This is a genomic window from Rhodopseudomonas sp. NSM (assembly GCF_052445935.1).
Classification (GTDB): domain Bacteria; phylum Pseudomonadota; class Alphaproteobacteria; order Rhizobiales; family Xanthobacteraceae; genus Rhodopseudomonas.
The window spans coordinates 279,721-337,391 of sequence record NZ_JBQTCH010000007.1; the positions used below are offsets into that span (position 1 = coordinate 279,721).

The 57,671-nt window shown below is 66.8% G+C and carries 46 protein-coding genes and 1 pseudogene (2 of these 47 only partly in view); 34 read left to right on the forward strand and 13 right to left on the reverse strand.

Features of this window, described 5'->3' with window-relative positions; all coding sequences use genetic code 11:
- A protein-coding gene (locus ACTZWT_RS18965) for a glycosyltransferase (protein WP_444771225.1) crosses the window boundary here: on the forward strand, positions 1 to 1,614 show its 3' portion. The gene continues 399 nt to the left of window position 1, outside the view; the window shows 1,614 of its 2,013 coding nt (coding positions 400-2,013); the start codon falls outside the window, past its left edge; its stop codon occupies positions 1,612 to 1,614.
- Here ACTZWT_RS18965 and ACTZWT_RS18970 read toward each other — a convergent pair.
- Together ACTZWT_RS18970 and ACTZWT_RS18975 are read right to left on the reverse strand one after the other, a co-directional pair.
- A complete protein-coding gene (locus tag ACTZWT_RS18970) occupies positions 1,565 to 2,164 on the reverse strand; it encodes an SCO family protein (RefSeq protein WP_444771226.1) in 600 nt (199 codons plus the stop codon). The genes ACTZWT_RS18965 and ACTZWT_RS18970 overlap by 50 nt on opposite strands.
- Before the next feature lie 163 nt (positions 2,165 to 2,327).
- Positions 2,328 to 2,786 (reverse strand): hypothetical protein, encoded by a 459-nt coding sequence (locus ACTZWT_RS18975; protein ID WP_444771227.1) that lies wholly within the window; start codon positions 2,784 to 2,786, stop codon positions 2,328 to 2,330.
- 283 nt (positions 2,787 to 3,069) lie between these two features.
- Here ACTZWT_RS18975 and ACTZWT_RS18980 point away from each other — a divergent pair.
- Positions 3,070 to 3,359, forward strand: a pseudogene (locus ACTZWT_RS18980) (FAD-binding protein); the annotation flags it as partial.
- 202 nt (positions 3,360 to 3,561) lie between these two features.
- The gene (locus ACTZWT_RS18985) at positions 3,562 to 3,933 is read left to right on the forward strand and encodes a hypothetical protein (RefSeq protein ID WP_444771228.1); all 372 of its coding nucleotides are present in this window, start codon (positions 3,562 to 3,564) and stop codon (positions 3,931 to 3,933) included.
- Positions 3,934 to 4,085: 152 nt separating this feature from the next.
- On the opposite strand, the gene ACTZWT_RS18990 is transcribed toward ACTZWT_RS18985, so the two are convergent.
- Entirely contained in the window at positions 4,086 to 5,252 is a 1,167-nt protein-coding gene (locus tag ACTZWT_RS18990; RefSeq protein ID WP_444771229.1) for an NADH:flavin oxidoreductase/NADH oxidase, read from the reverse strand.
- A 196-nt stretch (positions 5,253 to 5,448) separates the two neighbouring features.
- On the opposite strand from ACTZWT_RS18990, the gene ACTZWT_RS18995 reads away from it, so the two are divergent.
- The 18 genes from ACTZWT_RS18995 to ACTZWT_RS19080 all read left to right on the forward strand — a co-directional run bounded on the left by ACTZWT_RS18995 (position 5,449) and on the right by ACTZWT_RS19080 (position 20,552).
- Positions 5,449 to 6,444: a Bug family tripartite tricarboxylate transporter substrate binding protein gene (locus tag ACTZWT_RS18995; protein ID WP_444771230.1), complete on the forward strand. Its 996-nt coding sequence runs from the start codon at positions 5,449 to 5,451 to the stop codon at positions 6,442 to 6,444.
- A 25-nt stretch (positions 6,445 to 6,469) separates the two neighbouring features.
- Positions 6,470 to 7,372 carry a LysR substrate-binding domain-containing protein gene (locus tag ACTZWT_RS19000; protein ID WP_444771231.1) on the forward strand — a complete coding sequence of 301 codons (903 nt, stop codon included), beginning with the start codon at positions 6,470 to 6,472 and terminating at the stop codon, positions 7,370 to 7,372.
- Positions 7,373 to 7,515: 143 nt separating this feature from the next.
- Positions 7,516 to 8,634, forward strand: coding sequence for a 4-oxalomesaconate tautomerase (locus ACTZWT_RS19005; protein ID WP_444771232.1), 1,119 nt, complete (start codon positions 7,516 to 7,518; stop codon positions 8,632 to 8,634).
- 120 nt (positions 8,635 to 8,754) lie between these two features.
- The gene (locus tag ACTZWT_RS19010; RefSeq protein WP_444771233.1) at positions 8,755 to 9,783 is read left to right on the forward strand and encodes an amidohydrolase family protein; all 1,029 of its coding nucleotides are present in this window, start codon (positions 8,755 to 8,757) and stop codon (positions 9,781 to 9,783) included.
- 1 nt (position 9,784) lies between these two features.
- Positions 9,785 to 10,480: a 4-carboxy-4-hydroxy-2-oxoadipate aldolase/oxaloacetate decarboxylase gene (gene ligK / locus ACTZWT_RS19015; protein WP_444771234.1), complete on the forward strand. Its 696-nt coding sequence runs from the start codon at positions 9,785 to 9,787 to the stop codon at positions 10,478 to 10,480.
- Positions 10,480 to 11,415, forward strand: a complete 936-nt coding sequence (locus ACTZWT_RS19020; RefSeq protein ID WP_444771235.1) for a DUF1932 domain-containing protein — start codon at positions 10,480 to 10,482, stop codon at positions 11,413 to 11,415. The genes ligK and ACTZWT_RS19020 overlap by 1 nt, the downstream gene beginning before the upstream one ends.
- A 103-nt stretch (positions 11,416 to 11,518) precedes the next feature.
- Positions 11,519 to 12,433 (forward strand): amidohydrolase family protein, encoded by a 915-nt coding sequence (locus tag ACTZWT_RS19025; RefSeq protein ID WP_444771236.1) that lies wholly within the window; start codon positions 11,519 to 11,521, stop codon positions 12,431 to 12,433.
- A 128-nt stretch (positions 12,434 to 12,561) separates the two neighbouring features.
- Positions 12,562 to 12,951, forward strand: a complete 390-nt coding sequence (gene ligA / locus ACTZWT_RS19030; protein WP_444771237.1) for a protocatechuate 4,5-dioxygenase subunit alpha — start codon at positions 12,562 to 12,564, stop codon at positions 12,949 to 12,951.
- The gene (locus tag ACTZWT_RS19035; RefSeq protein WP_444771238.1) at positions 12,951 to 13,805 is read left to right on the forward strand and encodes a class III extradiol dioxygenase subunit beta; all 855 of its coding nucleotides are present in this window, start codon (positions 12,951 to 12,953) and stop codon (positions 13,803 to 13,805) included. The genes ligA and ACTZWT_RS19035 overlap by 1 nt, the downstream gene beginning before the upstream one ends.
- 1 nt (position 13,806) lies before the next feature.
- Complete coding sequence (locus ACTZWT_RS19040) at positions 13,807 to 14,766, forward strand: Gfo/Idh/MocA family oxidoreductase (protein WP_444771239.1); 960 nt, start codon at positions 13,807 to 13,809, stop codon at positions 14,764 to 14,766.
- A 193-nt stretch (positions 14,767 to 14,959) separates the two neighbouring features.
- Positions 14,960 to 15,364 (forward strand): hypothetical protein, encoded by a 405-nt coding sequence (locus ACTZWT_RS19045; protein WP_444771280.1) that lies wholly within the window; start codon positions 14,960 to 14,962, stop codon positions 15,362 to 15,364.
- A 108-nt stretch (positions 15,365 to 15,472) separates the two neighbouring features.
- Entirely contained in the window at positions 15,473 to 15,874 is a 402-nt protein-coding gene (gene hisE, locus ACTZWT_RS19050) for a phosphoribosyl-ATP diphosphatase (protein WP_444771240.1), read from the forward strand.
- Between the two features lie 66 nt (positions 15,875 to 15,940).
- On the forward strand, positions 15,941 to 16,522 hold the full coding sequence (locus ACTZWT_RS19055) for a YqaA family protein (protein WP_444771241.1): 582 nt from the start codon (positions 15,941 to 15,943) through the stop codon (positions 16,520 to 16,522).
- Between the two features lie 56 nt (positions 16,523 to 16,578).
- Positions 16,579 to 17,190: a hypothetical protein gene (locus tag ACTZWT_RS19060; protein WP_444771242.1), complete on the forward strand. Its 612-nt coding sequence runs from the start codon at positions 16,579 to 16,581 to the stop codon at positions 17,188 to 17,190.
- A 133-nt stretch (positions 17,191 to 17,323) separates the two neighbouring features.
- On the forward strand, positions 17,324 to 18,295 hold the full coding sequence (locus ACTZWT_RS19065) for an NAD(P)H-dependent flavin oxidoreductase (RefSeq protein ID WP_444771243.1): 972 nt from the start codon (positions 17,324 to 17,326) through the stop codon (positions 18,293 to 18,295).
- A gap of 148 nt (positions 18,296 to 18,443) precedes the next feature.
- The gene (locus ACTZWT_RS19070; protein ID WP_444771244.1) at positions 18,444 to 19,220 is read left to right on the forward strand and encodes a thioesterase family protein; all 777 of its coding nucleotides are present in this window, start codon (positions 18,444 to 18,446) and stop codon (positions 19,218 to 19,220) included.
- A gap of 136 nt (positions 19,221 to 19,356) precedes the next feature.
- Positions 19,357 to 19,611, forward strand: a complete 255-nt coding sequence (locus ACTZWT_RS19075; RefSeq protein WP_322514552.1) for a hypothetical protein — start codon at positions 19,357 to 19,359, stop codon at positions 19,609 to 19,611.
- A gap of 140 nt (positions 19,612 to 19,751) precedes the next feature.
- A complete protein-coding gene (locus tag ACTZWT_RS19080; RefSeq protein WP_444771245.1) occupies positions 19,752 to 20,552 on the forward strand; it encodes a hypothetical protein in 801 nt (266 codons plus the stop codon).
- 1,367 nt (positions 20,553 to 21,919) lie between these two features.
- On the opposite strand, the gene ACTZWT_RS19085 is transcribed toward ACTZWT_RS19080, so the two are convergent.
- On the reverse strand, positions 21,920 to 26,371 hold the full coding sequence (locus tag ACTZWT_RS19085; RefSeq protein WP_444771246.1) for a cytochrome P450: 4,452 nt from the start codon (positions 26,369 to 26,371) through the stop codon (positions 21,920 to 21,922).
- 42 nt (positions 26,372 to 26,413) lie between these two features.
- The gene (locus ACTZWT_RS19090; protein ID WP_444771247.1) at positions 26,414 to 28,171 is read right to left on the reverse strand and encodes a tetratricopeptide repeat protein; all 1,758 of its coding nucleotides are present in this window, start codon (positions 28,169 to 28,171) and stop codon (positions 26,414 to 26,416) included.
- A 253-nt stretch (positions 28,172 to 28,424) separates the two neighbouring features.
- On the opposite strand from ACTZWT_RS19090, the gene ACTZWT_RS19095 reads away from it, so the two are divergent.
- A complete protein-coding gene (locus ACTZWT_RS19095; RefSeq protein ID WP_444771248.1) occupies positions 28,425 to 29,393 on the forward strand; it encodes a S8 family serine peptidase in 969 nt (322 codons plus the stop codon).
- An 18-nt stretch (positions 29,394 to 29,411) separates the two neighbouring features.
- Here the strand turns inward: ACTZWT_RS19095 and modC are convergent, their stop codons facing one another.
- The 4 genes from modC to ACTZWT_RS19115 all read right to left on the reverse strand — a co-directional run bounded on the left by modC (position 29,412) and on the right by ACTZWT_RS19115 (position 33,180).
- Positions 29,412 to 30,545 carry a molybdenum ABC transporter ATP-binding protein gene (gene modC, locus ACTZWT_RS19100; RefSeq protein ID WP_444771249.1) on the reverse strand — a complete coding sequence of 378 codons (1,134 nt, stop codon included), beginning with the start codon at positions 30,543 to 30,545 and terminating at the stop codon, positions 29,412 to 29,414.
- Complete coding sequence (modB, locus tag ACTZWT_RS19105) at positions 30,542 to 31,231, reverse strand: molybdate ABC transporter permease subunit (RefSeq protein ID WP_444771250.1); 690 nt, start codon at positions 31,229 to 31,231, stop codon at positions 30,542 to 30,544. Before modB ends, modC begins: the two co-directional genes overlap by 4 nt.
- Before the next feature lie 255 nt (positions 31,232 to 31,486).
- Positions 31,487 to 32,293: a molybdate ABC transporter substrate-binding protein gene (gene modA, locus ACTZWT_RS19110; RefSeq protein WP_444771281.1), complete on the reverse strand. Its 807-nt coding sequence runs from the start codon at positions 32,291 to 32,293 to the stop codon at positions 31,487 to 31,489.
- Positions 32,294 to 32,388: 95 nt separating this feature from the next.
- Entirely contained in the window at positions 32,389 to 33,180 is a 792-nt protein-coding gene (locus ACTZWT_RS19115; RefSeq protein WP_444771251.1) for a TOBE domain-containing protein, read from the reverse strand.
- 84 nt (positions 33,181 to 33,264) lie between these two features.
- Between ACTZWT_RS19115 and ACTZWT_RS19120 the strand changes: the two genes are divergently transcribed.
- Complete coding sequence (locus tag ACTZWT_RS19120) at positions 33,265 to 33,474, forward strand: TOBE domain-containing protein (RefSeq protein WP_444771252.1); 210 nt, start codon at positions 33,265 to 33,267, stop codon at positions 33,472 to 33,474.
- Positions 33,475 to 33,683: 209 nt separating this feature from the next.
- On the opposite strand, the gene ACTZWT_RS19125 is transcribed toward ACTZWT_RS19120, so the two are convergent.
- On the reverse strand, positions 33,684 to 34,601 hold the full coding sequence (locus tag ACTZWT_RS19125; protein WP_444771253.1) for a hypothetical protein: 918 nt from the start codon (positions 34,599 to 34,601) through the stop codon (positions 33,684 to 33,686).
- A gap of 385 nt (positions 34,602 to 34,986) precedes the next feature.
- Between ACTZWT_RS19125 and ACTZWT_RS19130 the strand changes: the two genes are divergently transcribed.
- The 3 genes from ACTZWT_RS19130 (at position 34,987) to ACTZWT_RS19140 (ending at position 38,187) form a co-directional block, all read left to right on the forward strand.
- Entirely contained in the window at positions 34,987 to 35,469 is a 483-nt protein-coding gene (locus ACTZWT_RS19130) for a Dps family protein (RefSeq protein ID WP_444771254.1), read from the forward strand.
- A gap of 290 nt (positions 35,470 to 35,759) precedes the next feature.
- Entirely contained in the window at positions 35,760 to 36,761 is a 1,002-nt protein-coding gene (locus ACTZWT_RS19135; RefSeq protein WP_444771255.1) for a cytochrome-c peroxidase, read from the forward strand.
- A 283-nt stretch (positions 36,762 to 37,044) separates the two neighbouring features.
- On the forward strand, positions 37,045 to 38,187 hold the full coding sequence (locus ACTZWT_RS19140) for a NapC/NirT family cytochrome c (protein ID WP_444771256.1): 1,143 nt from the start codon (positions 37,045 to 37,047) through the stop codon (positions 38,185 to 38,187).
- A gap of 31 nt (positions 38,188 to 38,218) precedes the next feature.
- On the opposite strand, the gene ACTZWT_RS19145 is transcribed toward ACTZWT_RS19140, so the two are convergent.
- Positions 38,219 to 38,788, reverse strand: a complete 570-nt coding sequence (locus ACTZWT_RS19145; RefSeq protein WP_444771257.1) for a DUF2478 domain-containing protein — start codon at positions 38,786 to 38,788, stop codon at positions 38,219 to 38,221.
- Positions 38,789 to 39,246: 458 nt separating this feature from the next.
- Here ACTZWT_RS19145 and ACTZWT_RS19150 point away from each other — a divergent pair, with 458 nt between their 5' ends.
- Together ACTZWT_RS19150 and ACTZWT_RS19155 are read left to right on the forward strand one after the other, a co-directional pair.
- A complete protein-coding gene (locus ACTZWT_RS19150) occupies positions 39,247 to 44,232 on the forward strand; it encodes a 2-oxoacid:acceptor oxidoreductase family protein (RefSeq protein WP_444771258.1) in 4,986 nt (1,661 codons plus the stop codon).
- The gene (locus tag ACTZWT_RS19155) at positions 44,229 to 47,063 is read left to right on the forward strand and encodes a sulfide/dihydroorotate dehydrogenase-like FAD/NAD-binding protein (protein ID WP_444771259.1); all 2,835 of its coding nucleotides are present in this window, start codon (positions 44,229 to 44,231) and stop codon (positions 47,061 to 47,063) included. Before ACTZWT_RS19150 ends, ACTZWT_RS19155 begins: the two co-directional genes overlap by 4 nt.
- 438 nt (positions 47,064 to 47,501) lie before the next feature.
- On the opposite strand, the gene ACTZWT_RS19160 is transcribed toward ACTZWT_RS19155, so the two are convergent.
- Positions 47,502 to 48,095: a hypothetical protein gene (locus ACTZWT_RS19160; RefSeq protein ID WP_444771260.1), complete on the reverse strand. Its 594-nt coding sequence runs from the start codon at positions 48,093 to 48,095 to the stop codon at positions 47,502 to 47,504.
- Positions 48,096 to 48,237: 142 nt separating this feature from the next.
- Here ACTZWT_RS19160 and polA point away from each other — a divergent pair, with 142 nt between their 5' ends.
- The 3 genes from polA to ACTZWT_RS19175 all read left to right on the forward strand — a co-directional run bounded on the left by polA (position 48,238) and on the right by ACTZWT_RS19175 (position 53,124).
- The gene (gene polA, locus ACTZWT_RS19165) at positions 48,238 to 51,330 is read left to right on the forward strand and encodes a DNA polymerase I (protein WP_444771261.1); all 3,093 of its coding nucleotides are present in this window, start codon (positions 48,238 to 48,240) and stop codon (positions 51,328 to 51,330) included.
- Between the two features lie 319 nt (positions 51,331 to 51,649).
- Positions 51,650 to 52,213, forward strand: a complete 564-nt coding sequence (pyrE, locus tag ACTZWT_RS19170) for an orotate phosphoribosyltransferase (protein ID WP_444771262.1) — start codon at positions 51,650 to 51,652, stop codon at positions 52,211 to 52,213.
- Positions 52,214 to 52,320: 107 nt separating this feature from the next.
- Positions 52,321 to 53,124: a DUF2865 domain-containing protein gene (locus ACTZWT_RS19175; protein WP_444771263.1), complete on the forward strand. Its 804-nt coding sequence runs from the start codon at positions 52,321 to 52,323 to the stop codon at positions 53,122 to 53,124.
- A 169-nt stretch (positions 53,125 to 53,293) separates the two neighbouring features.
- On the opposite strand, the gene ACTZWT_RS19180 is transcribed toward ACTZWT_RS19175, so the two are convergent.
- Complete coding sequence (locus tag ACTZWT_RS19180) at positions 53,294 to 53,725, reverse strand: hypothetical protein (RefSeq protein WP_322514572.1); 432 nt, start codon at positions 53,723 to 53,725, stop codon at positions 53,294 to 53,296.
- Positions 53,726 to 53,856: 131 nt separating this feature from the next.
- Here ACTZWT_RS19180 and ACTZWT_RS19185 point away from each other — a divergent pair, with 131 nt between their 5' ends.
- The 3 genes from ACTZWT_RS19185 to ACTZWT_RS19195 form a co-directional block, all read left to right on the forward strand.
- On the forward strand, positions 53,857 to 54,153 hold the full coding sequence (locus tag ACTZWT_RS19185; protein ID WP_444771264.1) for a hypothetical protein: 297 nt from the start codon (positions 53,857 to 53,859) through the stop codon (positions 54,151 to 54,153).
- The gene (locus tag ACTZWT_RS19190) at positions 54,104 to 56,614 is read left to right on the forward strand and encodes a glycogen/starch/alpha-glucan phosphorylase (protein ID WP_444771265.1); all 2,511 of its coding nucleotides are present in this window, start codon (positions 54,104 to 54,106) and stop codon (positions 56,612 to 56,614) included. The genes ACTZWT_RS19185 and ACTZWT_RS19190 overlap by 50 nt, the downstream gene beginning before the upstream one ends.
- A gap of 267 nt (positions 56,615 to 56,881) precedes the next feature.
- Positions 56,882 to 57,671 carry the 5' portion of an acyl-CoA thioesterase gene (locus ACTZWT_RS19195; protein WP_444771266.1) on the forward strand. It continues 59 nt past the right edge of the window, so only the first 790 of its 849 coding nucleotides appear in the window; its start codon is at positions 56,882 to 56,884; its stop codon lies off the right edge, out of view.

Below are 57,671 nucleotides of genomic sequence, written 5' to 3' on the forward strand. Positions count from 1 at the left end.
CTGCGACGGAACGGTGAACTGGTATGGGCGATGGCGCCACGGCGGGTGGCGGCCCGCACCTTGTGCGAGGTGCTGCACGACCGTCCCTCACTGCGCGACCGGTTTCGGATCGCGACCCACGGAGCGATGCAGCAATTCCTGCAGCAGACCGGTCGGGGGCTGGCGCAACATGCGAGCTTAGGCCTGCAGCGCCGCTATCCCGCGCTGGCGGTGACGCCCTGCGACGGCAGGATCGGCTGGCGGGCCGGGCTCGGGCGCGCGGCGGGCGGGGCGTTGCTGGCTGCCGCAATGCTGCTGCTGTGCGCCGGCCATTCGGGCGTGATCCCGGCGCTGCTGTTTCTCGGCTTCATCGGGCTGCGGCTGGCGGCGAGCCTGCTGCCGCGACAACCCGCAGCACGATCGGCGCGGCGGCCGGACCACGAATTGCCGATCTACACCGCGATCGCGGCGCTGTATCGCGAGGCGTCGTCGGTGGCGTCTCTGGTCGAGGCGATCGAAGCGCTGGATTATCCGCCGGAAAAACTCGACATCATTCTGGTGGTTGAACTCGACGATCTGGCGACCCGCGCCGCGATCGCGCGGCTGGGGTCGCGACCACATCTGCGCATGCTGATTGCGCCGGCCGTCGGGCCCAGAACCAAGCCGAAGGCGCTGAACTACGCGCTGCCGTTCGTGCGCGGCGGCATGGTGACGGTGTTCGATGCCGAGGACCGCCCGCAGCCCGGCCAGCTTCGCGCCGCGATCGATGCCTTCGCGCGCGGCGGGCCGAAGATCGGCTGCGTGCAGGCCGGCCTGTGCGTCGACAACATCACCCACAGCTGGCTGTCGCGGCTGTTCCTCGCCGAATATGCCGGCCAGTTCGAGGCGGTGCTGCCCGGCCTCACGCGGCTTGGACTGCCGCTGCCGCTCGGCGGCTCCTCGAATCATTTCCGCACCGGCGTGCTGCGCGCGGTGGGCGGCTGGGACGCCTACAACGTGACCGAGGATGCCGATCTCGGCTTCCGGCTGGCGCGGTTCGGCTACACCGCGATCAGCTTCGATTCCCGCACCTTCGAGGAGGCGCCGATCGGCCTCGCCGCCTGGCTCGGTCAGCGCACGCGCTGGATGAAGGGCTGGATGCAGACCTGGTGCGTGCACATGCGACGGCCGCGACTGTTCTGGCGCGATGCCGGCTGGCGCGGGCTGCTGGCGCTGAACCTGATCGTCGGCGGCGGTGTGCTGTCCGCCCTGATCCATCCGCTGATGCTGCTGGATCTCGCCGCCACCGGATGGAGCCTCGCGTCGGGCGGACCGGCTGACGGGCTCTCGGCCGGGCTGCATGGCCTGACGATTGCCGCCGGTTATATCGGCAGCGCGGTCGTCGCCGCGATCGGCCTGAAACGGATCGGCCGGCTGCGCGAGTGCCCCTGGCTGCTGCTGATGCCGCTGTACTGGATCTGCCTGTCGGTGGCGGCGTGGCGCGCGCTCGGCGAACTGGTGTGGAAGCCGCATCATTGGCAGAAGACCGAGCACGGCGTCGCCGCGCGGGCGCCCGCCGCGACGGCTGCCATGCGGGCATCGGCCGTCAGAGATAGCGCTTCAGATCCGCGGCGGCCTCTTCGGGCTTCCGCTTGATGTTGAACGGCGCGACGAACCTGCCGTCCTTGTCCATCAGATAGATCAGCGCGGTGTGGTCCATGGTGTAGTCGCCGTCCGCGGTCGGGACTTTCTTCGCATAGACCCGATAGCCCTTCTCGATCCTGTCGGTGGCCTCGCGCGAGCCCGACAGCCCTTTCAGATGCGGATCGAAGCTCGACAGATATTCCTTCATCGATTCCGGCGTATCGCGCTCCGGATCGACCGAGACGAAATAGGCGTTGAGGCGGTCGGCCTCGGGACCCAGCGCCTGCAGCACCTGGGTGATTTCGAACAGCGCGGTCGGACAGACATCCGGGCAGCGGGTGAAGCCGAAGAAGATCAGCGTCGGCTTGCCCTTCAGGCTCTGCTCGGTAACCACCTGCCCGTTCTGGTCGGTGAGCTGGAACGGGCCGCCGATCGACGCCGGCGCGGTGACCTTGGTCAGTCCGCCGAGCAACCACAGTACCACGACCAGGCCGACGACCAGACTGCCGGCGAATGCCGCGATGATGACGAGCGGACGGATGGAAGAGGCTTGTGCGGCCATCGCGGAATCCTCGGCGAACGCCGGTCGGCGAAGCGAGGGTCCGCGCACCGGCAAGATCACACGGCATGGCGCCGCGCATGCCGAAGCCATAGAGCGCGATGTGGCGGCCGGCAAGCGCGCTCGCCTTCCGCAGGATCACGTGATGCGGAGCAGCGAGCTCCCGTTACCGCGAGGCGGAGGCCTGTGCGTCCATGTAGCACGGGCGGTACATCGACATCAGCTGCTTGCCGCGCAGGAAGATCATCTGCCGCGTCAACCCGCCGCGTTTGGCGATCCAGCGGCGGATCTCCGCCGGATACATCGTGTACAGCATATGCGTCGCTTCGGGATTGGTGATCGCGCGGCCGTTGGAGCCGAGATCCCAGGCGGCGTGGAAACCGAGATTGGCGCGCGAGGTGACGCAGATCTTGTGGTGCGGCACGGCGCCGAGGACGATGGTGCAGGCCGAGGCGCACAGACCGTCGATCACCACGGTCTCGCCGGAGGACCGAAGGCTCTGATATTTGTCGACATAGGTTCCAATCCGGCCGCCGCGATCATCCGCGATCCGGACCACGGCGTGACCGGACGCCACACCGCCGAGAAGCAGCACAGCCGCAAGCAACCCCGTCAGCAATCTCATGGCCCCGCCCCAGTCGACTTTCCAGTCAGCTCAGTTCCAAGTCTGCCTGCTTCCCGTCCCGATCAGGCGCGCCTGATTCACGACACCGTCAGCGTGATTTCGGATCGGGTATTTGTCCAGATCGCGGGGCTGCCTCGAATTAAATTCAAATCGAGTGTTGCAGGCGGGATGCAGTGGGGCGCGAGTGGGGTCCCAATCTGAAACAGCATCGGCCCAAAGCCGTTGATCGCGTCGCATCGCGCGCGGTTCAATCGGTTCCTGACGGGGAACGCCATGACGACAGATGCGCACCGCGAAGCCGCACAAGATTCTGGATCCGGCCTACGGCCCGCTGATCGCGGTGCGGCTCAACATCCTCACCCGCAAGACGCTGGGCGGCTTCGAGACCGATCTCGACGCCCGCGTGTTCGGCCAAGGCGGGGCGATCATTCCGGGCTGTACGCGGTCGGCGAGGCCGCCGGCTTCGGCGGCGGCGGCCTGCACGGCGATCGCTCGCACGAAGGCACGTTTCTCGGCGGCTGTCTGTTCTCCGGCCGCAATGCCGGCCGCGCGGCGGCGAATGCGGTGGCGTGACGGCAGACGGCATCGCCGGTCACCAACGCGTTCGAGGGCGCGGGGGCCGGGATCACGTCCAACCGCCGCGCAAGTTGCGCCGAACGTAGCAAGCCGCCGTTAATGATCTCCGTAAAGGTTGATTCCGCTCCGTCGTTGACGGCGCGAAGCAGCGAACCCAATGATCGCGCAAGAATTGTTCAAGCCCACGGGGACGCCGACCATGTCACGCATCGCGATTGCTCTGATCGTTTCCGCCGCGGCCGCCGTCGCGGCCCCGACCGCCGCTTCGGCCTGCTACGGCTGCTACGCGCCGCCGCCGTGCCAGACCTGTTACCAGCCGCAATACGTGCCGCCGCAATATCAGTCCGTGCAGGAGACCGTGATGGTCGCGCCGGGCCGCGTCGTCGCGCATCGCACGCCGGCGCAGTACCGCACCGTGATGGTGCCGAAGACCGTGATGGTCGCGCCGGAAGGCGTCGAATACGAGCGCATCCCGCCGCAATATGCGACGCGCGAGCGGGTCGAGATGGTGGCGCCGGCACAGGTCTACTACGCGCCGGTTCGTCCGCGCTGCGGCGGCTGCGGCTGGTAAAAGCGCAGTCCGCTATCGAGCCGTCAGGGCGGGGCATGACCGAACTGAGTGAGCCACCCCGTCATTGCGAGCGAAGCGAAGCAATCCAGTAGCGTGCGCTGCGCTGGATCGCGTCGTCGCTTCGCTGCTCGCAACGACGGACCGAGGCTGCCTCAGCCCCGCCGGTGCGGCAGCTTGCGGCCTTCGAGCTTGCGCAGACCGGCCTCGCGGCGCTCCAGCCACCAGCCGTATTGCTTGGGCCAGTCGACGAACACCTCGTCGTCGGCTTCGGTGAGTTCGAGCTGGGCGTGCAGCGTCCAGTTCGGATCGAACAGCGCCTCGCGGCCGATCGCGATCAGATCGGCCTGACCCTGCTCGACGATCGATTCCGCCTGGTCCGGATGCAGAATCAACCCGACCGCGATGGTCGGAATATCGGCCTCCTTGCGGATGGTTTCGGCGAACGGCACCTGGAAGCCGTAGCCGCGCGGAATCCGCGCCGCCGTGGCGGAGCCGAGCAGTCCGCCCGACGAACAATCGATGATGTCGGCGCCGCGCGCTTTGGCTTCCCTTGCGAACATCACCGAATCGGCGAGTTCGATGCCGCCCTCGACCCCGTCGACGGACGAGACCCGCACCGACAGCGGCAGCGTATCAGGCCAGGCCGCCCGCACCGTCTCGATCACCTGCAGCGGAAACCGCATCCGGCCGTCGCGGCTGCCGCCGTAAGCGTCGGTCCGGGTGTTGGACAAAGGCGACAGGAACGAATGCAGCAGATAGCCGTGGGCGCAATGCACTTCGAGCATCTCGAAGCCGGCCTCGACCGCGCGCAGGGTCGCGGCGCGCCAGGCATCGAGCAGTTCGTCGAGCTGATCCTCCGAGAGTTCCTGCGGCGTCAGCCAGCCTTCTTCCATCGGAACCGGGCTCGGCGCGACGATCGGCCACGGTTGGTCGCCGCGCGCGAGATCCTCCGCGGTCAGCGCCGCGTTGCCGTACCACGGCCGCTGCATGCTGGCCTTGCGGCCGGCATGGGCGAGCTGGATCGCGGGCACCGCGCCGTTATCGCGCAGGAACGCGGCGATCCGCTCCAGCGGCTTGATCTGGCCGTCATGCCACAGCCCGAGATCGCCATGGGTGATACGGCCATTGGCGGTGACGGCGGTGGCTTCCACCATCACGATGCCGGCGCCGCCCTGGGCGAACTTGCCGAGATGGACGAGGTGCCAGTCGTTGGCGACGCCGTCGACGGCCGAATACTGGCACATCGGCGAGATCAGGATGCGGTTCTTGGCGGTGATGCCACGCAGGGTGATCGGGCGGAACAGCGGCGGCTGCGACATCGGCGACTCCACAGCTCTGAGTGATTGATCAACACGACGGCATCAGGGTCTGCACCGCGAAAACGGCAGCGTCAATCCGGCGCGCGGACGCGGCGCGTACAGCCCGCCCGGCGGAATTCGGCGGTCCCGCGTGACGCCGGTCAATGGCTTGCTGTGATTGTTAAATCGGGCGCTTTCGGACTATCGTCGGAAGATGATGCTGATCAGCCGACAATGCACTCGCCGCCTCGCCGCGATCGTCGCCGCGCTTGCGCTCCTGACCGGACTGCTGCCGGTCGACCGCGCCGGCGCCGAGGGACTGTATCCCGCACGCCCCGTCCGCATCGTCGTGCCGTTCGCCGCCGGCGGCGTCGCCGATATCACCGCGCGTCTGGTGGCCGACAGGCTCGGCGCCAAGCTCGGCAGCCGCTTCTACATCGAGAACCAGCCCGGAGCCGGGGGAATCGCGGCGGCGCGCACCGTGATCTCGGCGCAGCCCGACGGCTACACGCTGGCGCTGCTGTCGAACGGCACCGCGATCAGCGCCTCGCTGTTCAAGAAGCTGCCGTTCGACCCGGTCAAGGATTTCGCGCCGGTTTCGACTCTGGGCTATTTCGACTTCCTGTTCGTGGTTCGCGCCGATGCGCCGTTCAAGACGATGGAAGACTTCATCAAGGCGGGCAAGCAGAGCCCCGGCCGGTTCAATGTCGGCACCATCATTCTCGGCAGCACGCAGAATCTCGCGGCCGGCATGTTCAGGACCGCGGCGGGGATCGACTTCGTCGTGATCCCGCACCGCGGCACGCCGGACGTGCTGGTGTCGCTGCTGCAGGGAAATCTCGACATGGCGATCGACAGCTACTCGGCGCTGAAGGGCAGCCTCGCCGACGGCAAGGTCCGCGCGCTGGCGTCCTCGGGACCACTGCGCTCCAAGATCACGCCGAAAGTGCCGACGCTGCGCGAGAGCGGGCTGGAGGTGAGCATCGAATCCTGGAACGCGCTGTTCGCGCCCGCCGGCACGCCTCCGGCGGTGATCGGCGCGCTGAACGGCGCACTTCAGGAGATCCTCGCCGAGCCGGCGCTGAAGAAACAACTGCTCGACCTCGGCGTCGACGCGCGCGGCTCGACGCCGGACCAGCTCGCCACGCGACTGCGCACCGACATCGAGAAATGGAAGGCGGTGATCGACGCCTCCGGGATCGAGAAACAATAGCCGCCCCTCCGGGCAAGGCGCTTCCATGAATCTCAAGCAGCTCGAATATTTCATGCGCGTGGCCGAGCTCGGCTCGTTCAGCAAGGCTGCGATGATGCTCGATATCGCCCAGCCGGCGCTGAGCCGGCAGGTCCGCGGGCTGGAGACCGAGCTCAACCAGCAACTGTTCCTGCGCAACGGCCGCGGCGTGGCGCTGACCGAAGCGGGACGGCGGCTGTTCGACCACAGCGTCGGCATCATGCAGATGGTGGCGCATGCGCGCGAGGATCTCGGCGCCAGCCGCGACGCGCCGGTCGGCCGCGTCACCATCGGCCTGCCGCCCTCGATCGGGCGCCAGCTCACGCTGCCGCTGATCGACCGCTTCAAGCGCGAACTGCCGGCGGCGCGGCTGGCGATCGTCGAGGGGCTGTCGTCGCATATCGTCGAATGGGTCACCACCGGCCGCGCCGATGTCGGGCTGGTGTACAATCCGGAAGCGCAATCCGGCATCGACATCACGCCGCTGCTGCAGGAGCCGCTCGGCCTCGTCAGCCGGGCGCCGAAGGGCAAGCGCGCCCGGCCAGCGCCGCCGCTGCCGTTCAAGGAACTGTCGACCTATCCGCTGATCGTGCCCGAGCGTGTCCATGCGATGCGCCGGCTGCTCGAGACCCAGGCGGCGCTCGCCGGCGTCAAGCTCGACATCGCCTGGGAAGTTTCCAGCGTGCCGTCGATCATCGAGCTGGTCTGCGCCGGCTACGGCCATGCGGTGCTGACCGCGAGCGGCGTCGCCGCCTCACCGCGCGCCGCCGAGCTGAGTATGCGCAGGCTGGTCGATCCCGCGGCCACCAGCGCGCTGTGCCTCGCAGTGTCCGCTACGAGACGGCCGACGCCACTCGCGCAATATACCATGCGGCTGTTGACCGAACTCGCGCGCGGCCTGCCGAACTGAACCCGCCGCAAGCGGCCCGTGCCGGGGCGGCATGGCGATACGCATTCGCCATGCCTTAACCCGATAGCTGTTATTGAGACGCGGCGGTGGCGTCATGCGCCCGCCATCGCCACAATGGTCATAACAATCCGGGAAGGAAGCGAATGCAAACGGCCATCCCCTGCCTGTTCATGCGCGGCGGGACCTCACGCGGCCCGTTCTTCAACGCAGCCGATCTGCCCGACGATATCGCCACCCGAGACAAAGTCCTGCTCGCGGTGATGGGCTCGCCCGACCGCCGCCAGATCGACGGACTCGGCGGCGCGCATCCGCTCACCAGCAAGGTCGGCATCGTCTCGAAAGGCTCGAAGCCGGGCGTCGATCTCGATTTTCTGTTCGCGCAGCTGCAGCCCGACAAGGACAGTGTCGATACCACGCCGAACTGCGGCAACATGCTCGCCGCGGTGGTGCCGTTCGCGCTGGAAACCGGACTGGTGCAGCCGCAGGGCGACGCCACCACGCTGCGCGTGCTGACGCTCAACACCGACATGCAGTGCGATATCACGGTGCAGACGCCGGGCGGCCACGTCGCCTACGAGGGCGAGGCACGGATCGACGGCGTGCCGGGCACCTCGGCGCCGATCAAGATCAACTTCCTCGACACCGCGGGCTCCGTCGCGCCCGGCCTGCTGCCGACCGGCCAGGTCCGCGACGTCATCGACGGCGTCGAGGTGACCTGCATCGACAACGGCATGCCGCTGGTGATGTTCAGGGCCGAGGCCGTCGGCCGCACCGGCTATGAGGGCGTCGCACAGCTCAATGCCGACACCGACCTCAAGGCGCGGCTGGAGCGGCTGCGGATCGCCTGCGGCCACGCGATGCAGCTCGGCGACGTGACGTCGAAGAACTACCCGAAGATGACGCTGATCACCGCGCCGCGCGCCGGCGGCAGCATCACCACCCGCAGCTTCATTCCGCATGTCTGCCACGACGCCATCGGCGTGCTCGCCGCCGTCACCGTCGCCACCGCCTGCGTGCTCGACGGCTCGGTGACGCAGGGCATCGCGCAGGTGCCGGACGGCGCCGTGAAGCAGATCTCGGTCGAACACCCGACAGGCGAATTCTCGGTCGAGATCGAGGTCGATCCGGCCAATCCGCAGACCGTCACCCGCGCCGCCTTGCTACGCACCGCGCGGCTGTTGATGCGCGGCGACGTGATGGTGCCCGGCTCGGTGTGGGACGGCAAGCAGACCGGCGACGCGGCGGCGCGGCGCGCGGGATGAGACATGAACATCCGTCATTGCGAGCGAAGCGAAGCAATCCAGAGCGCCGTGCACTGAGCTGGATTGCTTCGTCGCTTCGCTCCTCGCAATGACGAGCCGAACGACTGACAAGGACACCCGATGATCATCGACATTCACGGCCACTACACCACCGCGCCGAAGGCGCTGGAAGACTGGCGCAACCGCCAGATCGCCGGCATCAAGGACCCGTCGCAGATGCCGAAGGTGTCCGAGTTGAAGATCAGCGACGACGAGCTGTGCGCCTCGATCATCGACAACCAGCTGAAGAAGATGCAGGAGCGCGGCAGCGACCTCACGGTGTTCAGCCCACGCGCCTCGTTCATGGCGCACCACATCGGCGACTTCAACGTGTCCTCGACCTGGGCTTCGATCTGCAACGAGCTGTGCCACCGCGTCGCGCAGCTGTTCCCGGACAACTTCATCGGCGCGGCGATGCTGCCGCAATCGCCGGGCGTGGACCCCAAGACCTGCCTTCCCGAACTGGAGAAATGCGTCAGGGACTACGGCTTCGTCGCCATCAACCTCAATCCGGATCCCTCCGGCGGGCACTGGACCTCGCCGCCGCTCAGCGACAAGCAGTGGTATCCGATCTACGAGAAGATGGTCGAGCTCGACATCCCGGCGATGATCCACGTCTCGACCAGCTGCAACGCCTGCTTCCACACCACCGGCGCGCACTATCTCAACGCCGACACCACCGCCTTCATGCAGTGCCTGACATCGGACCTGTTCAAGGATTTCCCGACGCTGAAATTCGTCATCCCGCACGGCGGCGGCGCGGTGCCGTATCACTGGGGCCGGTTCCGCGGGCTGGCGCAGGAATTGAAAAAGCCGCTGCTGAAGGATCATCTCCTCAACAACATCTTCTTCGACACCTGCGTGTATCATCAGCCCGGCATCGACCTGCTGACCAAGGTGATCCCGGTCGACAACGTGCTGTTCGCCTCCGAGATGATCGGCGCGGTGCGCGGCATCGATCCGGAGACCGGGTTCTATTACGACGACACCAAGCGCTACATCGAGGCGTCGACCATCCTGACGCCGGCCGAAAAGCAGCAGATCTACGAAGGCAATGCGCGCCGCGTCTATCCGCGGCTGGACGCCGCCCTCAAGGCCAAGGGGAAGTAGCATGACTGTACGGATGAACGATCTCGGCATCGTCAAACGCAACATCACCCGCGCCGACAAGGCAGCGGTCGAGAAACTGTCGCGGTTCGGCGTCGCCACCATCCACGAGGCGATGGGCCGGGTCGGGCTGATGCAGCCCTATATGCGGCCGATCTACGCGGGCGCGCACGCCTGCGGCACCGCCGTCACCGTGCTGCTGCAGCCCGGCGACAACTGGATGATGCATGTGGTGGCCGAGCAGATCCAGCCCGGCGACGTCGTGGTGGCGGCCTGCACCACCGACAACACCGACGGTTTCTTCGGCGATCTGCTCGCGACGAGTTTTCGCGCCCGCGGCGCCAAGGGACTGATCATCGACGCCGGCGTGCGTGATGTCCGCGATCTGACGCAGATGCAGTTCCCGGTGTTCTCCAAGGCGATCCACGCCAAGGGCACCGTGAAGGCGACGCTCGGCTCGGTCAACATTCCGGTGGTGTGTGCCGGCGCCTATGTGGTGCCCGGCGACGTGGTGATCGCCGACGATGACGGCGTCGTGGTCGTGCCGGCCGCCGTCGCGCAACAAGTCGCGGACGCAGCCGCGGCGCGCGAGGCCAACGAGGCCGACAAGCGCCAGAAGCTCGCGAGCGGCGTGCTCGGCCTCGACATGTACAAGATGCGCGAGCCTTTGGAAAAGGCCGGGCTGAAGTATATCGACTGATGAGCAGCGATCCGAAACAGTGGCGCATCGGGCTGGTCGGCTACGGCGAGGTCGGCAGGATCCTCGCCGAGGATTTTCGCGCGCAGGGCGTCGAGGTTGCGGCTTATGATGTGAAGCTGGGCGACAATCGCGCGGGTCCGCTGCGCGACCACGCCGCCGCGCATGGCGTGACGCTGGCGACGTCGCATGCCGATCTCGCCGCGTGCAGCGACTTGATCGTTTCGGCGGTGACGGCGAGCCAGACCGTGGCGGTCGCCGAAGCCTGCACCGGCGCGCTCAATCAGGGCTCGTGGTTTCTCGATTTCAACTCGGCCTCGCCCGGCGCCAAGCTACGCGCCGCCGCGCTGATCGAGAGCGCTCATGGCCGCTACGTCGAAGGCGCGGTGATGACCTCGGTGCCGCCCTATCGGATCAAGGTGCCGCTGCTGCTCGGCGGTCCGCACGCCGCCGAACTCGCGCCATTGCTTGGCGCGCTCGGCTTCGATGCCAAGGCCGCCAGCGACAGGCTCGGCGTCGCCTCGGCGACCAAGATGTGCCGCAGCATCATGATCAAGGGGCTGGAAGCGATGGTGATCGAGAGCTTCACCACCGCGCGGGCCTACGGCGTCGAGGATTCGGTGATCGCCTCGCTGGCCGAGACCTTCCCGTCGATCGACTGGGAGAAGCAGGGCGCGTATTTCTTCCAACGCGTGATCGAACACGGCCGCCGCCGCGCCGAAGAAGTCCGCGAGGTCGCGCAGACCGCGCGCGAGGCCGGGCTGACGCCGTGGTCGGCGCAGGGCACGGCCGAGCGCCAAGCCTGGGTGGCGGATCTGGCAGATGAGGGTCTGTTCGGCGAGCGCGGCAGCGAGAGCTTCGCGCGTAGTCCCGACTGGCGCGTCGAGGCGGATCGCATTCTGGCAAAGGTGAAGGACGATCAGGGGCGAAAGTCGTGATCGCAAATTTGAGCGCGGGACGCACCATCTCCCCTCCCCGCGAGGGGAGGGCAAAGAGGCCGCGATCACCGAGCAGAACTCTTACGATGAGAATGAGCTTAGAATGACCTTCGAAAAAACCCCCTGCTGGCTCGATTGGTATCAAGGCCCCTCGAAGCCGCGGTTCAAGGTGCCGGCGGGCTCCGTCGATGCGCATTGCCATGTGTTCGGCCCGGGCGATGAATTCCCGTTCGCGCCGGAGCGCAAATACACGCCGTGCGACGCGTCGAAGCAGCAGCTTTATGCGCTGCGCGACCATCTCGGCTTCGCCCGCAACGTCGTGGTGCAGGCGACCTGCCACGGCGCCGACAATCGCGCGATGGTGGATGCGCTGGTGCATTCGAACGGCAAGGCGCGCGGCGTCGCCACGGTGAGGCGCAGCGTCAGCGACGCCGAACTGCAGGCGATGCACGATTCCGGCGTGCGCGGCGTGCGCTTCAATTTCGTCAAGCGGCTGGTCGACTTCACCCCGAAGGACGAGCTGGTCGAGATCGCCGAGCGGATCAAGCAGCTCGGCTGGCACGTGGTGATCTATTTCGAGGCGGTCGATCTGCCGGAACTGTGGGACTTCTTCACTGCGCTGCCGACCACCGTGGTGGTCGACCATATGGGGCGCCCGGACGTCGGCAAGCCGGTCGACGGGCCCGAGTTCGAGCTGTTCGTCCGTTTCATGCGCGAGCATCCCAACGTCTGGTCGAAGGTGAGCTGCCCGGAACGGCTGTCGGTGAGCGGCCCGCCGGCGCTCGGCGGCGAGCAGAATGCGTACCGTGACGTGGTGCCGTTCGCCCGCCGCATCGTCGAGACATTCCCGGACCGCGTGCTGTGGGGAACCGACTGGCCGCATCCGAACCTGAAGGACCACATGCCCGACGACGGCCTGCTGGTCGATTTCATCCCCCACATCGCGACGACGCCGGAACTTCAGCGCAAACTACTCGTCGACAACCCGATGCGGCTATATTGGCCGGAGGAGAAGTAACTCACCGTCATGCCCGGGCTTGTCCCGGGCATCCACGAAGGCAGACGATCCGCAGCAAAGACGTGGATGGCCGGGACAAGCCCGGCCATGACGGGAATAACAACACGAAAGGCAGAGGAGAAACCGCCATGCCCCTCGACAAACCCTATACCGACGTTCCCGGCACGACGATCTTCGACGCCGACATGTCGCGGATGGGCTATCATCTCAACCAGTTCTGCATGTCGCTGATGAAGGCGGAGAACCGCGCCCGCTTCAAGGCCGACGAGCGCGCCTATCTCGACGAGTGGCCGATGACCGAGGAGCAGAAGCAGGCGGTGCTCGACCGCGATCTCAACCGCTGCATTTCGCTCGGCGGCAACATCTATTTCCTCGCCAAGATCGGCGCCACCGACGGCAAGAGCTTCCAGCAGATGGCGGGCTCGATGACCGGCATGACCGAGGAAGAGTATCGCAACATGATGGTCGGCGGCGGCCGCTCCGTCGAAGGCAACCGCTACACCGGGGAGAAAAAGTAATGGCCCGCATCACTGCCAGCGTCTACACCTCGCACGTGCCGGCGATCGGCGCCGCGATCGACACCAAGAAGACCGGCGAAGACTATTGGAAGCCGGTGTTCAAGGGCTACGAGTTCTCCAAGGAGTGGCTGAAGAACGAGAAGCCGGACGTGATCTTCCTCGTCTTCAACGATCACGCCACCGCGTTCAGCCTCGACTTCATCCCGACCTTCGCGATCGGCACCGCGGCCGAATACACGCCGGCCGACGAAGGCTGGGGTCCGCGTCCGGTGCCGAAGGTGATCGGCCATCCCAGGCTCGCCGGGCATATCGCGCAGTCGGTGATCCAGGACGATTTCGATCTCACCATCGTCAACAAGATGGACGTCGACCACGGCCTCACCGTGCCGCTCAGCCTGATGTGCGGCGAGCCGCAGGCCTGGCCCTGCCCGGTGATCCCGTTCGCCGTCAACGTCGTGCAATATCCGGTGCCGTCGGGCCGGCGCTGCTACATGCTCGGCCAGGCGATCGGCCGCGCGATCCGCTCCTACGACGAGGATCTCAACGTGCAGATCTGGGGCACCGGCGGCATGAGCCATCAGTTGCAGGGCCCGCGCGCCGGCCTGATCAACCGCGAATGGGACAACGCCTTCCTCGACCAGCTGATCGCCGATCCCGATGCGCTGTCGAAGAAGCCGCATATCGACTACGTCCGCGAGGCGGGCTCCGAAGGCATCGAGCTGGTGATGTGGCTGATCGCGCGCGGCGCGATGAGCGACGCCGCCGGCGGCGCCAAGCCCAAGGTCGCGCATCGTTTCTACCACGTCCCGGCCTCGAACACCGCGGTCGGTCATCTGATTCTGGAGAACGCCTGATATGGCCAAAGCGATCAAGGTCGCGCTCGCGGGTGCGGGCGCGTTCGGCATCAAACATCTCGACGGCATCAAGAACATCGACGGCGTCGAGGTGATCTCGCTGATCGGGCGACGGCTCGAGCCGACGAAGGAGGTCGCCGACAAATACGGCATCAAGCACGTCTCGACCGAGCTCGCCGACGCGCTGGCGATCAAGGACGTCGACGCCGTCATCCTGTGCACGCCGACCCAGATGCACGCCGAGCAGGGCATCGCCTGCATGAAGGCCGGCAAGCACGTCCAGATCGAGATTCCGCTGGCGGATTCGCTGGCCGATGCGCAAGCGGTGGTCGATCTGCAGAAGAAGACGGGACTGGTTGCGATGTGCGGCCACACCCGCCGCTTCAACCCGAGCCATCAATACGTCCACAACAAGATCAAGGCCGGCGAGCTGAACATCCAACAGATGGACGTGCAGACCTACTTCTTCCGCCGCACCAACATGAACGCGCTCGGCCAGCCGCGCAGCTGGACCGACCATCTGCTGTGGCATCACGCCGCCCACACCGTCGATTTGTTCGCCTATCAGGCGGGCTCGCCGATCGTGAAGGCCAACGCGGTGCAGGGCCCGATCAACCCCGATCTCGGCATCGCGATGGACATGTCGATCCAGCTCAAGGCGGAAAACGGCGCGATCTGCACGCTGTCGCTGTCGTTCAACAATGACGGCCCGCTCGGCACCTTCTTCCGCTACATCGGCGACACCGGCACCTACATCGCCCGCTACGACGATCTGGTGAACGGCAAGGAAGAGAAGATCGACGTCTCCAAGGTCGACGTGTCGATGAACGGCATCGAGCTGCAGGACCGCGAATTCTTCGCCGCGATCCGCGAAGGCCGCGAGCCGAACGCCAGCGTCGCCCAGGTGCTGCCGTGCTATCAGGTGCTGCACGACCTCGACCGGCAGCTTTCGAAGGACTGAACGCACAGCCGTCGAACGAGCCGTCATGCCCGGCAGCCTGGGCATGACGGCTCAGTATCTCGGAACTGCCCGACGGCTGACGATGATCACCACCCGGCGGAACCTTGTGTTTCGTCGGGGGAACCTTACGTATCAGATCCGGGTTGTTACTCGTTGGCCGATACGCGGCCGCCCGTCAGGCGGAGGTTCCCAGATGTTGAAGCAGAGAATTTTGCGACCCGCCGGCACCCGAGCCGTCGTCATCGCGATGGTCGCGGCGCTGGCGCTGCCCGCCTTCGAGCCGACCGCTGCCGTCGCAGCGCCGAAGCCCGCCGGCATGACCGCCCACGAAATGACCGATATCAGCGCCGCCAGGAAGCGCCGCCACGTCCGGCGCGGCGGCGGCAACAATGCCGCGGCGGCCGCGGCCTTTGCCGGGATCATCGGCACCATTGGTGTGATCGCCGCAAGTCAGGCACGGCGCGACTACTACGGGAGCCGTTATTATTACGGCCCGCAATACGGCCCGCAGCCCTACGGCTATTACGGGGGTCCGGGATACATCGGCGGCGGCCAACCGGGATATGGCTACGGAAATGGCTATTATTACGGATATTGACCGTTCCTGATCGTCCGTCTCCGGGCTGCGCCTCCAGCGCGTCCATTTGCCTCGACAGGGGGTCGCCGGATTTACGCAACCGACATCGATTCTCGTTAGGCTCACTAGATGGCTGATTCGGTTGAGCGACTCTATCAGGCGGTGTTGCTGGCGCGGGATCTCGATCCCGCGACCTCGCGTACGGCCCGGCTGTTCCGCGGCGGTTCCGGCAAAATGGCCAAAAAACTCGCCGAGGAGGCGATCGAAGTGGTCATCGACGCGGTCAATGGCGACCGCGAGGCGGTGATCCGGGAAAGCGCCGATCTGATCTACAACCTCACCGTGCTGTGGGCCTCCGCCGGGGTGCGCCCCGACGACGTCTGGGCAGAAATGGGCCGGCGCGAGACCCTGTTCGGAATCGCCGAGAAACTTCCCAAATCGGCGCTGAAACTCGCCGAACCGGTGACGCCGCGCCCGGCACGGCGCCCGATCGCCCCGCTCGAAGCCCGCGCGGCGCGCAAGCGGAACTGACTGTCGTTCCGGCCCTGTCATAACTGCGGAATGGACAAATCCGCCCCGGGATGGTTGATCGCGGCCATGCTGAGACGAATTTACGACTGGTGCATCGACGCCGCCCACAAGCCCTATGCCCTCTGGATCCTGGCGATGGTCTCCTTCGCGGAGAGCTCGTTCTTTCCGATCCCGCCGGACGTGATGCTGATTCCGATGTCGCTGGCGCGACCGGAGCGGGCGTGGTTCTACGCGGCGCTTTGCACCGTGACGTCGGTGCTCGGCGGCATTGTCGGCTATGCGATCGGCGCGCTGCTGTACGACTCGGTCGGCCACTGGCTGATCCAGCTCTACGGCTATGGCGACAAGGTCGAGACCTTCCGCGCCGGCTACGCCGAATGGGGCGCCTGGATCATCCTGCTGAAGGGCCTCACCCCGATTCCCTACAAGCTCGTCACCATCACCTCGGGCTTTGCCGGCTACGACATCTGGCTGTTCATCCTGTTCTCGATCATTGCCCGCGGCGGCCGCTTCTTCGTGGTCGCGATCGTGCTGAACCGCTGGGGCGTGGTGATCCGCGAGCAGATCGAAAAGCGGCTGACGATGTGGGTGACGATCGGAGCCGTCGTGCTGGTGCTCGGCTTCGTCGTCGCCATCAAGCTGGTCTAGCCGGGCAGGACGTGAAGCGACTTCTCCCTGTCAACACAACGGCGTAGGCTCACGCCATGCCTGCCTCGATCCGACCGCTGTTCCGGCGACGATCTTCGTGCCTGGTCGCCGTGGCGATCACGGCGCTGGCCGCGACCGGGCCGGCCGGCGCGCAGCAGCCGCGGCCTCCCGAAGCGCCGGCGCCGCGTGAGAATCCCGGCCTCGTCAACGAAATCGGCAAGCTGCTGAAAGACCCGTCGCTGCTGCTGCCGGATTTCGCGAAGCCGGACAGCGGCAAGCCCGACGCGCCGGTCCCCGAAGCGCCGGCCGCGCCGCCGGCGCCGCAGCCGGCCGTCAATTCCCCTCCGCCGGCTTCTCCGCCGCAGCGGCCGCCCGCGGTGCCGGCCGCGCCCGCACCATCGCCGCCGCCCGCAGCTTCACCGCCCGCCTCGCCGACCATCCCGGCGATGATCACCGGCCGCCAGGTGTGCCCGGCTTCGGCCAACGGCGCGCCCGATTGCGCCGCCGGCGCCGTCATCCTGTGCCGGAGCAAGGGCTATCAGGACGGCCGCAGCCTCGCGATCGACGCCACCGAGAAGTGTTCGGCCAAGCTGCTGATCCCCGGCCGCGCCCGCCAGCCCGGCGACTGCCGCACCGAAAATTTCGTCACACGGGTTTGGTGCCAGTAGCGCTACGAGTTTTTCGCGCGCTTGCGTCGAAACGCTGCGATTTTCCGCATCGACGCCTTGCGGGCGGTTTCTCCAGTTGCTTTTGTGTCGCCGCGGTTTGCACCGCCAAACACAACAAAAGGAGACATCCGGAATGCCCATGCCTGCATTGTTCAAGGGCCGCCTGTCGATCCCGGTGATCGGCTCGCCGCTGTTCATCATTTCGACGCCCGATCTGGTGATCGCGCAATGCAAGGCCGGTGTGGTCGGCTCGTTTCCCTCGCTGAATGCGCGCCCGGCGGCGCTGCTCGACGAGTGGCTGCATCGCATCAAGGAAGAGCTCGCCGCCCACGACAAGGCGCACCCGGAGCGGCCCTCCGCGCCGTTCGCCGTCAACCAGATCGTGCACAAATCCAACAACCGGCTCGATGCCGACCTGGCGCTGTGCGAGAAGCACAAGGTGCCGATGCTGATCACCTCGCTCGGCGCCCGCGAGGAGCTGAACCAGGCCGCGCATAATTGGGGCGGCATCGTCTTCCACGACGTCATCAACCAGCGCTTCGCCCACAAGGCCGTGGAGAAGGGCGCCGATGGCCTGATCCTGGTCGCGGCCGGCGCCGGCGGCCATGCCGGCATGCAATCGCCGTTCGCTTTCGTCACCGAGACGCGGAGCTGGTACGACGGCCCGATCGCGCTGTCGGGCGCGATCGGCAACGGCCGCGCGATCCGCGCCGCCCGCGTGCTCGGCGCCGACTTCGCCTATATCGGCTCGGCCTTCATCGCCACCACGGAGGCCAACGCGGTGCCGCGCTACAAGGAGATGATCACCACCTCCGGCGCCGACGACATCGTCTACTCCAATTTGTTCACCGGCGTGCACGGCAACTATCTGAAGCCGTCGATCGTCGCCGCCGGCATGGACCCGGACAATCTCGAACAATCCGATCCGACCAAGATGAATTTCGGCACCGACGAATCCGGCGAGCGCGCCAAGCCGAAGGCCTGGAAGGAGATCTGGGGCGCGGGCCAGGGCATCGGCAGCATCACCGGCATCGTGCCGGTCGCCGAAATGGTCGCGCGCTTCAAGCAGGAATACGACGCCGCGATCGACCCGCCGCTGGCGTAGGTCGGCTCGCCCCCTCGCTCGTCATTGCGAGGAGCGAAGCGACGAAGCAATCCAGAAAGCCATGTGTCCGGCGCTTCTGGATTGCTTCGCTTCGCTCGCAATGACGGTGTCGAGGCTTTGATCTGTCGCCTGCACTTCGGATGAACCAATGGACGCGATCTATCGCATCGACGGCAACAACATCGAGACCAGCGGCTACGCCGCGGGCCCGTGGAATCCGTCGATGCAGCACGGCTCGCCGCCGTCGGCGCTGGTGGCGCATCTCGCCGAACAGATGCCGGCGCCGGTGCCGATGCATGTGGTGCGGGTGACGGTCGACCTGTTGCGGCCGGTGCCGGTCGGGCCGCTGACCTACCAGACCGAAGTGCTGCGCGAGGGCCGCAAGATCCAGCTCTGCGCGGTACGGCTGTTCTCGAACGGCGTCGTCGTGGTGAGCGCCAGCGTGCTCAAGGTCCGCAACGCGCCGCCGGAGCTGCCGGACCACATCGAGCATCCGGCGCTCGACGTGCCGCTGCCCGACGACTGCCCGCCGCTCGACGTCGGCTTCACCCGCAATCCGTTCGTCGGCGGCATGTCGCTGCGCAAGGTGTGCGGCGGCTTCGGCTCGATCGGCCCCGGCAAGACCTGGTATCGCGCCGACCGGCCGCTGATCGAAGGCCGACCGACCTCGCAGCTGATGCGCGCGGTGATCGCCTCCGACTTCAGCAACGCGACCTCGTCGGTGCTCGACTTCAAGCACTGGACCTTCATCAACGCCGACCTCAACGTGTTTCTGGCGCGGCAGCCGGTCGGCGACTGGATCCTGCTGAACTCCGAGATGTGGCTCGGCCCGGACGGCGCCGGCACCGCGTCGTCGCGGCTCGCCGACGTGCAGGGTTACTTCGGCCGGGCGATCCAGAATCTGGTGATCGAGCGGCGCCCGTAGTTCGACGAGATCCGGCGGCGCCCGCTTAAACCGCGCGTTAACCATCCCGGGACCAACAATAGGCCTGCCGCGACGCGGGGGCCTCGACGCTTCGATGCTGCCGCGCCGGCGCCTCGGCATCGAAGTGGACGCTGGCATGTTGTACTCCGAAAAGACTCCCGCTTCTCTCGACGAGATCAGGGCCCGCGTGGCGCGTGCGCTGCACCGTCATCCGCTGTGCCGCGACGTGCGGTTCGAAATCGTCTCGACGCCGCGCACCCGAAAGGGCGGCAACTGGACGATCAGCATCCAGGCGGTCGCGCCCGACGCATTGTGGGAAGCGTCCGAGATCGTCTCCGATATCCAGGAAGCCTACGAACTCGCCGTCGTCGCCGAAAGCCGGGCGGCCTGACGCCACCACGGAACCCGCATCGTCCGACGGAGCTCGCGCGAGGCGCGGCCAAGACGGCGCCGGTATCCGGTGCCGAGCCATATTTCCTCTGCATTTATGCGCGAAACGGACAGGCGTTCGTCACCGCGACGGAGACCAGCTTGACGAAAGCAGCAACCCTTCTGGCTGTGGTGTGCCTCCTGATCGCGGGCGCCTCCGCCGCCACCATCCTGGCACGCGCGAGCGTACCGGCCGCCGGAGTGCCGATCGCAAGCGCCGCGATGGCCGGTCCCGGAACGGGCGCGATCGCGATCCCGGTGAGCAACCGGGCGAACAAATCCGACAGGCTGGCGTCGGCGGCCACCCCGTCTGAGCTGTCGTTGCCCGCGCTGCTGTCGTCCGAGCCGTTGGTGCCCGATCCGTCGGTGTCCGACCCCTCGGCCGAGGACGCCGCCGCGCCGAGCGCCGCCGCACAGCAGAAACCGTCGACGCAGAAGCCGGTGCAACTGGCCTATGCCACCGACGACGTCGGCGACCTCGCGGTCGGCGCGTTGCCCGATCCGGCCGACAGGGCTGCCAGTTCCGCGCCCGGCACCAGCCTGCCGCCGGTGATCGCCACCGCGCCGGCGCAGAAGCCGAAGTCGGCCGCCAAACCGAAGCCGCCGGCGCTGCTCAGCGATGCGCAGATCTCCCAGCTCAGGGGCCGGCTCAATCTGTCGTCGTCGCAGGAATATTACTGGCCGTCGGTCGAGCAGGCGCTGCGCGCGATCGGCCGCAAGCTGCACGCCACCCGCACTGTCGCCGACAGCGGCCCGCCGCCGATCGATCCCGACAGCGCCGAAGTCCAGCAGCTGAAATACGCCGCGATGCCGCTGCTGTTCCAGCTGCGCGAAGACCAGAAGCAGGAAGTCCGCAAACTCGCCCGCGCGATGGGGCTGGAGCAGGTCGCGCAGGCGATCTGAGCTGAACTCGGCGACCGCTGCTCGAAGCGGTCGCGCTGCTTCTTGCGGCGTGATTTCCGGGCTCGACCCGGCAATCCATCCTCTTCGCAGAATGCCTCCTTGCTCGGCGCGCGACGCGCGCGATGGATGCGCGGGCCTCCGCCGCGCCGAAGGGGCTTCGGCCCCGCAGGCGGGTCAAGCCCGCGCGTGACGGGCGTGAGTGGTGATGCGCGGCGCCACACAGAGCGTGTTGCGACGACCGGTTGAATCCGCCCAGTGTTCCAGAGCGTGCGTGGCAGGCGCACCACGAACTAACCAGCGCTCTGGAATACTGGGTCGCCCGCCTGCGCGGGCGATGACGGGGGTGAGTGGTGCGAGCGCTGCGACCATCCCGACGCCGTCATCCTGAGGTGCTCGCCCGCAGGGCGAGCCTCGAAGGATGCGGAGACGCGTGCAGCCGGTGCCTTGCGGCCCATCCTTCGAGGCTCGCTGCGCTCGCACCTCAGGATGACGGAGTGCGAGTTGAGCACCTGCGCGCGGCGACTGATTCGAACTTTAAACAGCCCTGTCAAACAGCCACGGCTCTTTGTTCTCGCGGCTCGCTGAGCCCGAGCTTTGCACCCGTCGCTTCACAGCGAGGGGTGGGGGCGCGCCGAAAGGCGCGAAGGTGGTGAGTGTCGCGATGGCTTTGCGGACCATCGCGCAACGCCTCGTCGGCGCGCCCACCGCGGCGGTTTTGGGCATCGGGACCGTTCTTCCGGGAACACAGCGGTGCGGGATCTCCCCGGCCTTGCTGCGCCCGTCCAGCCACGAAAGCGGCAGCCGCTCGTAGTAGCGGCGGACGGTGACCTCTGCCTCCCGGACGCGTGCTTGCGAGGCACGACGCGCAGGACGCCGCGTCCGTCCGACTCCACCGGCCGAGCCGGCATTGCCGAACTATCATCGGGGCTGGTTTCCCAACCCGTCGATCTGTCCCGCTTTTACGACGCCTCGCGAAGCGCCCCTCACGGACAGGACAACGCGGACTATAATCATAATAGGAATTTTGTCAAGAGGCGCGCAAAGGGAGATTCGTCTTGGCGAGGAGCGCAGCGACGAAGCCATCCAGTCTCGTGCGCTGCGCCTGGATTGCTTCGCCTTCGGCTCGCAATGACGCTGAGCTCGGTCGTCATTCCGGGGCGCCGCGCAGCGGCGAACCCGGAATCTCGAGCCGTTCGTCTAGCCTCCGCGCAACAACCTCTGGATTCCGGGTTCGCTCAGCTTCGCTGCGCGCCCCGGAATGACGAACGCGAGGCTGGCGCGCGGCGCGCTGTGCGGGCCGATGCGTCAATACTCGATTGCGCTTCGCTCCATCGAGGCTACCGGCTACTTCACGCGTGACAACGCCCTCACGCCAGATCGATCAGATATTGCAGCGCGGACCTGCTCGGCATGAAGAAGTAACCGCCGCCCTTCACCGTGACGTAGCTGTGGATGCCGTGCAGGGTCAGCGGGCCGGCGGCGGTCGGGATGGTGAAGACGCGCTTCTCCGCCGGATCGTCCGGCGCCGACGAGATGATCGGGTCCGGCTCGTTGCTGAGGCCGTGGAACGACGGCGACGATACCCAGGATTGCTGCACCAGTTCGAACTGGCGTTCGACGTCGGCGCAGACCGCGACGAACAGCAGGCCCTTTTCCGGCTTGCCGTCGCCGCCCTGCCCGGTTTCGAACGAGCGGCCGCGGCGCAGCAGCCGGTGCCTTGCGGTCAGCTGCTGCTGCGTCGGATCGTCGGGCTGCAGGCTGTCGCGCGGATTGGCGCGGCGGATATGCGCGCCGAACGGACAATGCAGCCCCTGCGGATCCTGCTGGCCGTAGCTGAAATCATTGTCGCGGTCGTAGGGCCTTCTGGCGTCACCGCGTGATTTCGCCCGGCGGGTGTTGAACGTGGCGGTGTTCGGCTGGTCGACCAGCGGCACGCCGTTGCGCCAGCGGCCCATCATCTTCGCCGCAACCCACTCGGCGCTCGGGGTCTCGCCGATCACCGCGGCGAGGTCGCGATATTTCGACAGCTCCTGCGCCTTCGCTTCGGTGAAGGCCGTGAAGCCGTCGACGTCCTGCACGAACTGGCGGATCGCCAGAAAAGTCCCGTTGCGGCCGAAATCGCGCACCGGCTTCGCCGGCGCATCCGAGCGGAAATTCGGAAACCGGCTGGGCAGCGCGTCCGGCAGGATCGGCAGATGATTGGCCGGATCGGAAGAGCTCGCCACCGTGGCGCTCGGCGGGAAGTAACCCTGATTGTTGCGATAGCCGAGGATGAACTCGCCGGGCTCGACGATGTCGCGCGCCGGCACGCCCTTGGCGAAGCGCTGCGTGCCCTTGATCACCGGCTGCGAAATGCCGTCGACGAAGCCGAAATGCTCGTACTCCAGCGAGGTCTTCGGACCGTCCGGCGTGTCGACTGTCGGCGGGCTGGTCTCGACCACGTGGAGCAGCGCGCCGCTCCCGCCGAGCAAGGCGGCGTGACGATCGAGCGCGGCGCGGCAGATTTCGGCCGATTTGCCGTAGACGAACAGCGCGACATCGGCCGCCGCGACCTCGTCATGGCCGTCGCGCGCGGCATCGACCCAATCCCAGCGCTCCGGCTTCGACGCGCCGGTGTCGCGCAGGATGTTGGCACGATGGGACATGCCGATGTTGAACGCGGTCGGGAACGTCGTCAGCCCGTCATTGGCGTTGCGCGCCGACAGGCCGAGGCTGGCCAGGCCGCTCGCCGAGAACGCCACGAAGGTCGCGACATTTTCCGCGGCGTCGCCGCCCTTGAACGGGCGATCGCCGAAGGTGACGGCGCTGACGGAGCGCTGCGCGGCAGCGTCCTGCAGCAGCCCCGCCTCCGGCATGATCGCGCGCAGCCAGGCCTTGCTGGCGGCGCGGTCGGCCGGCAGCCGCAGCAGCGCGGTCGCGGTGTGGTCGAGCTGCCCCATCGCGCGGAACACCAGCGACTGCACCTCCGGGGTTTCGATCGCATAGTCAGGCCGCGTCATCGAGCCGAAGCAGTCGAGCCACGCCCGCGCCGCGCTGTCGGTCGAGGCGCGGACCAGCCCGTCATGGATCATCGCGTTGCGGCGGATCTCGTCGGTGGTGAGCTGCGGGTAGCGGTTGAACCAGAACTGTGTCGGCACCTGCTGCCGACGCACCCAGCGCTTGAAGCGGTCGCCGTCCTGGGCGCCGTCGAAGATCAGGAAGCGGGTGCGCGGGAAGCCGACGCCGTTGCTCCACGCCGCCGACTGGCCGGCATGGGCCTTCATCACGAAGTCCTCCAGATAGCTCTCCCAGCTACCATCGTAATTGGCGAGGAAGATCAGCTTGTCGGTGCCGGGCGGCCTGAACCATTTCGCCTTGTGGATGGTGCCCATGTTGAGCACGAAGCCGGGGCGATACCAGTGCGTCACCAGCTCCTTGATGCCCCACAGCGACAGCGCCAGCGTCAGCTTCCTGAACCAGCCGGGCTTCAGCGCGGTGACGGCGGTGATGTGGTTCTGCGCGAAGCCGGGATGATTCTCGCTGGCGGCGATCTCGCGGACCTTGGCGAGATCGGGATCGCTGTCGTCGGGGACGTCGCGCGACTCGTAGTAGTTCAGCACCAGCAGGAACAGCCCGCCGAGCGCCGCGAGCGTCAGCGCCACCAGCATCAGCCCGCCGACCACGGCCAGCGCGATCCGGCCGATATAGGTCGCGTCCGAATACGGCTCGATCGCGAAGTAGATCGCCTGGCTGGCGATCAGCACCAGCGCGATGAGGATCGCGCCGATCCACTGGAAGGTCGGCGAGCCGAGCAGCGACAGCAGCGAGTCGGTGCCGGAGCGCGAGACCCAGTCGGAGATCCTGAGCCGCCGCCGGCTCGGCCGGATCAGATATTGGGTGAACGCCGCGCCGCGCGCGAACAGCGCCTGCAGCCGCTCTTTGCGCGGCGAGTCCGGCGACTGATCGATGATCCGCTTCAGCTCGGGGTCCTGCCGGATCAGCTTGCGGACATAGCCGAGCGCGACCATCGCGCGGCTGCCGAGGCAGGCGTGGCTTTCGAGATAGTCCTCCAGCGCGTCCTGGGCGAACTGCGCCAGCTCGCGCTGGCGGATGATGTCGGCGACGGCGAATTCCGGCGTGCCGTTGAAGTTGAGCCCGATCGCGCCCCACGGCCGGGTCTGCAGATCGAGCGTGTTGTCGCGGAGGATGTCGGCGAGCGCCGCGCCGGCCGGCGCATCGGCCTGCGCGAAGATCGGCGCCAGCCATTGCTCCGCCTCGTGCACCACGGCGCGGATCGCGCCGTCGGGCGTGCCGTCGGCATTGAGCTCGAGCAGCAGATGCGGCGCGGGCTGCTCCGGCGTGCCGGCGTCGATCAGCGTCATCGAGGCGAAGTGGATGATGCCGGTCGCCTGCAAGGCGGCGACCACGTCCGGCCGCGCCGGATTGCCGAGCGCGGTGATCTGCGCCCGCAAGGCGTCGAGATCGGCGCCGGCGCGCAGCGGCGCGCAGATCACCACCATGTTCTGGGTCTGCGGCGCGACGCGCGGCTCGAACTCCATGTCGAGCCGGCGCGGGAACGGGCCGACCCAGCCGATCGAGCCATAAGTGTCGGACGCGGTGCGCAGATTCGGCTGCTTCAGCAGCACGCGAAAGACTTCGGTGATCTGCGCGGCCGCGACGTGCATGCCGAGGCAGGCATGGGCGCCGTCGCCGAACATCAGGCCGGTGGCGTTCGGCCGGTCGGCGCGAAACGATCCCGGCGACACGAAGGCGCGCTTGTCGCGCAGCGCCGACATCGTCGCCACCATCAGCACCGAGCCGGCCTTGACGCGTCGCTGCCGGCTGGTGTTGTGGGCGATCACGCCGTCCTGCGTCGCGTAGCGCCACTGCCCCGGTGCCAGCGCCGGATTGAGCCGGCCGGCTTCGAGCAGGATCGCCTGCAGCCCGGCGGCATCGTCCCGGCCGGCGCAGGCGATCGCTTCCGCCCACTCGTTCGGCCGGCGCAGCAGCTCCTCCAGCATCTTGCCGGCGGCGAGCGTGTTGGTCGGGATGAAGCCGGTGACGAGGCCGACCAGAATGGCGCGGATCTCGTCCTCGGTGACGACGCCGTCGTTCGACTGCGCCACCAGGCGCCCGACCACGGTGTCGGTTTCCGGCGCGGCCTTGGCGCGGGCGATCGCGCGGTCGATCACGTCGCGGACCTGCGCGGCGCCGTTCAGCGCCAGCCGCCGCGTCGCGGCATTGCCGAACGGATCGGCGAACAGCAGCGCCGAGATCGACATCGCCCATTCGGCGAAGGCGTCCGGATCCTCCGGTTCGAGCCCGAAATAACCGCAGCAGGTCTCGGTCGCGACCCGCGTCATCAGGTCCTTCATGACGTCGATGCGGCCGCCCGAGGCGTCGATCAGGATCGTCGTGTAGTGCGCGGACAATTGCCTGATGCGGTCGAGATCGGCGGGGCGCAGGACGCTGCGGATGATGGCGTTCTGGCGGTCGTGCTCGGGGCCTTCGAGGCCGAGTACGAAATTGGTGCCGCCGGCGAGCTCGGTCATCTCCAGCCCGTAGGGCACCTCGAACACGCCGGGCTGGGCCAGCACCTCGCGGACGTCGGCCTCGCGGGTGACGATCACCAGACGCCCGAATTGCGGATTGGGCCAGAACTCGCGGAAGACGTAAAGCGCCGCCCGCATCAGCGAGCCGAACGCCCGACTGGTCCAGCGTTTCAGCGTGGTGTCGGCGCCGAGGTCGTCGAGGTTGAACGGAAGGATCGGAGCGGGCTGGGCAGAAGCGGCGTCGGACTGGGCCTTCTTGATCGCGTCATAGTACTTGAGCGTGAGCATCGGTCACCTCAGCAAATACTTCAAAAAAATCGCTTTCGCCGATCAGTTCGGCAGAAACTGCGCGGGACCCTCCTGACTGTCGCGCTCCAGCCAGTCCGCGTCGCGGCCCGGAACCATTTTCAGGCCTTCGACGAAATGGTCAATCCATGTTCTGTCGACGAATGGCAACCATTCGATGTATCGCCGGGAAAAATTCGGCTTGACAGCAAGTAATTCTTCGACAGCGACGCGGGCGGCGCCGAGATTGCCGCTGCGCGCCAGCGCGTTGATCCGGATGACGTGCGCGTACCAATAGGCCGGGCGGCGGGCCAGCGACAGCGAGGCGTGCTCGGCCGCCTCGGCCCAGCGGCCGAGCATGGTGTGGGACAGTCCCAGCTCGCCGAGCGCATAAAAGATGTTCGGGTCGTTCGAGCTCAGCCGCAGCGATGCCTTGAGGTGATCGATCGCCTTCGCCGGCTCGCCGGCGAGATTGTAGCAGCCGCCGAGCTGGGCGTGCGCCAGAGCCAGGCTCGGGTTGAGCGCGATCGCGTGCTGCAGCAGGGTCCTGGCCTCCTGCGGATGGCGCAGCCACATCTCGGCGATGCCGGCGAGCATGAAGCCGCGGCCGTCGTCGGGATCGGCGAGGCTGGCCTGCTGCGCCAGCTTGCGCATCCGCAGCACCTGGTCCTGCGGCTGGCGGCCGGCCCAGATCGACCAGCCGAGCGCCGAAGTGGTCTGGATCAGCGCCTCGGCCGACCCCGGATCGAGCGCCAGCGCCTCGGCGAACAGCTTCTGCGCCATTTCGGAATCGGCGCGGGTCAGCCGGTTGAGGTGCCAGCGCCCGCGCCAGATCAGGTCGCTGACGCCGAGCGCGTCCTGGCGCTTGTTGCGGATGCGGATCTGCTCGGCGTGTTCGATCCTGGTCTCGAGCTGCGCCACCAGCTCGTTGACGAACTGCTCGAGTTCGTCGCGCAGCGCCGGCGATTGCAACGTGAAGCGCCGCGACCAGATCGCATAGCCGGTCGCCGCCTCCGACAGGCTGGCCGAGACGCCGAACGATTCGTAGGCGCGATACAGATGCCCCTCGATCAGATAATGCGCGCCGAGCCGCTGGCCGATCACCTTGCGGTCGATGGTGTCGGCGAACGAGAAGCTCGAGCTGCGCGCGATCACCGGCAGCCAGCGAATCCGCGACAGGCCGACGATCAGTTCCTCGCTGATGCCCTCGGAGAGATAGTCCAGCGTCTCGTCGCCGGTGACATTGGTGAACGGCAGCACCGCGATCGCCTGATTGCCGGTGAAGCCGACCGGCGGCTGGCTGGTGTCGAGGATGTGACTCGGCAGCCCGCCCGGCAATGGCGCGGCCGGCGACGGCGCGCGCGGCCCCCGCGTCAGCCGCGTGCGCTGCTCGCGCAGCCAGTCGCGGAAGCCGGCTTCACCCGGAATATCGAAGCCTTCGAGAAACTCGCCGGCGGTTTTCGGATCGGCGTTCGGATCGAGCGCGTCGACAACGATGCGGTCGAGCCGCAGGCGGACGCGGTCACGATCGCTGACCAGCAGCTCGAGGTCGCCGCCATTGAGAAGCTTTCGCAGATTCGACAATTCGCGGCGCAGGCTGCCCGCCGCTTCGGAATGGCCGCGACTGCCCCACAATCGATCCTGCAGCCAGCCGCGGGTGCGCTCACCATCGCGCGACATCGCCAGCATGGCGATGACCGCCGTCCCCTTCTTACTGGAGATTTCGATGCGTTGGCCGTCCGGCGTCGACAGTGCGAAAGGCCCCAGCAAGCTGACAGTGAAAAGCCCTGACGGCTCCGTCATATCCTCGACCACCCGGATTCAACTCAAAATAGCATTTTTCACGCGTCTATCACGTCAATTTCACGCCGGAAACAACTCGATAAGAAGACGAAGGGGAAGGCGATAAGGAAAAATGCGGATGCGCTCTTCCACGGGACGAAATTTCCCGGAGGGCGCTCGGAAATGGCCGCTTGGCCGCGGTCTGAGTGGCCTGCGGCCGGATGCGAGTAACTCGCATCACTGGTGGCGGCAAAGGCAGTGCGGGCAGGGTGGAATGGTAGGGGTAGCAGGGTCGGATTTCCAGCAGGAACTTCTGTTCGCGTTTGGTGGCGGAGATCCGCAGATCACCATCGCGGTGCTGGATGGTCCGGTGGACCGCACACATGACTGTTTTCGCGGCGCGCGGCTGATTCCGCTCCACACCGCGGCGGCGGTGCGATGTGCCGATGAGTTCGCGAGCGCGCAGGGCACGCATCTTGCGAGCCTGATCTTCGGTCAGGCCTGCAGCTCGGTCGAAGGCGTCGCGCCGCTGTGCCGCGGGCTGAGCGCACCGATCTTCAGCGACGACCGGCCGGGTTGCTCGCAAGCCGACCTGGCGCAGGCGATCGTCATGGCGCTGGATCACGGCGCCCACATCATCCACATCAGCGGCGGATTGTTCGAGGGGCGGCGGCAACCGACCGCCGAGCTGAGCGCGGCCGTGGCGCAGTGCAACGACCACAACGCGCTGATCGTCGCCGGCGCCGGCCGCGACGGCTGCGCCGCCCTGCTGCGCCGCTGCGGCGCGGCGAACCTTCTGCCGGTCGGCGCGATCGACAAATACGGCCGGCTGATCGGCGGCGGCGACGCCAGCCTGCACGACATCGGCATCGCCGTGCCGGGCGCCAGACTGATCGGCGCGACGCTGGAAGGCGGCATCAGCGAACGCCGCGGCGCGAACTACTCGGCCGCACTGATCGCCGGCATTGCCGGGCTGCTGCTCGGGGCGCAGACCGCCATCGGTCAGACGCCGGACCCCGGCGCGACCGTCGAGGCGATCCTCGGCAGCGCGACGCCACGCCTCGCGGCGCGGGCCGACGAGTGCCAGCGCGCCTGGATCGGCCGGGCGAATGTCGAAGCCGCCGCGGCGCGCTTGACCGGCGTGATGTATGACAGCGCCGCCAACTCGCCGTTCGGATTCTGGCATCTGGCCCAGACCAACCCGCAATCGTCGGATCACGTCGCGTTTCGACCGCGAGCGTGACTGCGCCGCACGGAATGATTACTTCGCGGCTTCGCCCGCGACTCCGCGCTCCGGCGCCAACGCCACGCCCTTGACCTGCGCGAACACGTCGATGCCCTCGGCGAGCTGCAACTGATCCCACGACCGCCGCGTCACCCGCGCCAGCAGCCGGGCGCCCCGCCCGTCGGCGCCGAGCGCGAGCACGACCAGAATTTCGTTCGGCCCGACCGGCGAGGTCGCGACGATCCGTGCCGGCAGCGCGTTGAGGATCGAGGTGCCGTGCGGCGCCTCGCGCGCGAGGCTGACGTCGCCGGCGGCGATCCTGATCCGCCGGCTGTCACCGGTCGCCACCGGCGCGGACGGCACCAGCAGGTGACCGCCATCGATCCGCAGCGTCAGCAGGCCGTAGCCGGGATCATAGGCTTCGACGACGGCATCGAAATTCACCGCGGCGTCGCGCGCGGTCGCCAGCGGCAGCGCCGGATCGCTCTGCAATTCGTGCAGCGGGCCAGCGGCGAGAACCGTGCCCGCCCGCATCAGCACCAGATGATCGGCGAGGCGCTCGATCTCGGCCATGTCGTGGCTGACATAGATCACCGGCAGCGACAGCCTGGCATGCAGCCGCTCAAGGAACGGCAGGATTTCGTCCTTGGTCAGCCGGTCGAGCGCCGACAGCGGTTCGTCCATCAGCAGCAGTTTCGGCTGCGACAGCAGCGCGCGGCCGATCGCGACGCGCTGGCGCTCGCCGCCCGAGAGATTGCGCGGCGCGCGCGCGAGCAGCCGCGACAGTCCGAGCAGGTCAATCACTTCGTCAAACGCGATCTCACCCGTGGATGCGACCGCGCCGCTACGCGGCGCGCCGTACAGCAGATTGCCCCGCACCGACAGGTGCTGGAACAGGCTGGCTTCCTGAAACACGTAGCCGATCGGCCGCTGATGCGGCTTCAGGAAGGTCGCCTCGTCCTGCCAGACATCGCCGTCGACGTCGCAACGGCTGCCCGGCAGATACTGCAATCCCGCAAGGCAGCGCAGCACCGTGGACTTGCCGCAGCCGCTCGGCCCGAACAGGCCGGTGATGCCGGTCGCCGGCACGCTGAACGACGCGTCGAGCGCAAAGCCGCCGAGCCGGCCGCGGAATTCGCCACGAATGCTGCGCGGTGCGATCGCCCTCATCCGCGGATCCGTGCGGTGCGTTTCTCCAGCATCATCATGGTGAGAATCACCACGAAGGCGAACGCGGCCATGCCGCCGGCGAGGATATTGGCCTCGCGCCATTGCGAGGTCTCGACATAATCGTAGATCGCCACCGACAGCACCTTGGTGCTGCCGGGGATGTTGCCGCCGATCATCAGCACGATGCCGAATTCGCCGACGGTGTGGGCGAAGCCGAGCACTGAGCCTGCGAGAAAGCCCGGCCGCGCCAGCGGCACCGCCACCGTCCAGAACGCCTTCAGCGGCGAGGCGCGCAGCGTCGCGGCGACTTCCAGCGGCCGGTCGCCGATCGCATCGAAGGCGTTGCGGATCGGCTGCACCACGAATGGCATCGAATAGATCACCGAGCCGAACACCAGCCCGCCGAACGTGAAGGCCAGCGTGCGCCCGCCCCACAGGCTCGCCAGCGCGCCGCCCGGACCGTCAGGCCCCATCAGCACCAGCAGATAGAAGCCGAGCACGGTCGGCGGCAGCACCAGCGGCATCGCCACGATGGCGGCGACGCCCTCCTTCCACGCCGCCTTCGACCGCGCCAGCCACCACGCGATCGGCGTGCCGACGATCAGCAGGATGATCGTGGTGATGGCCGCGAGCTCGATGGTGAGCCAAACGGGCTGCCAGATGTCGGGGGGAAGGCCGGTCGTCATGAGTTAGTCATCTCGGCGTGATGCGCCGTCCTGACCTCTCCCCGCGCGCGGGGAGAGGTCGACCAACTGAGCGAAGCGAAGGCGGTCGGGTGAGGGGGCGCCTCGACAGGGCCGAGTCTCTCGGCCTCGCGGAGACGCCCCCTCACCCCGGCCCTCTCCCCGCGCGCGGGGAGAGGGAGCGAAGCGTCCTGCATGAAGCCGGATTGCTTCACTGCGCTCGCAATGACGGGAAGAAGCGCTCGCATGCAGCGTCGCTCAGCTCGCCTTGCCGGGCGCGACTTCGTAGCCGTACTTCTCGATGATCGCGCGCGCCTCGGGGCCCTTCAGGAAGTCGACGAACGCCTTCGCGGCTTCGTTGTCCTCGCCCTTCTTCAGCAGCACGGCGTCCTGGGTGATCGGCGTGTACAGATTCTGCGGCACCATCCAGCGCGAGCCGTCCTTGTCGTTGATCACCTGCGACAGCGCGACGAAGCCGACCTCCGCATTGCCGGTCTGCACGAACTGATAGGCCTGGGTGATGTTGGCGCCCTCGACCAGCTTCGGTTTGAGATCGGCAGCGAGCTTCAGCGACTCCATCGTCTCGACCGCGGCGGCGCCGTAGGGCGCGGCGGTCGGATTGCAGATCGACAGCTTGGCGAATTTGCCCTCCTTCAGCGTCTCCTCGCCCTTCACCATGCCGGGCGACTTGCTCCACAGCACCAGCTTGCCGACCGCGTAGGTGAAGCGGCTGCCCCTGACGCCGAGCGGACTCTCCTCGAGCTTCTGCGGCCGCGCCGAGTCCGCCGACAGGAACACCTGGAACGGCGCGTCCTGATTGATCTGGGTGAAGAACTGGCCGCTGGAGCCGAAGCTCAGGACCGCCTCGTGGCCGGTCTTCTTCTGGAACGCCGCGGCGATTTCCCTCGCGGCCTCGGTGAAGTTGGCGGCGACCGCGACATTGGTGGAAGCGGCGAAGGCCTGACCGGCCGACAGGCCGACCGCGACGGCGCCGAGCAGCGCGAGTTTGAGGACGTGTTTCAAGGCATGTCTCCTAAGCGTGGACGATGAACTCTCATCCGTCATTGCGAGGAGGCGCAGCCGACGAAGCAATCCAGCCACTTGCGGGGCGCTCCTTGCTTCGTCGCTTCGCTCCTCGCAATGACGCGGATGCATGGGGATCAGTCGATGGCGACGATGACGTGGGCGGCGTCGAACAGCGCGCAGGCCGGATCGCCGGGGGACAGCTTCATGTCGATGGCGCTGCGCGCGGTGATCGAGGCGGCGAGCGTCTTGTCGTCGCCGATGTCGAGCACGATCTCGGCATTGACGGCGGAGACGTCGGCGCGGCGGACCACGCCGCGCACGCAATTGCGCGCCGACACCATCGGCGCGGTGGCGCCCGGCGAGATCAGCACGAACGGCGCCTTGATCAGCACGATCACCTCGCGTCCGACCACGAGGCCCAGGCTGCGCACGCTCTCGCTGGTCAGCAGCGCGTAGATCGTGGTGTCGGCCGACACCGCGACCGCGACCTCTGCGCTCAGCGTGTCGGAATTGATCTCGGTGATGGTGCCGCGGAGGGCGTTGCGGGCGCTGGTTTTCATGAAGAATCCGGAGACGAGATTGAGCGGGGAGATGCCGGTGCCGGCGAGGTCCGGCTCGAGATTGCGGAACACCCTCGCCATCTCGGCCTCGAGCCGGCCGAACGCCTCGATCACCCGCAGGCCGGTCGCCGTCAGCACCGCGCCGCCACCGGCCTTGCCGCCGGTTCTTGTTTCCAGCAGCGGGCGGCCGAACATGTTGGTCATCGCGTCGAGCGCGTCCCACGCCGCCTTGTAGCTCAGGCCCGCCGCCTTGGCGCCAGCGGTGATGCTGCCCTCGCGCGCCACCGCCTGCAGCAGCCGGATGCGATCGCGGCCGACGCCGGAGATGTCCTTGGTCTTCAGGGTGACCGTGGCCTCGATTGGCATAAAGACGGGCTCGCCGATGGTTATATAGATGATCTACATAACGCTAACCCCGATCGGGACATTCCGCAACCAGGAGATTCGGCTATGAAGATCAGCGCCCGCAACCAGCTCAAGGGCAGCATCATCGACATTCAGAAGGGCGCCACCACCTCGCATGTCCGCATCGACATCGGCGGCGGCGCGGTCGTCACCGCGGCGATCACCAACGAGGCGGTCGACGAGCTGAAGCTCGCCAAGGGCCAGGCGGCCATGGCGGTGATCAAGGCCTCGGACGTGCTGGTGGCGATCGACTGACCTAACCGGAAATCAAGCCCCCTCCTTCCACACCGTCATGCCCGGGCTCGACCCGGGCATCCACGTCTGACGGGGGTGCGGCAAGAAGAACGTGGATGGCCGGGCCTTCGCCGCGCCGAAGGGGCTCCGGCCCCGCAGGCGGGACGAAGCCCGGCCATGACGAAAACTGTGAGCGCACCGCGCGTCGGCGCCCGTCTTCGGCGCAGCGCTCAGAACAGGTAGTTGAGACGCAGCATCGCCTGGTGGCGCTCGAAATTATCGAGATCGAGGCGCCGCGGATCGTTGATCGCCCTGCCCGCCACCTGCGTGCTCCAGGTGCCCGACAGCCCGACATTGTGCGCCAGATGCATCGAGAAGGTCGGGCCCAGATACACCGCGTCGCCGAGGAAGCGGTCGAGGCCGAGGCCGTCATAGGCCCGCAGATAGCGCGCCTCGGCTCCGACGATGAGATCCGGACCGACCTTATAGGACACGGCGCCGTTCACCGAGATCTCCGAATCGCGCGACCACGTATTGGTGAGTTCGCGCGACGCGCCGCCGGAGTACCAGACGTTGACGGTGGCGAACAGCGTGTTGCGGATCAGTTCCTTGTCCATCAGCGCGGCGAATTCGCTGCCATAGGTCTGGACGTCGAAGCCGGTGAGCTCATCGAACCTGTTCCACGCCGGCGCGGCGTGCAGCGTCAGGCCGAACGGCATCACGTCGCGGTCGAGCAGCTTGTAGCGGAATTCGAGCGACGCGCCGGCCAGCGCTGTGCGGCGGTTGTCGATCATGTCCGGCACGCCGCTCACCCTCGTCGAGGCGAAACTGACGCCCGGCGCCACGCGAAAATTGTCGGTGAGCACGAACTTGACCTGCGACAGCACGCCGACGCCCGTATAGGAGCCGAAGCGCCGGTTGAAGCGCCCGACATTCTCGATCTCGAGCTCGATCTCGCCCTGCTTGCCGATGTCGGAGCCCATGCTGAAGCCGAAGATGTGCTCGGTATCGACGCCGTCGTGCTGAGCCTGCGCGTCGAGCAGCTCGGCGCGCGGCTTGACAGCCCGCACGGCGGCGCTGGTCGACGAGGCCGAGGCGGTGGACAGCCAGGACGGCGCGTCGCCGGCGTCCGCGGTGGCCGGCAGCATCGACCCGAGCGCCAGGGCGCCCAGCGCAACACAGAAAATCGATCTCCTGCGACGACCGTCCGCCGCATCAAATTGCAACAACATTCGACCCCCGAAATCGCAACGCAACTAATTCCGGGAACTAATTGCATGTGACAACGGGCCGTCGTCAAAGATTTTATTCTATAGGATCAATAAGTTAGAAGCCGTTTAGATTTGATCCAGAACAATGACATGGTAGTTAGCTACCAAAGATATTGATCGCATCATTCTTTCGTCGAACCCTGAAACGCGCAAAATCCGGAGATCGTTCAACTGATCGTGCCGGGGCGTGATAACGATGCCGGTCTGCGGCCGGCGCGTGCTCGCAAGGCGACCGACCGCGCAACTTTGACGAGGACATGACATGAAGAAGCCCCCCCAGATCAATATCGGCATCTCGGAGAAACATCGCGGCAAGATCGCCGACGGGCTGTCCCGGCTGCTGGCGGATTCCTACACGCTGTATCTGATGACCCATAATTTCCACTGGAACGTCACCGGGCCGATGTTCAACACGCTGCATGCGATGTTCATGGCACAATATACCGAGCAGTGGACCGCGCTGGATCAGATCGCCGAGCGCATCCGCGCGCTGGGCTTCCCGGCGCCCGGCACCTACAAGGAGTTCGTCAAGCTGGCCTCGATCGCCGAAGTCGAAGGTCAGCCGAAGGCGCTGGACATGGTGCGGCACCTGGTGTCGGCGCAGGAAGCCACCGCGCGCACCGCGCGCGAGCTGTTTCCGATCGTCGGCGAGGCCAACGACCAGCCGACCGCCGATCTTTTGACCCAGCGGCTCGACGTCCACGAAAAGACCGCCTGGATGCTGCGCAGCCTGCTCGAAGACTGACGTCGCGACCGTCACGCCAGCGATCCGGCGCCATGTGCGCCGGGTTGCCTGATGCGAGTAGGAACGACATTCGACCTTCGGGCTAGATCTGGCACGCCCCTTGGCTCAATGCCGGAAAAGCACTGACTTTCAAATAGTTGGAGGGAAGCCGACTGGATTGCCGGTGGCGCCGGGATTGACTCCGATCAAAGTCACCACCTGCGAATAAGAACTACTCTAGCGGTATTCCGCATCGCAGCGGAGTGACCCTGGGTCGCCCCTTCGATGCACATCCTGCCGGGGGTCTTTCCATGAAATTCGCCAACATGCTGCTGATGGCAACCGCCATCTCGCTGTCGCTGTCGTTGCCCGCCAGCGCGGCCAATGACGAGCCGATCTCGCCGATCAAGCCGGCGGTCGTGAAGGACGCCAAGCTGGTCGAACTCGGCAAGAAGCTGTTCTTCGATCCGCGGCTGTCGAAGTCGGGCTTCATCTCCTGCAACTCCTGCCACAACCTGTCGATGGGCGGCACCGACAACCTCAAGACCTCGATCGGCCACAACTGGCAGAAGGGCCCGATCAACGCGCCGACGGTGCTGAATTCGAGCCTCAACGTCGCGCAGTTCTGGGACGGCCGCGCGCTGACCCTGAAGGACCAGGCCGGCGGCCCGATCGCCAATCCGGGCGAGATGGCGTTCACGCATGATCTGGCGGTCGATCTGCTGAAGTCGATCCCCGGCTATGTCGGCGAATTCCAGTCGGTGTTCGGCAAGACCAGCACGATCGACATCGAGGAAGTGACGCGGGCGATTGCGGCGTTCGAGGAGACGCTGGTGACGCCGAATTCGCGGTTCGACAAATGGCTGAAGGGCGACAAGAAGGCGCTGACGCCGACCGAACTCGCCGGCTACGAACTGTTCAAGGATTCCGGCTGCACCGCCTGCCACAACGGCTCCGCGGTCGGCGGCAACACCTTCCAGAAGATGGGCCTGGTCGAGCCCTACAAGACCGACAATCCGGCCGAGGGGCGCTTCGCCGTCACCAAGGAGGAAGCCGACCGCTTCAACTTCAAGGTGCCGACGCTGCGCAATGTCGAGCTGACCTATCCCTACTTCCACGACGGCGCCGCGACCACGCTGTCCGACGCGGTCGACACCATGGGGCGGATCCAGCTCGGCAAGAAATTCACGCCGGCCGAGAACACCAAGATCGTCGCCTTCCTCAAGACCCTGACCGGCGACCAGCCCGACTTCAAGCTGCCGATCCTGCCGCCGTCGACCGACAAGACCACGCCGCCGAAGCCGTTCGACTGACGGCCGCTACGAACACGGCCTTCACCTCTCCCCGCACGCGGGGAGAGGTCGGATTGCGCAGCAATCAGGGTGAGCGAGGCCTCTCGACAAGTCAGACCTCGCGGTGACGCCCCCTCACCCGCCCGGCTTCGCTGCGCTACGCCGGGCGACCTCTCCCCGCGCGCGGGGAGAGGTGCCGCTGCCGCGCCGCTTCGAGCAATCTCGCACGGTCTGCGGACCGACGCCGATTCTGCATGACGGACTGACCGTCTTCGCGCAGGAATCAACTCGCGCAGGAAATGTCATGGGGCTTGGACCGAACGCTCGGTGGTCGCTGGTGCCGGTCGCGCTGCTGGCGGCGATCGCCGGCGTGGTCGCCTGGGGCGGCTTCAACACCGCGATGGAAGCCACCAACACGCTGGGCTTCTGCGTCTCGTGTCACGAGATGCGCGACAACGTCTATCAGGAATACAAGAAGACCGTGCACTACACCAATCCGTCCGGCGTGCGGGCGATCTGCTCGGACTGCCACGTGCCGCGCGACTGGCTGCACAAGGTGACGCGCAAGGTAACGGCGACCAAGGAGCTCTATCACTGGGCGATCGGCAGCATCGACACCAAGGAGAAGTTCGAAGCCAAGCGCCACGAGCTGGCGCGCCACGAATGGGACCGGATGCGCGCCAACGACAGCCGCGAATGCCGCAACTGCCATTCCTTCGAGGCGATGGACTTCCACAAGCAGAGCGCCAAGGCGGCGAGCGCGATGACCGCGGCGATGAAGGCCGGCAAGACCTGCATCGACTGCCACAAGGGCATCGCCCACACGCTGCCCGACATCACCGCGCGGCATCGCGCCGCCTTCGCGCAGCTCGCCGCGGAGGCCAAGGCGCTCACGCCGGCGACCGGCGCCACGCTCTACGCCATCGCCCGGACGCCGTTCCGGCTGGCGCGGGCGCAGGGCGAGCCCGACGGCGAGATCGCGCCGGCCGCGGCGGTGAGCGTGATCCGCAGCGACGGCGATGCGCTCGAGGTGGAATTGCAGGGCTGGCAGCGCGACGGCTCGCCGGAGATCCTGTATCAGCGCCCGGGCCAGCGCGTGCTGGTAGCGACGCTGAACGAGGCCGCGGTGGCGCAACTGACCCCGCTCGAAACCGTCACCGACGCCGACACCGACCAGCTCTGGACCCGCGCCCGGCTGCAGCTGTGGGTCGCCGCCGGCGGCTTTGCGCCGTCGCGCGATCCGCTGTGGCAGATCGGCGCCCGGATCAACGATGACAATTGCACGATGTGCCACGCGCTGCGGGAGCCCAGCGTCGCCACCGCCAATCAGTGGATCGGCCACATCAACGCGATGAAGCGCTTCACCGCGCTCGACGCCGACGAGATCGGGCTGCTGCGATCCTATCTGCAGAACCACGCCCGCGACGCCGCGCCGGAGAAGCCGTGACTGCTGTCGATCGCCCCGCCGCGTCGATTGCCTATTTGTAGACCTCGCACATCGTGGCGTGCGCGTTCGGCGCGCCGCCTCTGCCGCGCGGGGAGAGGTTCGACCACCACGCCTCCAGCGCGCCGCGATTGCAGGGCAGCCGCACGCTCATGCCGTCGGCGAAGCGGATCCAGGCGTCGAAGCGCTTGCTCGGCACGGCGATCACCAGCGGGATGTCGGCGCTCAGCGCCTGCACGATCAGATGCAGCAGCCCGCGGCCTTCGCTCTCCTGCTGACCGAAGCGATTGATGATGACGATATCGGCGCCCTGGTCGATCGCCGCGCCGACGCGGCCGCCGGCCGCCAGCAACTGGCCGGGATCGAGGCGGCAGCCGGACGCCTGCGAACCGAGATTCTGATACAGCGGCAGCTGCTCACCGCTGTGCACCAGCGTCGCCGACAATTGCGGCACCTCCGCCACGCGATGCGCGACCTGCACCAGCCCGACCGCGCGATAGCCGCGCGCATTGAGATCGGCGGCGAAGCCTCGCAGCAGCGCGTCGGGATCGTCGCCGGGGTCGTAGACCAGCGCCGCAAGATCGCATTGGGAATCGAACGTCATCGTCTGTCCGCCGGCACGCCGGCGCTCCACGGACGGCAGCACGCCCGACCGGCGCAATCGCCAAAGCCGGCCGTCGTCGTATATTTCAATATATAACGAGTTCGGTTGGGGATCAATTTGACCTTTGGGAGGGCTGCGTCGGCTCTCCCATCAGCCCCATACCCCGCCACCTGCGGATGCCTCTCATTTGAGAATTTTGTAATTTTATTGCGCAAATGGCCCCATAATCTTCGCCTTTGATGCGCGTCAAATCGACTGTTCCCGCCGCGTGCTAGTGCACCGCACACAAGGCTACGGCTTTACCACTGCGGAGGTTCGACCCCGCCGGTAGCCACTTCTGAAGGATCGAGACGAGGTTCGCCGTCCGCTGCAATCGCAGCCGCCACGGCCCGGAACGCTTTTCTCGGACGCGCCGCGCGGCATCGCTGCGCCAACAGTCATTAGGAATGGAACGACCCATGAACGCAAAATATCCCGGCATCCCCTCGGTGATCCACGGCAACGGCGCAGTGGCGCAAGTGATGGGTCATGTCTGCGGCGGCGTCATCGGCTACCCGATCACGCCCTCGACCGAGATCTCCGAGATCTACGAGGCGTTCCGCTCCTCCGGCGGCTGCAACGTCTGGGGCAAGCATCCGTTCTTCTTCGAGCCCGAGGGCGAGCACTCGGCGCAATCGGGCGCATTGGGCGCGGCGCTGACCGGCGGCAAGTTCATCTCCAATGCCTCGTCATCCCAGGGCATCCTGTACGGCCTGGAATCGCACTACGTCACCGTCGGCAAGAAGGTCGGCGGCTTCGTGCTGCAGGTCGCAGCCCGCGTGGTGTCGAAGCACTCGCTCAACGTGATGGCCGGCCATGACGACGTCTATGCGCTGCTGTCGTCGGGCTACACCATCCTGTTCGGCTCCAACCCGCAGGAAGCCGCCGACCTCGCGGCGATCTCCTACAAGGTCGCCGCGACCTCGCTGATCCCGGTCGCCAATGCGATGGACGGCTTCGCCACCTCGCATATGCTCAGCGAAGCGCTGATGCCGGAGCCGGAACTGCTGCGCGACTTCCTCGGCGACCCATCCGGCCGCATCAAGTGCCCGACGGTGGCGCAGGAGATGCTGTTCGGCGCCAAGGGCCGGGTGTTCCAGCTCAAGCAATATCTGCTGCGGCACGACACCGACTTCGTCGCCACGGACCTCGAGTCGCTCAAGAAATTCCTGGACGACAACGCCGACGCGATCGAAGCCGACAATGTCGGCGAGATCGTCGCCGAGACGCTGGCTTACTTGCCCGAGGAACTGCGCGGGCCGTGGAAGCGGCAGTGGATCAACGCGCCCGAGAAGGGCACGCGGCAACTGGTGCCGGCGCTGGTCGATATCGACAATCCGGGCCTCACCGGCGGCGTGCAGAACCAGCCGGACTTCCAGGCCGGCGCGGTCGACCATCGCACCCACTTCGCCAATGCGGTGCCGCGCTTCGTCAAGGAAGCGATGGACGAATACGCAAGCCTGACCGGCCGCGAATACAAGCCGGTGATGACGTATCTGTGCGACGACGCCGAGCACGTCGTGGTCGGGCTGGGCTCGGTCACCGACGACGCCGAGGCGGTCGCCGCTTATTTGCGCTCGCAGGGCAAGAAGGTCGGCGTGGTGTCGATCAAGATGCTGCAGCCGTTCCCCGAGGCCGAGCTGGTGCAGGCGCTGGCCGGCAAGACCGCCGTCACCGTGCTGGAACGCTCCGACGTCACCGCGCTGACGCAGCTCGTGACGCAGGCGCTGTGCAAGGCGCGCGAGAACGGCGACGCCGGAATCCGTCATGCCGGAATCCCGGCGCTCGACAAATTGCCGAAAATCACCACCGCGATCTTCGGCCTCGGCGGCCACGATCTGCAGCCGCGCGACATGATCGCCTGCTACGCCAATATGGAGAAGCCGGATTCGGCGCCGTTCGTGTATCTCGGCACGCAGTTCTTCACCAAGAACGCCTCGCCGCGGATGGAAGCGCTGCAGGATCGGCTGAAGGCCGCCTATCCGGAAACGCAATTCATGGCGCTGCCGACCGGGACCAACCCGAACCTGCTGCCGCCGCAGGCGTTCCGCATCCGCTTCCACTCGATCGGCGGCTACGGCACCATCGCGTCCGGCAAGCTGCTCACCGACATTCTCGCCGGCGCGCTCGACATGCACTCGAAATCCGCGCCGAAATACGGCTCGGAAAAGAGCGGCGCGCCGACCAACTACTACATCACGCTGTCGCCGGAGCCGGTGAAGATCACCAACGCCGAGCTGGAAGACGTCGAGATCGTGATCTCGCCGGACCATAAAGTCTTTGTGCACACCAACCCGCTACGCGGCCTGGTCGAGGGCGGCACCTTCATCCTGCAGACCAACCTGTCGGCGCTCGACGTGTGGCGTGACCTGCCCGCCAAGGCGCGGCAGACCATCCGCGACAAGAAGATCAAGTTCTACGTGATCGACGCCTTCGCGGTGGCCAAGCGCCACGCCCCGACCGCCGAGCTCGAAACCCGGATGATGGGCATCGCCTTCATCGGCGCAGTGTGCGGCAATGTCGACCGCGTCGTCGCCGACGCCTCGCAGGAGGCGATGCTGAACAAGATCCGCCAGCAGATCTCCAAGAAGTTCGGCGCCAAGGGCGGCGACATCGTCGACGGCAACATGGCGGTGATCCGCGAAGGCCTCGAAGCCACCCACAAGGTCGATGTCGACGCGCCGGAATTCAGCGAAGACGCCATCAAGGCCGCGCCGAAGAAGACAGCCAGCGCCTCGATCTCGGCCTCGATGTGCCGCGCCGCCGCGCCGGCCTCCGCCGCGGGCTTCCTCGATCCTGAATATTACGACGACGTGCTGGCCGGCCCGTTCCGCGACGGCACCATCGCGGATGCGCCGGTGCTGCCGGGCATGGGCATGTTCATGCCGGCGGGCTCGGCGGCCGCCAAGGACAAGGGTCTGTTCCGCCGCAACGTGCCGGAGTTCAACGCCGATCTGTGCACCGGCTGCATGGAATGCGCGCTGGTCTGCCCGGACGCCGCGATCCCCAACGCCGTGCACGACATCCACGAACTGCTCGGCACCGCGATCAAGCAGCTCGACATCGCGCCCGCGCAAGCTGATGCGTTGCGCGAAAAAGTGCCGGCGCTGAGCGAGGCGATCCGCGAGGTGTATCGCGCCGCCAAGGACGACAAGCCGTTCCACGAGGTGGTGGCCCAGGCGGCGGAGGCGCTGGACGTCGACAACGCGACGCTGAACCGCAATTTCGGCAAGCTCGCCGCGGCGCTGTCGGTGTATCCGGTGGCGCGGACGCGGCCGTTCTTCGACGCGATGGAGAAGAGCCAGCCGGGCACCGGCGGCCTGTATTCAGTGAGCGTCGATCCGTGGAAGTGCTCGGGCTGTCTCGAATGTATCGACGTCTGCGGCCCCGGCGCGCTGGTCGATCGCGAGCAGGACGAGCCGCTGCTGGAGCAGTTGCAGGCGCGGTTCGAATTTCTCAGCCGCACCCCGAACACGCCGGCGCGCTTCACCGAAGGCGCCACCAAGCCCGAGGGTGAGACCAAGCGGCTGATGCTCGACCGCGCCAATTACTACGCCACCACCGGCGGCCACGGCGCCTGCCGCGGCTGCGGCGAAGTCACCGCGATCCGTCTGGTCACCTCGACCAACCACGCGATCCACGACAAGCGCCGCAAGGACCACACCCGCGAGCTGGAAGCCCTGATCGACCAGCTCACCGCCAAGCGGACGCAGGTCGAAGGCGACGCGGCGCGCGCCGCGCGGATCGACGCCACGCTGAAGACGCTGGAGAAGCGGCTGTACACCTATGAGAGCGGCCCGACCGGCAACGGCCCGTCCGGCATGGTGATCGCCAACGCGACGGGATGTTCGAGCGTCTACGCCTCGACCTTCCCGTTCAACCCCTACACCGACCCGTGGGTGAACAGCCTGTTCCAGGACACGCCGGCGGTCGCCAAGGGCATCTTCGAAGGCCTCACCGCGCAGGCCTCGGACGATTTTCGCGCGCTGCGGGTGGCGAAGCTGGAATTGGCCGATGCCTATGATCCGGCCAGGCATGACGGTTACTTCCGCTACTTCGGCTGGGGCCAGTTCACGCCGGAGGAGCGCAGCCTGCTGCCGACCGTGCTGAGCATGGGCGGCGACGGCGCCACCTACGACATCGGCTTCGGCGCGCTGTCGCGGCTATTGTCGACCAAGACCCCGATCAAGGTCGTGGTGCTGAACACCGGCGCTTACTCCAACACGGGCGGCCAGACTTCGACCGCGAGCCTGACTGGTCAGGATTCCGACCTGTCGCGGTTCGGCATCGCCAATCACGGCAAGCAGGAATCCCGCAAGGAGCTCGGCCTGATCGCCTCGTTCCATCCGAGCGTGTTCGTGGTGCAGACCGCGACCGCGCTGCAGGGGCACTTCCTGAAAAACGTGATGGAGTTCCTCAACCACACCTCGTCGCCGGCGGTGCTCGACGTCTACACGCCGTGCCAGGCCGAGCACGGCATCGGCGACGCCGTCGCCAACCGCCAGGCGCGGCTCGCGGTGGAGAGCCGGATGAACCCGGTGTTCGTCCACGACCCGCGCAAGGGCGGCAAGCTGACCAGCGCGTTCTGCCTCGACGGCAATCCGGAGGCGGATCAGGACTGGGCCAGCAAGTCGATCGAATATGTCGACGATAACGGCGCGACCCAGCTGATGAAGGCGAAGCTGACCCCGGCCGACTTCGCCTATACCGAAGTCCGCTTCCGCAAGCAGTTCAAGCCGCTGAAGAAGGACGCCGACGGCCTGCCGATCGACGAGTACGTGGCGCTCGACCCGGCCGCGCGCGCCGGCAAGACGCCGTTCATCCACGTCGTCGACGGCGACAAGAAGCTGGTCCGGATGGCGGTCGGCGAGACCGTGGTGGCGCTGGTCGAGGAACGGCGCAAATACTGGCGCACGCTGCAGGTGCTCGCCGGCTTCGACGTCCGCGCGCTGGACGAGGCGCACAGCGCCGAACTGGCCGCGCTGCAGCACCAGTACCAAGAGCAGGTCAAGGCCCGCGAATCCTCGCTCGACAGCATCGCGCGCGGCATGAGCGAACTGGCGGCGAGTTCGAACGCGCCGGCCGGCGGCGGCTTCGCCGGGCTGATGGCCGGGCTGGCCCCGGCCCCGGCGGTGCAGACCAACGGCGCGAAGCCCGCGAACGGCGCCAATGGCGGCACGCATATCGACATCGCCGAGACCGATCTCGACAAATGCACCAACTGCAAGAGCTGCTACCAGGACGTGCCCGAAGTGTTCGAACTCACCAAGATCGTGGTGGGCGGCGCCTCCAAGGAGGTCGCCCATGTGATCCCGGGCGTGTTCGACAAGATCAAGCTCACGCCCGAACTGTCGGCCAAACTCAGCCGCGCGGCGGCCAACTGCGACGCGGAGATCATCCGATGAGCGGCGTCACCAACACCATCGCCAACGACGTGCTGCGCTACCAGCAGGCGCGCAGCGCGCTGGAAAGCTCGAAGACCGAACTGGAAGAGCTGCAGGCCAGCGAGGCCGTCGGCATCTTCCAGAAGCAGCTCGCGCTGCTGCAGAAGCGCCTGGTCAGCGACCCGGCGTCGCTGCGCAACATGTTCATCGCCGACGGCACCCAGGCGATCGTCTGGGAATTCCAGCAGGCTGAGCTGGGCGAAGCGTTCACCACGACGCTGTGGAATCTGCTGGCGCGCGACGACGACATGAGCGCGATCCTGCAGCGCTTCATCTGGGCGCTGCCGCTGAAGTTCAAGCGCAAGTTCATCAAGGCGATCGACGTGCATCTGCGCGGTCGCTATCCGATGTTCGAGAACCTGTCGGAAGGCTGGCCGGGCGAGGCGTTCATCCCGCCTTACATCCGCCCGGCGGAGCAGCGCGCGGTCGACTTCGACCTCGTCAACCAGGGCTATCTCGGCTACCAGTCGATCGGCTACTCCTTGCGCGAATGCGAGCTGTTCGTCTGGCTCGAAGTGATGCGCGACAAGCAGTGCGACGACAAGCCGTGCGAGCTCGGCGTGCTGATCCACGGCAAGAGCGAGCCGAAGGGCGGCTGCCCGGTCAAGATCCACATCCCCGAGATGCTGGACCTGCTCGGCAACGGCAAGCACCGCGAGGCGCTGGAGCTGATCGAGAGCTGCAACCCGCTGCCGAACGTCACCGGCCGCGTCTGTCCGCAGGAATTGCAGTGCCAGGGCGTCTGCACCCACACCAAGCGCCCGATCGAGATCGGCCAGATCGAATGGTATCTGCCCGAGCACGAGAAGCTGGTGAACCCCACCGCCAACGACCGCTTTGCCGGCCGCATCAGCCCGTGGGCCGCGGCGGCAAAACCGCCGATCGCGGTGGTCGGCTCCGGCCCGTCCGGCCTGATCAACGCTTACTTGCTGGCGGTCGAAGGTTTCCCGGTCACCATCTTCGAGGCGTTTCATGACCTCGGCGGCGTGCTGCGCTACGGCATTCCGGAGTTCAGGTTGCCGAACCAGCTGATCGACGACGTCGTCGAGAAGATCACGCTGCTCGGCGGCCGTTTCGTCAAGAACTTCGTGGTCGGCAAGACGGCGACGCTGGAAGACCTCAAGTCCGAAGGCTTCTGGAAGATCTTCGTCGGTACCGGCGCGGGGCTTCCCACGTTCATGAACGTGCCGGGCGAGCATCTGCTCGGCGTGATGTCGGCCAACGAGTTCCTGACCCGCGTCAACCTGATGCGCGGCCTCGACGACCGCTACGAGACGCCGCTGCCGGAGACCAAAGGCAAGAACGTGTTCGTGATCGGCGGCGGCAACACCGCGATGGACGCGGCGCGCACAGCGAAACGTTTGGGCGGCAACGTCACCATCGTCTATCGCCGCACCCAGAGCGAGATGCCGGCCCGCGTCGAGGAGCTGCATCACGCGCTGGAAGAAGGCATCAACCTCGCGGTGCTGCGCGCGCCGCGTGAATTCATCGGCGACGACCACACCCATTTCGTCACCCACGCGCTGCTCGACGTCAACGAGCTCGGCGAGCCCGACAAGTCCGGCCGCCGCAGCCCGAAGCCGACCGGGCAGATCGAACGGGTGCCGGTCGACCTTGTCATCATGGCGCTGGGCAACACCGCCAACCCGATCATGCGGGACGCGGAACCCGGCCTGAAGACCAACAAATGGGGCACGATCGAGGTCGAACAGGGCTCGCAGCGGACCTCGATCAAGGACGTCTATTCCGGCGGCGACGCCGCACGCGGCGGCTCGACGGCGATCCGCGCGGCCGGCGACGGCCAGGCGGCGGCCAAGGAAATCGTCGGCGAGATTCCGTTCACCGCGGCCGAGATCAGGGACCGTGTGGAGCGCGCGGCGCGCTACACCGAACTCGGCCAGATCGAACAGACCATCGTCAACAAGGTGCCGCTCGCCGGCGGCATCGTCGAGTTCACCGTGCGCGCCCCGATGGTGGCGCGCTCGGCGCAGGCCGGTCAGTTCGTCCGCGTGCTGCCGTGGGAAAAGGGCGAGCTGATCCCGCTGACGCTGGCCGATTGGGACGTCGAGCAAGGCACCATCGATCTCGTCGTGCAGGGCATGGGAACGTCGTCGCTGGAGATCAACCGCATGGCGATCGGCGACGCGTTCTCGGGCATCGCCGGCCCGCTCGGCCGCGCCTCGGAGCTGCATCGCTACGACGGCAACCAGACCGTGGTGTTCTGCGCCGGCGGCGTCGGCCTGCCGCCGGTGTATCCGATCCTGCGCGAGCACCTGCGGCTCGGCAATCACGTCACGCTGATCTCCGGCTTCCGGGCCAAGGAGTTTCTGTTCTGGACCGGCGACGACGAGCGCATGGGCAAGATCAAGCGCGAGTTCGGTGACCAGCTGTCGCTGATCTACACCACCAATGACGGCAGCTACGGCGTCAAGGGCTTCGTTACCGGGCCGCTGGAAGAGATGATCAAGGCCAACCAGCAGGGCATCGGCCGCAGCATCGCCGAAGTGATCGCGATCGGCCCGCCGCTGATGATGCGCGCGGTGAGCGACCTCACCAAGCCGTATGGCGTCAAGACCGTGGCGAGCCTCAACTCGATCATGGTGGACGCGACGGGGATGTGCGGCGCCTGCATGGTGCCGGTGACGATCGACGGCAAGATGGTGCGCAAGCACGCCTGCATCGACGGCCCGGAAATCGACGCCCACATCATCGACTGGGACAAGTTCCTGCCGCGCTTCAACCAGTTCAAGGCGCAGGAACTGGAAAGCAAGGCGAAACACGGGTTCGCGTAGGGGCTCGACGTCGCGACATCGTCATTTGCGAGCCGAAGGCGAAGCAATCCAGCTCCGTGCACGGAGCCTCTGGATTGCTTCGTCGGCTTCGCCTCCTCGCAATGACGCAACCGACACGAAACGGCCGGGGTTCGCCCCCGGCCATTGTCGTTCTGCGGAGGTGACCGCAGCGCCGTTCTTCCTCCCTCAATCTCGACCTCCTCGGCGTCATCCTGAGGTGTCCGATGCGCCGCGCTTATGCGCGGCACATCGGACCTCGAAGGATGGGCCACGGTGCCCGCTGCCCTCATCCTTCGAGGCTCGCTTCGCTCGCACCTCAGGATGACGACGGCGTGAGGAGGCCAAAGAACAAGCCGGCTGATCCGACTCGCCGTGCCCGCGTTCATCGCCTGCCATGACGAGGTTGAGCGATCAGTAGCCCCGGCTCCCGGCGCAGGTCTACCCGCCGTCCTCGATCTTCACGCCGCCCTGCATCCCGACGATCTTCGCCCGATAGGTTTCGGCGTCGCCGAAATCGGCGAAGCCCTGGTAGTGCGGGTGCGGGCCGAGGATGCGGCGGGCGTGCTTGATCGGGCACCAGTACACTTCGGTCCGCGCCGCGACCTCGCGGGCGAAGGCGATCACGCCGTTGCCGTAGGAGCAATAGGCGCAATTGATCTTTTCCAAGAGGTTCAGATAAGCGAGGTGGTGGCGGTCGAACACCAGATAGTCGCGGCGGCGCACTTTCGGGATCTTGTAGATCGGAAAGCAGATCGCCTGAAAGGCCATCACGCTGACATCGAGAATCACGAACGGCACGATCAGCGCGTAGATCACCGGCGCGGTGAGCACGATCCACGGATTGGCATCGCGGATATAGTGCGACAGCCTCACCTTGATCGCGCTGTGTAATCGCTCGACGCCCTGCTCGAACACGATCCGCTGGTTGTCCAGATGCCAGCGCAGCGCCTCGCGCCGTTTGGTCAGTTCGACCTCGATCTCGGCCTCGACTGCGCGCAGTCTGGCCATCAGGTCGTCGAGGGGCGTGGGCATCGGGAGTCCTTTCGGGTGCGGCGGGAGCCACCGGCGCATGGAACAGCAGCCCGCGCAACCGGTTTCCATCCGCTTTGCAAAAATCGCCGCCGCCCGCGTCCGGCAGGGTGTCAAAAGCCGCAAAACGCCTTAAGTTGCGGCCATGCCGAAATCCCCTTCGAAAGCCGCCGCGCCCGTCGCCGCCAATGCCCCTGCCGCCGTCAAGCCGCCGGGCGAGGGCGATCACATCTTCCTGGTCGACGGGTCGTCCTACATTTTCCGCGCCTATCACGCACTGCCGCCGCTCACCCGCAAGTCGGACGGGCTGCAGGTCAACGCCGTGCTCGGCTTCTGCAACATGCTGTGGAAGCTGCTGCGCGAGATGCCCCCGGACAACCGGCCGACGCATCTGGCCATCATCTTCGACAAATCCGAGCACACCTTCCGCAACCAGCTCTATCCCGACTACAAGGCGCACCGGCCGCCGGCGCCGGACGATCTGATCCCGCAATTCGCGCTGATCCGCGAGGCGGTGCGGGCGTTCGACCTGCCGTGCCTCGAGCAATCCGGCTTCGAGGCCGACGATCTGATCGCCACCTATGTGCGCGAGGCGTGCGAACGCGGCGCCACGGCAACAATTGTGTCGTCCGACAAGGACCTGATGCAGCTCGTGACCGACTGCGTCATGATGTACGACACCATGAAGGACCGCCGCATCGGCATTGCCGAGGTGATCGAGAAATTCGGCGTGCCGCCCGAGAAGGTCGTCGAAGTCCAGGCGCTGGCCGGCGACAGCGTCGACAACGTGCCCGGCGTGCCGGGCATCGGCGTCAAGACCGCCGCGCAACTGATCAATGAATATGGCGACCTCGACACGCTCTTGGCGCGCGCCGCCGAGATCAAGCAGCCGAAGCGGCGCGAGGCGCTGATCGAGAACGCCGAGAAGGCGCGGATCTCGCGGCAACTGGTGCTGCTCGACGACAAGGTGAAGCTCGACGTGCCGCTCGACGAGCTCGCCGTGCACGAGCCCGACGCGCGAAAGCTGATCTCGTTTCTCAAGGCGATGGAATTCACCACGCTGACGCGGCGCGTCGCGGACTATTCGCAGATCGATCCGTCGGATGTCGAGGCCGAGGCGGCGCTGAAGTCCTCACCTCTCCCGCTTGCGGGGGAGGTCGGCGCGCGCAGCGCGACGGGTGGGGGCACTTCCACGGGCGGGGACCTTTTTTCTGGCCAAGTGCCCTCACCCCAGCCCTCTCCCGCAAGCGGGAGAGGGGGCGCGCAGCCATCGGGGGAAGGTGGTGCGCTGAACGCCGGCCGCGGTCGCGATGGCAAGCCGGGCGAAGTGCTGTCGCCGCAGATTCTCGCGGCGGCCCGCGCCGAGGCAGCGCGCAAAATTCCGGTCGATCGCGCCGCTTACAAAACCGTGCGCACGCGCGACGAGCTGCAAGGCTGGATCGCGCGGATCCACGACGCCGGCGCCTTCGCGGTCGATGCGATCGCGACCTCGATCGATCCGATGCAGGCGGAGCTGTGCGGCATCGCCTTGTCGCTCGGGCCCAATGATGCGGCCTACATCCCGCTCGGCCATCGCCAGACCGGCGACGGAAGCGGCCTGTTCGCCGCCGGCCTCGCGCCCGACCAGCTCGGCGCGCGCGAGGTGCTCGATGCGCTGCGGCCGCTGCTGGACTCCGCAGGCCTCGCCAAGATCGGCTTCAACATCAAATTCACCGCGGTGCTGCTGGCGCAGCACGGCATCACCTTGCGCAACATCGACGATGTGCAACTGATCTCCTATGTGCTCGATGCGGGCCGCGGCAGCCACGGGCTCGATGCTTTGTCCGAGAGCAATCTCGGACACACCCTGCACGTGCTCGGCGCGCTGACCGGCAGCGGCAAGGCGAAGATCGCGTTCGACCAGGTGCCGATCGACCGCGCCACCGAATATGGCGGCGAGCGCGCCGACGTCGCACTCCGGCTGTGGCGCGTGCTGAAGCCGCGGTTGGTCGCCGAGCAGATGATGGCGGTGTACGAGACGCTGGAGCGGCCGCTGGTCGGCGTGCTGGCGCGGATGGAACGGCGCGGCATCTCGATCGATCGCAACGTGCTGTCGCGGCTCTCCGCCGATTTCGCCCAGACCGCCGCAAGGATCGAGGCCGAGATTCGCGAGCTCGCCGGCGAGGACATCAACATCGGCAGCCCCAAGCAGCTCGGCGACATCCTGTTCGGCAAGATGGGCCTGCCGGGCGGCAGCAAGACCAAGACCGGCGCGTGGTCGACCTCGGCGCAGGTGCTGGACGAACTCGCCGAACAAGGGCACGAATTCCCGCGAAAAATTCTCGACTGGCGGCAGGTCTCGAAGCTGCGCTCGACATACACCGATGCGCTGCCGAACTACGTGCACCCGCAGACCCAGCGCGTTCACACCACCTACGCGCTGGCCGCCACCACCACCGGGCGGCTGTCGTCGAACGAGCCGAATCTGCAGAACATCCCGGTGCGCACCGAGGACGGCCGCAAGATCCGCCGGGCCTTCGTGGCGACGCCGGGCCACAGGCTGGTCTCGGCCGACTACTCGCAGATCGAACTGCGGCTGTTGTCCGAAGTCGCCGATGTGCCGGCGCTGCGCAAAGCGTTTCAGGACGGCATCGACATCCACGCGATGACCGCGTCGGAAATGTTCGGCGTGCCGGTCGAGGGCATGCCGTCGGACATCCGCCGCCGCGCCAAGGCGATCAATTTCGGCATCATCTACGGCATCTCGGCGTTCGGCCTCGCCAACCAGCTGAGTATTCCGCGCGAAGAGGCCGGCGCCTATATCAAGCGCTATTTCGAGCGCTTCCCCGGTATCCGCGCCTATATGGACGAGACCCGCGATTTCTGCCGGACCCATGGCTATGTCGAGACGCTGTTCGGCCGCAAATGCCATTACCCGGACATCAAGGCCTCGAACCCGTCGATCCGCGCCTTCAACGAACGCGCCGCCATCAATGCGCGGCTGCAAGGCTCCGCCGCCGACATCATCCGCCGCGCCATGGTGCGGATGGAGGACGCGCTGGCCGAGAAGAAGCTCAGCGCGCAGATGCTGCTGCAGGTCCACGACGAACTGATCTTCGAGGTTCCCGAGGACGAAGTCGCCGCGACGCTGCCGGTGGTGAGCCACGTGATGCAGGACGCCCCGTTCCCGGCGGTGATCCTCAACGTGCCGCTGCAGGTCGACGCCCGGGCGGCCGATAATTGGGACGAGGCGCATTAGCGGCGCCTATCGCTGTTGGTTGCTGATCCGCGGCGAGCACTGCGCACCTCTCCCGCTTGCGGGAGAGGTCGACGCGCGAAGCGCGGCGGGTGAGGGCACGCCTCTCCGCGCATGCTGAGTCAGTGCCTGGGGCGCCCTCACCCCAGCCCTCTCCCGCAAGCGGGAGAGGGAGCGCGCTGTGGCCGGGGCGCTGTTGCGATCCAACAACCTAGCTGCATGCGCTCGCAACCGTGAATACCGTCCTGTGCCGCTGGCATCGTCCGAAGTCGGCAGCTAGATTGCGGCGGTTTCCGCAAAGCCAAGCCCAGAGAGTCCGCCCGTGTCCAAATCCGCGTCCCGCGCCCGCCTTGCCGACATCATCCGCACCCGCTCGTTCGGCCGCGGCGAGATCACGCTGGCGTCGGGGCGCAAGAGCGATTTCTATTTCAATCTCAAGCCGACGATGCTCGACCCTGAGGGGGCGGCGCTGCTGGCGGATTTGACCTATGAGGCGCTGCGCGACGAACAGGTCAACTATATCGGCGGGCTGGAGATGGGCGCGGTGCCGCTCGCCGGCGCGATCGCACAATTGTCGTGGCTGAAGAATCATCCGATCGCGGCGTTCTTCGTGCGCAAGAAGCCGAAGGAGCACGGCGCAAGGCTTGCCATCGAGGGGCTGGCCAAGGGCGAGACCCTGCAAGGCAAGCGCTGCGTCATCGTCGAGGACGTCACCACCACCGGCGGCTCGGCGATCAAGGCGGTCGAGGCGGTTCGCGAAGCCGGCGCCGAGATCGTGATGGTGCTGACCATGGTCGACCGCGAGGAAGGCGCCACGGAAGCCTTCGCGGAGGCCGGGCTGCCGTTCCGGTCGCTGTACAGGGCCAGCGAATTCCTCAATCGCTGAGGCCACAGGCGCCCGGGCGACAAAAGAAACCCCGCGTTTACCATCCTGCGTTAAAGTGACCGGGTCGCGGCTCTGCCGCAGCACGATCGCGTCGGGTGGAGTGGGCGTTGCGTCAAGTCTCTGAAATGCTGTGCCTTCGGCGCTCCGCGATGCTCTCGGCGGCGTTCGCTTTGGCAACCGCCATAGCGCTGATCCCGGCGCCCGCCGCGGCGCAGAACATTCTCGAAATGCTGTTCGGCGGTGGCGGCCCGCAGCAGCCGCAGCAACGCGGCGCGCCGGCGCAGGCGAATTTCTTCGCCGATCCGTTCGGGCTCAATCAGCAGGCTGCGCCGCCGCCTCCGCCGCGCCCGGTCGCTTCCGGCGGCGGGTCGGCGTTCTGCGTGCGCCCATGCGACGGCAAGTATTTCGCGCTGCAGACGCGCGGGGGCGCAACGCCGGCGCAGATGTGCCAGGCGTTCTGCCCGGCCGGCAACGCCAAGGTGTATTACGGCAGCAACATCGACTACGCGACGGCATCGAACGGACAGCGCTATGCCGACAGCGAAAACGCCTTCGCCTATCGCAAGGCGCTGAAGGCCGATTGCACCTGCAATGGCCGCGACCCGGCCGGGCTGGCGCAGATCGACCTGTCCCAGGATACCTCGCTGCGCGCCGGCGACATCGTCGCGACCGCGACCGGGCTCGCCGCCTATACGGGCGTCCGGCTCGGCGCCGAGCAGACTCCGGATTTCACCCCGGTCGCGGATTATCCCGGCCTGACGGCGCAGCTCCGCGCCCGCCTCAGCGAGATGAAGGTGGCGCCGGTGAGCGACCAGCTCACCGAAGCCGCGCCCGCCAGCCGCGACGTGGCGCTGCCGGCCCCGGCCGTGGCGCAACCCGCGGTGCGCGGGCGCCGGGCGGGGGTCGATTGAGGAACTGCGACGACCAGCGGGCCTGAGCCCGCAGTCGTTCCGGGGCGCCGCGAAGCGGCGAACCCGGAAGCCCGACGTTCGGGGCGACAGGCGGTCCCGCGCAGAACAGCTCCAGATTCCGGGTTCGCTCGCTCTGCGAGCGGCCCGGAATGACCGCGGAGGGGCGAGCTCACCGCCCGACGATCACCCCGATCACATTCGGCGCGGCGCGGTAGGTCTCTTCGATCCGGGCGCGGGCGGCGGCGCGGTTTTCGGGGGTGAGCAGCCCGCGCTTCTCGGCGAGGATCATCCAGCAATAGCCCCACCAGTCGGTCAGCATGCCGGAATCGTCGACGAGGTCGTAGCCATGCTCGGCGGCGAAGATCCGGGCGGATGCTTCATCCAGCGTGTCGAGCCAGGCGAGATCGTCGACCCAGAACATCTCGTCGCACAGATCGTCCGGCGAATAGCCCCAGATCGACAGGCACACCGCGTTGAATTCGCGGTCGAGCTGATCGTCGTCGATCCACTGCCGCCGGGCCAATTGATGCAGCCGCGACAGCGAACGGGCGAAATCGGCAATTCGGGTCAGAGCCATCTGATCGAAGGCGATGGTGGACATCTAGTCCTCGCAAGCTTGGAACGGCCATAGATCTTGTGGTGGCGACACCACGAATCACAATGATAGATCAATGACTTGCAAAATTGTTCTTAATTTGTTCTGCCGACGCTGCGGCGGGCCTCGGGAGCAGCATGGCGACCGACGATCCGCCGCAGCGCATCGCTCGGAGCGAACCACAAAGCGAAATGTCGATGCGCGGTCGCGCATGCCGTCGTTCGGCTGCAATCCGTTCAGGGCATCTTCAGCATCACATCGCCAAAACGCGAGTTGTGCACAAAACCAAGGCACCGCGCCGCAACGATGCACTCGTCATGGGTTTCGATCCGGCGCTAATGTTTGTATGGTTCGCAACTCGTAAAGCCTTTGTAGGATCGTCATTTGCCCGTGCAGTCCGTGCCAGAGAAGTTTCAGCAGCCGCCGATCGATGAACTGGCGCTGGCCGAAATCAAGAGTGCCATCCTGGCCAAGCTGACGCTTGCGATCGGCAAGGAGGCGACACAGGCGACCAAGCACGACTGGTACAAGGCCGCGGCGCTGGCGCTGCGCGACCGCATCGTGCACCGCTGGCTGGTGTCCGAGAAGGAGAGCTACGACGCCGGCCGCAAGCGGGTGTATTACCTCTCGCTGGAATTCCTGATCGGCCGGCTGTTCACCGACGCGCTGAACAATATGGGCCTGCTGGCGCAATATGGTGCGGCGCTGGGCGACCTCGGCGTCGGCCTCAACGACCTTCGCAAATGCGAACCGGACGCAGCGCTCGGCAATGGCGGCCTCGGAAGGCTCGCCGCCTGCTTCATGGAAAGCATGGCGACGCTGGAGATCCCGGCGATCGGCTACGGCATCCGCTACGATTACGGCCTGTTCCGGCAGATCATCAATCACGGCTGGCAGCAGGAATTTCCGGACGAGTGGCTGTCGTTCGGCAATCCCTGGGAGCTGCAGCGGCCCGAGGTGGTGTATCAGGTGAAATTCGGCGGCAGCGTCGATCAGGTCACCGACGCCAAGGGCGTGACGCGCGCGGTCTGGACGCCGATCGAAACCGTGCAGGCGATGGCCTATGACACGCCGATCGTCGGCTGGCGCGGCGAGCACGTCAACGCGCTGCGGCTGTGGTCGGCGCGGGCGCCCGACCCGATGCTGATCGACGTCTTCAACACCGGCGACTATCTCGGCGCCACCGCCCACGAGGCGCGCGCCGAGGCGATCTGCAAATTCCTCTATCCCAACGACGAGAGTCCCGCCGGCCGCGAGCTGCGGCTGCGGCAGGAGTATTTCTTCGTCTCCGCCTCGCTGCAGGACCTGATCAAGCGGCATCTGGATTCCGACGGGCAGATCCGCAATCTCGCCAAGAAGGCGGCGATCCAGCTCAACGACACCCATCCCAGCCTCGCCGTCACCGAGCTGATGCGGCTGCTGATCGACGTTCATCATCTGCGCTGGGACGACGCCTGGCAGATCACCACCGCGACGCTGAGCTACACCAACCACACGCTGCTGCCCGAGGCGCTGGAGACCTGGCCGCTCGATCTGTTCGAGCGCACGCTGCCGCGGCATCTGGAGATCATCTACCGCATCAACGAGGCGCATCTGGCGCTCGCCGAAACGCGCTGCCCCGGCGACATCGAATTCCGCGCCTCGGTCTCGCTGATCGACGAGCGGGCCGGCCGCCGGGTGCGGATGGGCCACCTCGCCTTCATCGGCTCGCACCGCATCAACGGCGTCTCGGCGATGCATTCCGACCTGATGAAGGAGACCGTGTTCCACGATCTCAATCATCTCTACCCGGACCGCATCACCAACAAGACCAACGGCATCACCTTCCGGCGCTGGCTGACGCTGGCCAATCCGGGGCTGACCGATCTGGTGCGCTCGGCCTGCGGCGACGAGGTGCTGGACGATCCGACGAGGCTCGACCGCCTCGAAGCCTTCGCCAGCGACAGCGCGTTCCAGCAGCAGTTCCGCACGGTCAAGCACCGCAACAAGATCGCGCTGGCGCGGCTGATCAGCGAACGCAACGGCGTCCGGGTCGATCCCGGCGCGCTGTTCGACGTCCAGATCAAGCGCATCCACGAATACAAGCGCCAGCTCCTCAACGTGCTGGAGACCGTCGCGCTGTATCACGCGATCAAGGACGAGCCGGACCGCGACTGGGTGCCGCGCGTCAAGATCTTCGCCGGCAAGGCGGCGGCGAGCTATCGCTACGCCAAGCTGATCATCAAGCTGATCAACGACGTCGCCGAGGTGATCAACAACGACGCCTCGATCGGCGGCAAGCTGAAGGTGGTGTTCCTCGCCGACTACAATGTCAGCCTGGCCGAAGTGATCATTCCGGCGGCCGATCTGTCGGAGCAGATCTCGACCGCCGGCATGGAAGCGTCCGGCACCGGCAACATGAAGCTGGCGCTGAACGGCGCGCTGACGATCGGCACGCTCGACGGCGCCAATATCGAGATCCGCGACCACGTCGGCGCCGAGAACATCGCGATCTTCGGCATGGAAGCGCTCGAGGTGGTGGCGCGCCGCGCCCAAGGGCTCGACGCCAACGACGTCATCACCCGCTCGCCGCCGCTCGCCCGCGCCATCCGGGCGATCGACGCCGGCGCGTTCTCGCCCGACGATCCGGCGCGGTTCGCCTCGGTGGCGCACGCGCTGCGACACCTCGACCACTACATGGTCAGCGCCGATTTCGACAGCTACTACGAAGCCCAGCGCGGCATCGACGCCCGCTGGGCCGCCGGCCCCGCCTGGACCCGCGCCGGCATTCTCAACGTCGCGCGGATGGCCTGGTTCTCGTCCGACCGCACCATTCGCGAATACGCCGAGGACATCTGGGACGTGCCGACGCGGCACGCGACGCAGCCCTCGCCGGCACGGCGGGCGAAGGGTTGAGGGCGGGCGCGCCAGCGCACAGCGCAACCTCTCCCGCTTGCGGGGGAGGTCGGATCGCGTAGCGATCCGGGTGGGGGAAGGGCTCTCGGCGGATCGCTGACTCGGTGCTCGGCTCGCCCTCACCCCAACCCTCTCCCGCAAGCGGGAGAGGGAGCAGAGGAGCAGCGTCGCATCACATGATGATCGACAGCCATTGCGCCCGGCCGCGGCGCCGGGCAAGTTGCGCCGAGAGAGCCAGACAAAAGCAAGAATAAGAAGGGAGCCACCATGGACGCCAAGGTTTTGGACGCCAGGGTTCACGACGCGCCGCATCCGTTCGATATCGCAACGCGGGTCGAATGCGCCGACGGCCGCTGGCGCGGGGCGACCAGCGACGATTATCACGCCTTCGTCGGCCAGTTCGGCGGCGCCACCACCGCGACGTTGCTGCGGGCGCTGATGCAGCACCCGGACCGCGCCGGCGACCCGCTGGCGCTGACGGTGAATTTCTGCGCCCCGGTCGGCAACGGCGCGTTCGATCTGACGCCGCGGCTGATCAAGGCGACGCGCTCGACCCAGCACTGGTCGATCGACCTCACCCAGCCCGACACCGGCGTCGCGGCGTTCGCCACCGCGGTGTTCGCCCAGCGCCGCGAGACCTGGTCGCACCAGCCGACCGAGAAGCCGCAGACGCCGAGCTATGAGGACTCCCCGGTGTATTCGCGCGCCGGCGTCGCGGCGTCCTGGATCCGGCAGTTCGAATTCCGCTTCGCCGAGAACGAGCCGAATTTCGGCGGCACGCCGCATCCCGAGCCGGCGAGCGCGCACACCAAGGTCTGGATCGGCCACGCCGTGCCGCGCCTGATCGACCTGCTGTCGCTGTCGGCGATCGCGGATGCATTCTTCGCGCGGATTTTCCACGTCCGCGGCGAATTGCTGCCGATCGGCACGGTGTCGATGACGACGTATTTTCACGTCGACGCCGCTGATCTCGCAGAGGAAGCCGCGACCGCGGTGCTCGGCGTCGCCGACGCCAATGTGTTTCACAAGAGCTTCAGCGACCAGACCGGGGAACTGT

Excerpts from the sequence above, each read along its gene's own strand:
- ACTZWT_RS19000 (WP_444771231.1), top strand. The coding sequence starts at position 6,470 with ATGAATCTCAAGCAGCTCGAATATTTCATGCGCGTGGCCGAGCTCGGC.
- ACTZWT_RS19085 (WP_444771246.1), bottom strand. The coding sequence starts at position 26,371 with ATGCTCACGCTCAAGTACTATGACGCGATCAAGAAGGCCCAGTCCGAC.
- ACTZWT_RS19035 (WP_444771238.1), top strand. The coding sequence starts at position 12,951 with ATGGCCCGCATCACTGCCAGCGTCTACACCTCGCACGTGCCGGCGATC.
- ACTZWT_RS19135 (WP_444771255.1), top strand. The coding sequence starts at position 35,760 with ATGAAATTCGCCAACATGCTGCTGATGGCAACCGCCATCTCGCTGTCG.
- ACTZWT_RS18995 (WP_444771230.1), top strand. The coding sequence starts at position 5,449 with ATGCTGATCAGCCGACAATGCACTCGCCGCCTCGCCGCGATCGTCGCC.
- ACTZWT_RS19040 (WP_444771239.1), top strand. The coding sequence starts at position 13,807 with ATGGCCAAAGCGATCAAGGTCGCGCTCGCGGGTGCGGGCGCGTTCGGC.
- modA (WP_444771281.1), bottom strand. The coding sequence starts at position 32,293 with ATGACGGATGAGAGTTCATCGTCCACGCTTAGGAGACATGCCTTGAAA.
- ACTZWT_RS19020 (WP_444771235.1), top strand. The coding sequence starts at position 10,480 with ATGAGCAGCGATCCGAAACAGTGGCGCATCGGGCTGGTCGGCTACGGC.
- ACTZWT_RS19150 (WP_444771258.1), top strand. The coding sequence starts at position 39,247 with ATGAACGCAAAATATCCCGGCATCCCCTCGGTGATCCACGGCAACGGC.
- ACTZWT_RS19145 (WP_444771257.1), bottom strand. The coding sequence starts at position 38,788 with ATGACGTTCGATTCCCAATGCGATCTTGCGGCGCTGGTCTACGACCCC.
- ACTZWT_RS19065 (WP_444771243.1), top strand. The coding sequence starts at position 17,324 with ATGCCCATGCCTGCATTGTTCAAGGGCCGCCTGTCGATCCCGGTGATC.
- ACTZWT_RS19075 (WP_322514552.1), top strand. The coding sequence starts at position 19,357 with ATGTTGTACTCCGAAAAGACTCCCGCTTCTCTCGACGAGATCAGGGCC.
- ligK (WP_444771234.1), top strand. The coding sequence starts at position 9,785 with ATGACTGTACGGATGAACGATCTCGGCATCGTCAAACGCAACATCACC.
- ACTZWT_RS19025 (WP_444771236.1), top strand. The coding sequence starts at position 11,519 with ATGACCTTCGAAAAAACCCCCTGCTGGCTCGATTGGTATCAAGGCCCC.
- ACTZWT_RS19095 (WP_444771248.1), top strand. The coding sequence starts at position 28,425 with ATGGTAGGGGTAGCAGGGTCGGATTTCCAGCAGGAACTTCTGTTCGCG.
- ACTZWT_RS18985 (WP_444771228.1), top strand. The coding sequence starts at position 3,562 with ATGTCACGCATCGCGATTGCTCTGATCGTTTCCGCCGCGGCCGCCGTC.
- ACTZWT_RS18975 (WP_444771227.1), bottom strand. The coding sequence starts at position 2,786 with ATGAGATTGCTGACGGGGTTGCTTGCGGCTGTGCTGCTTCTCGGCGGT.
- ACTZWT_RS19070 (WP_444771244.1), top strand. The coding sequence starts at position 18,444 with ATGGACGCGATCTATCGCATCGACGGCAACAACATCGAGACCAGCGGC.
- ACTZWT_RS19180 (WP_322514572.1), bottom strand. The coding sequence starts at position 53,725 with ATGTCCACCATCGCCTTCGATCAGATGGCTCTGACCCGAATTGCCGAT.
- modC (WP_444771249.1), bottom strand. The coding sequence starts at position 30,545 with ATGAGGGCGATCGCACCGCGCAGCATTCGTGGCGAATTCCGCGGCCGG.
- ACTZWT_RS19155 (WP_444771259.1), top strand. The coding sequence starts at position 44,229 with ATGAGCGGCGTCACCAACACCATCGCCAACGACGTGCTGCGCTACCAG.
- modB (WP_444771250.1), bottom strand. The coding sequence starts at position 31,231 with ATGACGACCGGCCTTCCCCCCGACATCTGGCAGCCCGTTTGGCTCACC.
- ACTZWT_RS19185 (WP_444771264.1), top strand. The coding sequence starts at position 53,857 with ATGGCGACCGACGATCCGCCGCAGCGCATCGCTCGGAGCGAACCACAA.
- ligA (WP_444771237.1), top strand. The coding sequence starts at position 12,562 with ATGCCCCTCGACAAACCCTATACCGACGTTCCCGGCACGACGATCTTC.
- ACTZWT_RS19120 (WP_444771252.1), top strand. The coding sequence starts at position 33,265 with ATGAAGATCAGCGCCCGCAACCAGCTCAAGGGCAGCATCATCGACATT.
- ACTZWT_RS18990 (WP_444771229.1), bottom strand. The coding sequence starts at position 5,252 with ATGTCGCAGCCGCCGCTGTTCCGCCCGATCACCCTGCGTGGCATCACC.
- ACTZWT_RS19055 (WP_444771241.1), top strand. The coding sequence starts at position 15,941 with ATGCTGAGACGAATTTACGACTGGTGCATCGACGCCGCCCACAAGCCC.
- ACTZWT_RS19125 (WP_444771253.1), bottom strand. The coding sequence starts at position 34,601 with ATGCTGCCGGCCACCGCGGACGCCGGCGACGCGCCGTCCTGGCTGTCC.
- ACTZWT_RS19045 (WP_444771280.1), top strand. The coding sequence starts at position 14,960 with ATGTTGAAGCAGAGAATTTTGCGACCCGCCGGCACCCGAGCCGTCGTC.
- ACTZWT_RS19140 (WP_444771256.1), top strand. The coding sequence starts at position 37,045 with ATGGGGCTTGGACCGAACGCTCGGTGGTCGCTGGTGCCGGTCGCGCTG.
- ACTZWT_RS19115 (WP_444771251.1), bottom strand. The coding sequence starts at position 33,180 with ATGCCAATCGAGGCCACGGTCACCCTGAAGACCAAGGACATCTCCGGC.
- ACTZWT_RS18970 (WP_444771226.1), bottom strand. The coding sequence starts at position 2,164 with ATGGCCGCACAAGCCTCTTCCATCCGTCCGCTCGTCATCATCGCGGCA.
- ACTZWT_RS19010 (WP_444771233.1), top strand. The coding sequence starts at position 8,755 with ATGATCATCGACATTCACGGCCACTACACCACCGCGCCGAAGGCGCTG.
- ACTZWT_RS19090 (WP_444771247.1), bottom strand. The coding sequence starts at position 28,171 with ATGACGGAGCCGTCAGGGCTTTTCACTGTCAGCTTGCTGGGGCCTTTC.
- ACTZWT_RS19160 (WP_444771260.1), bottom strand. The coding sequence starts at position 48,095 with ATGCCCACGCCCCTCGACGACCTGATGGCCAGACTGCGCGCAGTCGAG.
- polA (WP_444771261.1), top strand. The coding sequence starts at position 48,238 with ATGCCGAAATCCCCTTCGAAAGCCGCCGCGCCCGTCGCCGCCAATGCC.
- ACTZWT_RS19060 (WP_444771242.1), top strand. The coding sequence starts at position 16,579 with ATGCCTGCCTCGATCCGACCGCTGTTCCGGCGACGATCTTCGTGCCTG.
- ACTZWT_RS19130 (WP_444771254.1), top strand. The coding sequence starts at position 34,987 with ATGAAGAAGCCCCCCCAGATCAATATCGGCATCTCGGAGAAACATCGC.
- hisE (WP_444771240.1), top strand. The coding sequence starts at position 15,473 with ATGGCTGATTCGGTTGAGCGACTCTATCAGGCGGTGTTGCTGGCGCGG.
- ACTZWT_RS19005 (WP_444771232.1), top strand. The coding sequence starts at position 7,516 with ATGCAAACGGCCATCCCCTGCCTGTTCATGCGCGGCGGGACCTCACGC.